The sequence below is a fragment of the Kribbella sp. NPDC055110 genome (genome assembly GCF_053607525.1).
The window spans coordinates 286,332-342,961 of record NZ_JBSGTS010000006.1 but is presented as its reverse complement, the minus strand read 5'-3'; the positions used below and the strand labels follow the sequence as shown (position 1 = coordinate 342,961).

At 67.4% G+C, this 56,630-nt stretch carries 53 protein-coding genes and 2 pseudogenes (1 of these 55 only partly in view); 43 read left to right on the top strand and 12 right to left on the bottom strand.

The window, feature by feature from the left end:
• Positions 1-148: 148 nt before the first annotated feature.
• Genes ACWF0M_RS13000 through pgm form a run of 3 tightly spaced genes read left to right on the top strand, consistent with a single transcriptional unit; the run spans position 149 to position 3,651 of the window.
• Entirely contained in the window at positions 149-505 is a 357-nt protein-coding gene (locus ACWF0M_RS13000) for an MmcQ/YjbR family DNA-binding protein (protein ID WP_452235830.1), read from the top strand.
• A 27-nt stretch (positions 506-532) separates the two neighbouring features.
• Positions 533-2,002: a fused MFS/spermidine synthase gene (locus tag ACWF0M_RS12995; RefSeq protein ID WP_452235843.1), complete on the top strand. Its 1,470-nt coding sequence runs from the start codon at positions 533-535 to the stop codon at positions 2,000-2,002.
• A gap of 23 nt (positions 2,003-2,025) precedes the next feature.
• Positions 2,026-3,651: a phosphoglucomutase (alpha-D-glucose-1,6-bisphosphate-dependent) gene (gene pgm, locus ACWF0M_RS12990; protein ID WP_452235829.1), complete on the top strand. Its 1,626-nt coding sequence runs from the start codon at positions 2,026-2,028 to the stop codon at positions 3,649-3,651.
• On the opposite strand, the gene ACWF0M_RS12985 is transcribed toward pgm, so the two are convergent.
• Entirely contained in the window at positions 3,648-4,022 is a 375-nt protein-coding gene (locus ACWF0M_RS12985; RefSeq protein WP_452235828.1) for a DUF3037 domain-containing protein, read from the bottom strand. The two genes, pgm and ACWF0M_RS12985, sit on opposite strands and share 4 nt — an antisense overlap.
• Positions 4,019-4,756 (bottom strand): HipA family kinase, encoded by a 738-nt coding sequence (locus ACWF0M_RS12980; RefSeq protein ID WP_452235827.1) that lies wholly within the window; start codon positions 4,754-4,756, stop codon positions 4,019-4,021. Before ACWF0M_RS12980 ends, ACWF0M_RS12985 begins: the two co-directional genes overlap by 4 nt.
• A 20-nt stretch (positions 4,757-4,776) precedes the next feature.
• Between ACWF0M_RS12980 and ACWF0M_RS12975 the strand changes: the two genes are divergently transcribed.
• Positions 4,777-5,853, top strand: coding sequence for a carboxylate-amine ligase (locus ACWF0M_RS12975; RefSeq protein WP_452235826.1), 1,077 nt, complete (start codon positions 4,777-4,779; stop codon positions 5,851-5,853).
• Here ACWF0M_RS12975 and ACWF0M_RS12970 read toward each other — a convergent pair.
• From ACWF0M_RS12970 to ACWF0M_RS12955, 4 genes are all read right to left on the bottom strand, one after another.
• Entirely contained in the window at positions 5,850-7,628 is a 1,779-nt protein-coding gene (locus ACWF0M_RS12970; RefSeq protein WP_452235825.1) for a glycerophosphodiester phosphodiesterase family protein, read from the bottom strand. The genes ACWF0M_RS12975 and ACWF0M_RS12970 overlap by 4 nt on opposite strands.
• A gap of 129 nt (positions 7,629-7,757) precedes the next feature.
• Positions 7,758-10,415: an ABC transporter permease gene (locus ACWF0M_RS12965; RefSeq protein ID WP_452235824.1), complete on the bottom strand. Its 2,658-nt coding sequence runs from the start codon at positions 10,413-10,415 to the stop codon at positions 7,758-7,760.
• Positions 10,412-11,149 (bottom strand): ABC transporter ATP-binding protein, encoded by a 738-nt coding sequence (locus ACWF0M_RS12960; protein ID WP_452235823.1) that lies wholly within the window; start codon positions 11,147-11,149, stop codon positions 10,412-10,414. Before ACWF0M_RS12960 ends, ACWF0M_RS12965 begins: the two co-directional genes overlap by 4 nt.
• Positions 11,150-11,468: 319 nt before the next feature.
• Positions 11,469-12,083, bottom strand: a complete 615-nt coding sequence (locus ACWF0M_RS12955; protein ID WP_452235822.1) for a hypothetical protein — start codon at positions 12,081-12,083, stop codon at positions 11,469-11,471.
• A gap of 58 nt (positions 12,084-12,141) precedes the next feature.
• Between ACWF0M_RS12955 and ACWF0M_RS12950 the strand changes: the two genes are divergently transcribed.
• The 8 genes from ACWF0M_RS12950 (at position 12,142) to ACWF0M_RS12915 (ending at position 20,184) form a co-directional block, all read left to right on the top strand.
• Positions 12,142-12,543: a hypothetical protein gene (locus ACWF0M_RS12950; protein ID WP_452235821.1), complete on the top strand. Its 402-nt coding sequence runs from the start codon at positions 12,142-12,144 to the stop codon at positions 12,541-12,543.
• An 82-nt stretch (positions 12,544-12,625) separates the two neighbouring features.
• Complete coding sequence (locus ACWF0M_RS12945; protein ID WP_452235820.1) at positions 12,626-13,738, top strand: GNAT family N-acetyltransferase; 1,113 nt, start codon at positions 12,626-12,628, stop codon at positions 13,736-13,738.
• Positions 13,710-14,660, top strand: a complete 951-nt coding sequence (locus ACWF0M_RS12940; protein WP_452235819.1) for a potassium channel family protein — start codon at positions 13,710-13,712, stop codon at positions 14,658-14,660. Before ACWF0M_RS12945 ends, ACWF0M_RS12940 begins: the two co-directional genes overlap by 29 nt.
• 270 nt (positions 14,661-14,930) lie before the next feature.
• Positions 14,931-15,968, top strand: coding sequence for a LacI family DNA-binding transcriptional regulator (locus ACWF0M_RS12935; protein ID WP_452235818.1), 1,038 nt, complete (start codon positions 14,931-14,933; stop codon positions 15,966-15,968).
• A complete protein-coding gene (locus ACWF0M_RS12930) occupies positions 15,965-16,885 on the top strand; it encodes a carbohydrate ABC transporter permease (protein WP_452235817.1) in 921 nt (306 codons plus the stop codon). Before ACWF0M_RS12935 ends, ACWF0M_RS12930 begins: the two co-directional genes overlap by 4 nt.
• Positions 16,882-17,715, top strand: coding sequence for a carbohydrate ABC transporter permease (locus ACWF0M_RS12925; protein ID WP_452235816.1), 834 nt, complete (start codon positions 16,882-16,884; stop codon positions 17,713-17,715). Before ACWF0M_RS12930 ends, ACWF0M_RS12925 begins: the two co-directional genes overlap by 4 nt.
• Positions 17,716-17,758: 43 nt before the next feature.
• Entirely contained in the window at positions 17,759-19,036 is a 1,278-nt protein-coding gene (locus tag ACWF0M_RS12920; RefSeq protein ID WP_452235815.1) for an ABC transporter substrate-binding protein, read from the top strand.
• Complete coding sequence (locus tag ACWF0M_RS12915; RefSeq protein ID WP_452235814.1) at positions 19,036-20,184, top strand: ADP-ribosylglycohydrolase family protein; 1,149 nt, start codon at positions 19,036-19,038, stop codon at positions 20,182-20,184. Before ACWF0M_RS12920 ends, ACWF0M_RS12915 begins: the two co-directional genes overlap by 1 nt.
• A gap of 3 nt (positions 20,185-20,187) precedes the next feature.
• Here ACWF0M_RS12915 and ACWF0M_RS12910 read toward each other — a convergent pair whose 3' ends face one another.
• The 3 genes from ACWF0M_RS12910 to ACWF0M_RS12900 form a co-directional block, all read right to left on the bottom strand.
• On the bottom strand, positions 20,188-21,060 hold the full coding sequence (locus ACWF0M_RS12910; RefSeq protein ID WP_452235813.1) for a galactose-binding domain-containing protein: 873 nt from the start codon (positions 21,058-21,060) through the stop codon (positions 20,188-20,190).
• Positions 21,061-21,072: 12 nt separating this feature from the next.
• Complete coding sequence (locus tag ACWF0M_RS12905) at positions 21,073-22,635, bottom strand: alkaline phosphatase D family protein (protein ID WP_452235812.1); 1,563 nt, start codon at positions 22,633-22,635, stop codon at positions 21,073-21,075.
• Between the two features lie 122 nt (positions 22,636-22,757).
• A complete protein-coding gene (locus ACWF0M_RS12900; protein ID WP_452235811.1) occupies positions 22,758-23,954 on the bottom strand; it encodes an RNA-guided endonuclease InsQ/TnpB family protein in 1,197 nt (398 codons plus the stop codon).
• 107 nt (positions 23,955-24,061) lie between these two features.
• Between ACWF0M_RS12900 and ACWF0M_RS12895 the strand changes: the two genes are divergently transcribed.
• The 8 genes from ACWF0M_RS12895 (at position 24,062) to ACWF0M_RS12860 (ending at position 34,283) form a co-directional block, all read left to right on the top strand.
• Positions 24,062-25,354, top strand: coding sequence for an ADP-ribosylglycohydrolase family protein (locus ACWF0M_RS12895; RefSeq protein ID WP_452235810.1), 1,293 nt, complete (start codon positions 24,062-24,064; stop codon positions 25,352-25,354).
• Positions 25,344-26,237, top strand: coding sequence for a ribokinase (locus ACWF0M_RS12890; RefSeq protein WP_452235809.1), 894 nt, complete (start codon positions 25,344-25,346; stop codon positions 26,235-26,237). Before ACWF0M_RS12895 ends, ACWF0M_RS12890 begins: the two co-directional genes overlap by 11 nt.
• Positions 26,234-28,222 (top strand): SUMF1/EgtB/PvdO family nonheme iron enzyme, encoded by a 1,989-nt coding sequence (locus ACWF0M_RS12885; RefSeq protein WP_452235808.1) that lies wholly within the window; start codon positions 26,234-26,236, stop codon positions 28,220-28,222. Before ACWF0M_RS12890 ends, ACWF0M_RS12885 begins: the two co-directional genes overlap by 4 nt.
• Positions 28,219-29,406, top strand: coding sequence for a CaiB/BaiF CoA transferase family protein (locus ACWF0M_RS12880; protein ID WP_452235807.1), 1,188 nt, complete (start codon positions 28,219-28,221; stop codon positions 29,404-29,406). Before ACWF0M_RS12885 ends, ACWF0M_RS12880 begins: the two co-directional genes overlap by 4 nt.
• Position 29,407: 1 nt before the next feature.
• On the top strand, positions 29,408-30,229 hold the full coding sequence (locus tag ACWF0M_RS12875) for an HpcH/HpaI aldolase/citrate lyase family protein (RefSeq protein ID WP_452235806.1): 822 nt from the start codon (positions 29,408-29,410) through the stop codon (positions 30,227-30,229).
• A gap of 102 nt (positions 30,230-30,331) precedes the next feature.
• Entirely contained in the window at positions 30,332-31,924 is a 1,593-nt protein-coding gene (locus ACWF0M_RS12870) for a phytoene desaturase family protein (RefSeq protein WP_452235805.1), read from the top strand.
• A gap of 689 nt (positions 31,925-32,613) precedes the next feature.
• Positions 32,614-33,021, top strand: coding sequence for a TIGR03668 family PPOX class F420-dependent oxidoreductase (locus ACWF0M_RS12865; protein WP_452235804.1), 408 nt, complete (start codon positions 32,614-32,616; stop codon positions 33,019-33,021).
• Between the two features lie 17 nt (positions 33,022-33,038).
• Entirely contained in the window at positions 33,039-34,283 is a 1,245-nt protein-coding gene (locus tag ACWF0M_RS12860) for an RNA polymerase sigma factor (protein ID WP_452235803.1), read from the top strand.
• Here ACWF0M_RS12860 and ACWF0M_RS12855 read toward each other — a convergent pair.
• On the bottom strand, positions 34,273-35,337 hold the full coding sequence (locus ACWF0M_RS12855; protein ID WP_452235802.1) for a class I SAM-dependent methyltransferase: 1,065 nt from the start codon (positions 35,335-35,337) through the stop codon (positions 34,273-34,275). The two genes, ACWF0M_RS12860 and ACWF0M_RS12855, sit on opposite strands and share 11 nt — an antisense overlap.
• Before the next feature lie 61 nt (positions 35,338-35,398).
• Between ACWF0M_RS12855 and ACWF0M_RS12850 the strand changes: the two genes are divergently transcribed.
• Positions 35,399-36,703 (top strand): acyl-CoA dehydrogenase family protein, encoded by a 1,305-nt coding sequence (locus tag ACWF0M_RS12850; RefSeq protein WP_452235801.1) that lies wholly within the window; start codon positions 35,399-35,401, stop codon positions 36,701-36,703.
• A complete protein-coding gene (locus tag ACWF0M_RS12845; protein ID WP_452235800.1) occupies positions 36,703-37,905 on the top strand; it encodes an acyl-CoA dehydrogenase family protein in 1,203 nt (400 codons plus the stop codon). The genes ACWF0M_RS12850 and ACWF0M_RS12845 overlap by 1 nt, the downstream gene beginning before the upstream one ends.
• Before the next feature lie 39 nt (positions 37,906-37,944).
• Here ACWF0M_RS12845 and ACWF0M_RS12840 read toward each other — a convergent pair whose 3' ends face one another.
• The gene (locus ACWF0M_RS12840; RefSeq protein WP_452235799.1) at positions 37,945-39,258 is read right to left on the bottom strand and encodes a tyrosine-type recombinase/integrase; all 1,314 of its coding nucleotides are present in this window, start codon (positions 39,256-39,258) and stop codon (positions 37,945-37,947) included.
• A 288-nt stretch (positions 39,259-39,546) separates the two neighbouring features.
• On the opposite strand from ACWF0M_RS12840, the gene ACWF0M_RS12835 reads away from it, so the two are divergent.
• From ACWF0M_RS12835 to ACWF0M_RS12760, 16 genes and pseudogenes are all read left to right on the top strand, one after another.
• Positions 39,547-39,855 (top strand): hypothetical protein, encoded by a 309-nt coding sequence (locus tag ACWF0M_RS12835; RefSeq protein WP_452235798.1) that lies wholly within the window; start codon positions 39,547-39,549, stop codon positions 39,853-39,855.
• Positions 39,856-40,069: 214 nt separating this feature from the next.
• Positions 40,070-40,426, top strand: a pseudogene (locus tag ACWF0M_RS12830) (toprim domain-containing protein); the annotation flags it as partial.
• A complete protein-coding gene (locus ACWF0M_RS12825) occupies positions 40,427-41,092 on the top strand; it encodes a toprim domain-containing protein (RefSeq protein ID WP_452235842.1) in 666 nt (221 codons plus the stop codon).
• Positions 41,093-41,201: 109 nt separating this feature from the next.
• Positions 41,202-42,113 carry a hypothetical protein gene (locus ACWF0M_RS12820; RefSeq protein WP_452235797.1) on the top strand — a complete coding sequence of 304 codons (912 nt, stop codon included), beginning with the start codon at positions 41,202-41,204 and terminating at the stop codon, positions 42,111-42,113.
• Positions 42,114-42,243: 130 nt separating this feature from the next.
• Positions 42,244-42,987 (top strand): hypothetical protein, encoded by a 744-nt coding sequence (locus ACWF0M_RS12815; protein WP_452235796.1) that lies wholly within the window; start codon positions 42,244-42,246, stop codon positions 42,985-42,987.
• Positions 42,988-43,032: 45 nt separating this feature from the next.
• On the top strand, positions 43,033-43,203 hold the full coding sequence (locus ACWF0M_RS12810; protein ID WP_452235795.1) for a hypothetical protein: 171 nt from the start codon (positions 43,033-43,035) through the stop codon (positions 43,201-43,203).
• Between the two features lies 1 nt (position 43,204).
• A complete protein-coding gene (locus ACWF0M_RS12805; protein ID WP_452235794.1) occupies positions 43,205-43,831 on the top strand; it encodes a hypothetical protein in 627 nt (208 codons plus the stop codon).
• Positions 43,828-44,769, top strand: coding sequence for a CHAP domain-containing protein (locus tag ACWF0M_RS12800; protein WP_452235793.1), 942 nt, complete (start codon positions 43,828-43,830; stop codon positions 44,767-44,769). Before ACWF0M_RS12805 ends, ACWF0M_RS12800 begins: the two co-directional genes overlap by 4 nt.
• A 42-nt stretch (positions 44,770-44,811) precedes the next feature.
• Positions 44,812-45,102, top strand: coding sequence for a DUF6112 family protein (locus ACWF0M_RS12795; protein ID WP_452235792.1), 291 nt, complete (start codon positions 44,812-44,814; stop codon positions 45,100-45,102).
• A 9-nt stretch (positions 45,103-45,111) separates the two neighbouring features.
• On the top strand, positions 45,112-46,308 hold the full coding sequence (locus ACWF0M_RS12790) for a hypothetical protein (RefSeq protein WP_452235791.1): 1,197 nt from the start codon (positions 45,112-45,114) through the stop codon (positions 46,306-46,308).
• A 2-nt stretch (positions 46,309-46,310) separates the two neighbouring features.
• Entirely contained in the window at positions 46,311-47,738 is a 1,428-nt protein-coding gene (locus tag ACWF0M_RS12785; protein ID WP_452235790.1) for an SCO6880 family protein, read from the top strand.
• Complete coding sequence (locus tag ACWF0M_RS12780) at positions 47,735-49,138, top strand: VirB4 family type IV secretion system protein (protein ID WP_452235789.1); 1,404 nt, start codon at positions 47,735-47,737, stop codon at positions 49,136-49,138. Before ACWF0M_RS12785 ends, ACWF0M_RS12780 begins: the two co-directional genes overlap by 4 nt.
• Positions 49,095-50,912: a type IV secretory system conjugative DNA transfer family protein gene (locus tag ACWF0M_RS12775; protein WP_452235788.1), complete on the top strand. Its 1,818-nt coding sequence runs from the start codon at positions 49,095-49,097 to the stop codon at positions 50,910-50,912. The genes ACWF0M_RS12780 and ACWF0M_RS12775 overlap by 44 nt, the downstream gene beginning before the upstream one ends.
• Positions 50,909-51,277: a hypothetical protein gene (locus ACWF0M_RS12770; protein WP_452235787.1), complete on the top strand. Its 369-nt coding sequence runs from the start codon at positions 50,909-50,911 to the stop codon at positions 51,275-51,277. Before ACWF0M_RS12775 ends, ACWF0M_RS12770 begins: the two co-directional genes overlap by 4 nt.
• A 720-nt stretch (positions 51,278-51,997) precedes the next feature.
• Positions 51,998-52,348, top strand: coding sequence for a hypothetical protein (locus tag ACWF0M_RS12765; protein ID WP_452235786.1), 351 nt, complete (start codon positions 51,998-52,000; stop codon positions 52,346-52,348).
• 69 nt (positions 52,349-52,417) lie between these two features.
• Positions 52,418-52,828, top strand: coding sequence for a hypothetical protein (locus tag ACWF0M_RS12760; protein ID WP_452235785.1), 411 nt, complete (start codon positions 52,418-52,420; stop codon positions 52,826-52,828).
• On the opposite strand, the pseudogene ACWF0M_RS12755 reads toward ACWF0M_RS12760, so the two are convergent.
• Positions 52,805-53,123: pseudogene (locus tag ACWF0M_RS12755) on the bottom strand (IS481 family transposase); the annotation flags it as partial. The gene ACWF0M_RS12760 and the pseudogene ACWF0M_RS12755 sit on opposite strands and share 24 nt — an antisense overlap.
• A 223-nt stretch (positions 53,124-53,346) precedes the next feature.
• Between ACWF0M_RS12755 and ACWF0M_RS12750 the strand changes: the two are divergent.
• From ACWF0M_RS12750 to ACWF0M_RS12730, 5 genes are all read left to right on the top strand, one after another.
• Positions 53,347-53,646, top strand: coding sequence for a hypothetical protein (locus ACWF0M_RS12750; RefSeq protein WP_452235784.1), 300 nt, complete (start codon positions 53,347-53,349; stop codon positions 53,644-53,646).
• A gap of 514 nt (positions 53,647-54,160) precedes the next feature.
• Positions 54,161-54,988 carry a hypothetical protein gene (locus ACWF0M_RS12745; protein WP_452235783.1) on the top strand — a complete coding sequence of 276 codons (828 nt, stop codon included), beginning with the start codon at positions 54,161-54,163 and terminating at the stop codon, positions 54,986-54,988.
• On the top strand, positions 54,985-55,260 hold the full coding sequence (locus ACWF0M_RS12740; protein ID WP_452235782.1) for a PqqD family protein: 276 nt from the start codon (positions 54,985-54,987) through the stop codon (positions 55,258-55,260). Before ACWF0M_RS12745 ends, ACWF0M_RS12740 begins: the two co-directional genes overlap by 4 nt.
• Positions 55,261-55,423: 163 nt before the next feature.
• Complete coding sequence (locus ACWF0M_RS12735) at positions 55,424-56,542, top strand: MFS transporter (protein ID WP_452235781.1); 1,119 nt, start codon at positions 55,424-55,426, stop codon at positions 56,540-56,542.
• Positions 56,505-56,630, top strand: partial view of a cytochrome P450 gene (locus tag ACWF0M_RS12730; protein WP_452235780.1) — the beginning only. 1,056 nt of this gene lie beyond the right edge of the window; 126 of the gene's 1,182 nt are visible here — the first part of the coding sequence; it begins with the start codon at positions 56,505-56,507; its stop codon lies beyond the right edge, outside the window. Before ACWF0M_RS12735 ends, ACWF0M_RS12730 begins: the two co-directional genes overlap by 38 nt.

The window sequence follows — 56,630 nt, the reverse complement described above, 5'->3', positions numbered from 1 at the left end:
TCCTGTTGGACTCACCGCTGGCGCCGCCGGTGGCGTAGCACACCGTTCGGCACTGACCGTGTAACGCGGCGACACGCATCGTGGTCACTGTGACCTGGATCACACTCGTACCCCAGACCGACGTGCTGCGGCTGGGGACACTAAGCGGATGGATGTTCTCGAGCACGTACGCAGTCTGTGCCTCGCACTGCCCGAGGTGACCGAGCGACCGAGTCACGGTGAGCCGACCTGGTTCGTCCGCGACAAGAAGACCTTCGTCATGTACGCCGACCACCACCACGACGACCGCCTCGGCGTGTGGATGGCCGCGCCACCCGGTGTGCAGGAGTCGCTCGTCGCGGACGACCCCGACCACTTCTACCGGCCGCCGTACGTCGGTCATCGCGGCTGGCTCGGCGTGTACCTGGACGTCGACGTGGACTGGGACCACTTCGAGGACCTGGTCGAGACGGCGTACCGCCAGATCGCCCCGAAGACCCTCATCGCCCGCCTCGACGAGGTCTGACAGTTCTATAGGGTGACCTGGGTGCACATGAGTGAGGGTGGGCCGGTTGGTCAGAAGCTGGCGATTGCGCTCGCGTTCGGGAGTTCGGCCGCCGTCATGGTGCTGGAGCTCGTGTCGCTGCGGCTGGTGGCGCCGTACATCGGCCTGACGCTGGAGACGAACACCGCGGTCATCGGTGTCGCACTGGCGGCGATCGCGACCGGTGCGGCGCTGGGTGGACGTTTCGCGGACGTGGCGCCGCCGCAGCGGACCCTCGGCCCGCTGTTCCTGCTCGCCGGGGCGCTGGTGATGCTGATCCTCCCGGTGGTCCGCTGGACGGGCGAAGCGCTCCGGGGCGGCGCGAGCGAACTGGTCTTCCTGGTCCTCGCCGTCACGCTGTTCGCGCCCGCGTCACTTCTGGCGGCCGTCACACCGATGGTGACGAAGCTACGGCTGGACACGTTGTCGCAGACCGGCACCGTCGTCGGCCGGCTGTCCGCGTACGCCACGGTCGGCGGCATCGTTGGCACTGTGCTGACCGGGTTCGTGTTCGTGGCGACCGTTCCGATCAGCACGATCGTTCTGACCCTCGGCGCCATCCTGGTGGTTGTAGGTGCCGCACTGACCTTCCTGCTGCGTGGTGTGCAGGCAGCGGTGAAGCCGGTCGCTCTCGCGATCGTCGGCGCCACGCTGACCCTTGTCGCGCCGCGGCCGTGTGAGGTCGAGACGGCGTACCACTGCGCTCGTGTCGTCGCGGACCCGAACCGGGAGGGCGGGCGGACGCTGTACCTGGACCAGGCGCGGCACTCGTACGTCGACCTCAAGGATCCGACCTACCTGGAGTTCGAGTACATCAAGAGCTTCGCGGCCGCCATCAACGGCACCTGGCCCGAGGGACGGCCGCTGAACGCAATGCACGTCGGCGGTGGCGGTCTGACCATGACGCGGTACGTGACGGCGACCCGGCCCGGCAGCAACCACCAGGTGTACGAGATCGACCCGGCCGTCGTGGAGCTCGACAAGCGGGAGCTCGGCGTCCGGACCGGCCCGGATCTGGCGATCACCGTGCAGGACGGCCGGCTCGGCGTACGTGACGAGGAGACGGACAGCCGCGACCTGGTCCTGATGGACGCGTTCAGTGGGCTCTCCGTGCCCTGGCACCTGACCACCCGTGAGCTGGTGGCCGACGTACGACGTGTTCTGCGGCCGGACGGGCTCTACCTGGTCAACGTCATCGACTACGGCGCCGCCAAGTTCGCGAAGGCCGAGATCAAGACAGTGCAGGCGGTCTTCCCGTACGTCGCGGTGATCGCGCGCAAGGACGAGCTGTCCGGCCACGCCGGTGGCAACTTCGTGGTGGCGGCGTCCGACAAGCCAATCGACGTACCGGCGATCGCGGGCCACCTCGGACCGTCGATGGGCGTCCTCGATCGGCCGGACAGCTTCGTCGGCGACGCACCGGTCCTGACCGACGACTACGCGCCCGTCGACCAGCTGCTCACGCCGTACAGCGGCTGAGCTTCTTGTGGTTGCATGTGGTCATGCACCCACGCGCAGGCCAGCCAGCACAGCCCGAGGACCTCGTCGACGTCGACGCCATGCTGGCGGCGTACGGCAACCTGACGCCGGACGTGGAGAACCCCGCCCAGAAGGTCGTCTTCGGTACGTCGGGCCATCGCGGCTCGAGTCTCGACAGCGCCTTCAACGAGGCGCACATCCTGGCGATCACACAGGCCATCTGCGAGTACCGGGCCGGCCAGGGTACGACGGGGCCGCTGCTCGTCGGCCGGGACAGCCACGGCCTCTCGGAGCCGGCCTGGCGGACAGTGCTCGAGGTGCTGGCAGGTAACGACGTACAGACGCTCGTGGACAGCGCCGACCGGCTCACGCCGACGCCTGCGGTGTCGCACACGATCCTGCGGCTCAACCGCGGCGCGGGCGCCGACGCGGACGGCATCGTCATCACGCCGTCGCACAACCCGCCGCGTGACGGTGGCATCAAGTACAACCCGCCGCACGGTGGCCCCGCGGACTCCGACGCGACCAAGTGGATCGCGGACCGCGCCAACCAGCTGATCGCCGGCGACAACCGTGAGGTACGCCGCAAGTCGTTCGAGCAGGCCCGTGAACAGGCAGGGGACTACGACTTCGTCGGGCACTACGTCGACGACCTGCCGTCGGTGCTGAACCTGGCGGCGATCCGCGACGCCGGCGTGAAGATCGGCGCCGACCCGCTCGGTGGTGCGAGCGTGGACTACTGGGCTGCGATCGCCGAACGGCACGACCTCGACCTGACCGTGGTCAACCCGCGGGTCGACCCGGCCTGGTCGTTCATGACGCTGGACCACGACGGCAAGATCCGGATGGACTGCTCCTCGCCGTACGCGATGGCCTCGCTGGTCGCGCAGCGGGACAAGTACGACGTGGCGACCGGGAACGACGCGGACGCGGACCGGCACGGCATCGTCACGCCGGACGCCGGACTGATGAACCCGAACCACTACCTGGCCGTCGCGATCTCCTACCTGTTCAGCAACCGTCAGTGGGGTCCTGACGTCGCTGTGGGCAAGACACTGGTCTCTTCGTCGCTGATCGACCGCGTGGTCGCGGACCTCGGCCGGCGGCTGTGGGAGGTACCGGTCGGCTTCAAGTGGTTCGTACCTGGTCTGGTGGACGGCTCGGTCGGCTTCGGGGGAGAGGAATCGGCCGGTGCGAGCTTCCTGCGTTTCGACGGCACAGTGTGGACGACGGACAAGGACGGGATCCTGCTGGCGTTGCTGGCGAGTGAAATCACCGCAGTGACCGGTGAGACGCCGTCGCTGGCGCACGCCAAGTTGGTGGAGCGGTTCGGCGCGTCGGCGTACTCGCGGGTCGACGCACCGGCCACCCGTGAGCAGAAGGCCAAGCTGGCGGCGCTGTCGGCAGATGCGGTCACGGCGACCGAGCTGGCCGGTGAGCCGATCGTGGACCGGCTCACGCACGCTCCTGGCAACGACGCGGCGATCGGCGGGCTGAAGGTCACCACGGAGTCGGCGTGGTTCGCGGCACGCCCGTCGGGCACCGAGGACCTCTACAAGATCTACGGCGAGTCGTTCAAGGGCGCCGAGCACCTGGAGCAGGTCTTCGAGCAGGCCCGCGAGGTCGTGTCGTCGGCGCTCGAGGCTTAGCGCACAAACGCGTCCAGCAACCGCTCCAGATCCGCAGCGGGGTCGATGGTGATCCCGCTGTGGATCGGTCCGGGATGTACGACGGTACTGCGGGGCGCAGCCAGCCACCGGAAGCGCTCGCTGATCGTGGTGCCTGCCGCCGGCCCGCCCGCCGGATCGCCCGCGCAGATAGCGCGGATCTGATCCAGCGACGCACACACAACGTCAACGTCTACTGCTGGGTCCAGGGCGCGCAATCGTTCGGGCAGAACGTCCCACCCAGCACCGAGGTAGTCCAAGGCCCGGCAGTAGAGCACTGCGCCCACGTTGATGAACTCACCCCGCTGGATGCGCGGCGCGGCCCGCAGGATCACGTAGTCGAAAGGCTTCACTGCGCACCTCCCGGCATCCACGCGGCCCGGTTCTCCAGCCGCGCCAGCAGATGGCCTAGGTACCGCTCCCGGTCGCCTTCGCCGAGCCACTCGTCCGGCACGAGCCCGATCACCTCGGTCAACAGCTCCGGCGTGATCGCCGCAGCCAGCTCGGCGTCCACCTTCGCGACCCCAGGTACCGCAACCGAGAAGACGTGGTCCGAGGCGTCGTACGGCAGCGAAGCGAACTTCTCCGCCGACATCCACGAGTGGTGGAAGTACAGCGCGGCTCCGTGGTCGATCAGCCACAGGTTCTTGTGCCAGACCAGCATGTTCGTGTTCCGCCACGACCGGTCCACGTTGGCGACGAACGCGTCCAGCCAGAGGATCCGGGCCATCGCGTCGTCACCGGGGTTGCCGGCCGATCCGTCGTACCCGAAGGAGCCCGGCAGGAAGTCGACGGCGAGGTTCAGCCCGGCGCTGCGGATCAGTAGTTCCTGGATCTCGAAGTCCGGTTCGGACTTGCCGATCGCCGGGTCGAGCTCGATCAGCTTCAGCTCCGGCACCCGCAGGCCGAGCCGCCGGAACAGCTCACCAACGATCACCTCGGCAACCAGCGCCTTCGGGCCCTGCCCGGCCCCGTGGAACTTGATCACGTACGTGCCGAGATCGTTGCCCTCGACAACACCAGGCAACGACCCACCCTCACGCAACGGCAGCACGTAGCGGGTGGCGGTAACCACAGGCAGACTCACGCGGGAGACTCTAGCCGTTAGTGAGTGGGTACCGGTTCACGGTGAAGCTTCCGTCCTTCGGAGTGGAGGAAGAGCTACTCCTCGTGTCCGCCTCCGGTGACCCGCTGCCACGGAGCAAAGCAGTGGTTGCGGACGCCGGAGAGCTGGACGTTGCGCTGGAACTGACCAGAGCGATGGTGGAGATCAACACGCCGGTCTGCACGACGGCGGACGAACTCCGCGGCCACCTGCTCCGGATGCGCTCCCGGCTAGCTTCGGCGGCCGCGGAGGCAGGTGCCCTGCTGCTCGCCATCGCAGTGCCTCCGCACGGACGGGCGGCGCAGTCGATCACGAGAAAGCCGCGGTACCAAGCTCTGGTCCGTGAGTGGGGTCTACTGGCGCGTGAGCAAGGCGTGTGCGGTTGTCATGTCCACGTGGGCGTGCCGGACAAGGAGACGGCCACCAAGGTCAGCAACTACCTGCGTCCCTGGTTGCCGGTGTTGCTCGCGCTCAGTGCCAACTCACCGATCTATCTCGGTCGGGACACCGGCTTCGCCAGCTGGCGTTGGCTGATGACGACGCGGTGGCCGAGCGCCGGCCCGCCGCCGTACCTGGAGTCGGCCGAACACTACGACGCGCTGGTGGCCATGCACCTGGCGGCGGGCACGTTGATCGACGAACAGATGGTCTACTGGGACATCCGGCCGTCGTCGCACCTCCCGACGGTGGAGGTGCGCGTCAGCGACATCCCGCTCACGGTGGACGAGTCCGTGCTGATCGCGACCCTGGTCCGCGCCGTCGTGCTCACCGCGCTGGAGGACGGCGCGAAGGGCCCGACGCTGGAGCCTGAGGTACTGCGGGCCGCGTACTGGCTGGCCGCGCGGGACGGGCTCACTGCGCGCGGCCTCGACGTCCTGACCGCGGAGGCGATGCCGATGGCCCAGGTGATCGATCAGCTGTTCCGGTACGTCGAGCCGGTGTTGCAGATGCTCGACGCGGTCGACCTGGTGCGCGACGGTGTCGAACGGTCGTTGCGCGAGGGAAACGGTGCGATCAAACAACGGAGGGCGTTCCGTGAGGGCAACGACGTCGTCACCCTCACGGAGGTCAAGCCTTAGGTCCTGAGAAAGTCCTCCAAGCCGTGGAGGTCGTCGGTGTTGAGGTAGTCGACTCCTGCGGTGACGAGTTCGCGCCAGAGGGCCTCGCGGGCGGCGCCGGGGACGTCGGGGGTGGCCCAGAAGCGGACCTTGTAGCCGGCGTGGTGGGCGGCGGTCACGAGGTCGTGCAGCTTGGTCTTCTCGGTCTCGGGTATCGGGCCGACGCCCTGCCAGGTGAACACGTTCGTCCAGTTGTCGCTGACGAGCGGCATGAAGGACGCCGGCATCCCGGACTGCAGGTCCGCGAGGCGTCCGTCGTACCCGGCGTAGCGAACCTTCTGCGCCTTCATGTCGTCGAGCGGGCGGTTGCCGCTGATGACGGAGGTGACAGCGCCCGTGAGTACCCGTCCGTTGACGAAGATGGTGCTGATCCCGCGGTACTTCGCCAGCGCCTTGTCGACCGCGGCGTACGTCGATGGTCCGTCGCTCTTGATGTCGATCAGCAACTGGAATCCGCCACCGCGCTTGTACACCTGACCGTGGTTCTCGCGGACCCGGTCCGCCAGCGGCTTCAGGTACAGGCTCTCCAGGTTGCGGCCGGGCTTCGCGTCCGCGAGGTCGTGGGCGACCCGGAGCTCACCGTCGACCAGCCACACGTCCGCCTCGACGCTGTTGAACCCACGGTCCAGTGCGTCCTGTAGCGGCCGCCGGTGCTCGTAGTCGTTGTGCGCGTGCGCCGACTGCAGGGCCCGGACGGCCGGAGCGTCGTACGACTTCGGCAGCTTGAGGTTGTTGGCCCGTACGACGTCGCGCACCCGGTCCGGGTAGTCGCTGATGATCCCGTCGACGCCCTGCTCGACGAACCACTGCAGGGTCGCCGGGTCGTCGACGGTCCACGGGATCACCTTCAGCCCGGCCTGGTGCGCCGCCTTCACCTTGTCCGCGGTGAAGTACGGCCGGAACGCCGGGTCGGTGATCTTGCCGCCCTGCGGGAACCCGTCGACCGGCGAGATCGCGGAGGCGCCGAACGACTTGACCGCCTTGATCGGGTCGCCGCCGAAGTCGTCGATGTCGATGCCGCCGAGCCACGGCGACTTGCCCGGCTTGCCGACCTGCAGGAAGTCGAAGTTGTCGAGCGCGACCAGCGGCAGCTGCGGCATCACCTCGTGCATCCGCATCAGCGAACCCCAGTCGAAGCTCTGGATCGTCACCTGCCGGGCGATGTTCGCCTTGCGGATCTCACTCGCGACCACCTGGACGAACTGCTCGCGCGGCGCGGTCTCCGACGGCGCGCCGGCCTCGACCTTGGTCTCGACGTTCAGCTTCACGCCGTACGCGTGGAAACGGTGCACGAGCGCGAACACGTCCCGCAGCTCGGGCATCCGGGCGCCCGGGTCGGGTTGCTGGCCGGGGAAGTTCGGCAGCGTCTGCGAGCCGCAGTCGAGCTGCTTCACCTGCTGCAGCGAGAGCGTGTTGATGAACTTGCCGACGTACGGGTACTCCGGATCGCCCGGCGTGTACGGCGCGGTGTCGCGGCACTTGCTGCCCGTGACCTTGCGGTCGTGGGTCACCACGGCGTACCCGTCCTGGGTGATCTGGACGTCGAGTTCGAGGGTGCTGACGCCGAGTTCGAGACCGTGCGAGAACGACGCGATCGTGCTCTCCACGGTCAGGCCGAGGCCGCCGCGGTGGGCCTGGATGTCGAAGTCACCGCGCGTGGCGGCGGCCGGGGCGGCCGGAAGCAGCAGTCCGGCGATCAGCGCGCACGGGAGGAGCGCGCGGGGCAGGCGGCGCATGAGGGGTCCTTCCGGAGGGGTGTGGGCGGACGCTCCTGAGGCTTTCTGCCGCAGAAGTACCCACGCCCTCGCGAAGGTAGCCGACAAGCGGACCACCGGTTACCAGACAGCTACGGGCGGCTCGTGCTCCTACTCGTACTGCAGTGCCTCCAGCGGGTCGAGTTTCGCCGCGCGCCGGGCCGGCCAGATCGCGGCGACGATGCCGACGACGACCGAGACGACGGCGAACGCGACCAGTTGGCCGACCGGAACGGTGAAGCTGATCTCGTCCAGCCGCGCGGCCAGCAGCGACGCGAGAACCAGCCCGAGGACGATCCCGATCACCGCGCCGATCAGCGCCGTCATCACGGACTCCTGGCGGATCATCCGTTTCACCTGCCCACGAGTCAGGCCGATCGCGCGCAGCATGCCGAGTTCGCGGGTCCGCTCGAAGACGGTCAGGACGAGCGTGTTCACGATGCCGAACAGGCTCACCAGGACAGACAGTGCCAGCAGCACGTAGAGCACGTTCAGCAAGCTCCTGATGCCGTCGGTCTGGTTGTTCTTGAACTGTTCGATGGTCACGGCCTTGGCGTTCGGGAACGAGGCCAGGGCGGCGTTCAGCGCGGCGGTGTTCGCCGCCGTGACTCCGCCTTGGATGTTCAGGAAGCTGTAGACGTTCTGCGGCTGGGTGGTCGTGGAGTCGAAGGTGCCGGTCGCGATCGTCACGTTGCCGAACGGCGACCCACCCGCCGGCGGCTTGAAGATGCCGCGCACCGTGAGCGGCAGCAGCTTCCCGGTCACCGTCTGCATCTGGAAGGTCGAGCCCAGGACGAGTGAGTGCTCGTCCGCGTAACCGGCGTCGACGATCGCGCCGTTCGGCGCCAGTTCGGACAGCGACTCCTGGGATCCGGAGCGCCAGTCGAACCGGAGCAGTTTGGGGGCCGTCTCGTCGATCGCGGTGACCGAGATCGTCTTGTCGAAGGCCCTGGCCTGCCCGGCGCGGACACTGGTCAGTTCCGTCACCGACGGCACCTTCGCCACCGCGGCGGCGATCGTCGGCGGCAACGGGCTGAAGTTGTTCTGCGCGGTGATCGCGTAGTCGGAGCTGGAGATCTTGTCGACCGCGTCCTCGAACGGCTTGATGATCCCGGCGCCGAGCGTCGCGACGAGCGTCACCAGCGCGAGCCCGATCATCAGAGCGGCGGCCGTCGACGCCGTACGGCGTGGGTCGCGCCGGCTGTTCTGCCCGCCGAGCGTGACCGCGGGACCGTCGGGGAGTACGCCGGGGAACTCGGCCGCCCGCCCGAACAGCCGGCGGATCAGCCACAGCGGGAACAGAACGAACGGCCAGGCGATCGCCGTCAGTACGACGACCGACCAGCGCGCCACCGGATCCGAGACGGCGGCCATCGGCCGGACGAGCCGCGCGGAGAACGACGCGATGCCGACGAACAGCAGCAGGACGCCGAGACCGAGCAGGATCAGCAACGTCCTGGTCGCCAGACCGTCGACGAACAGCCCGACCAGGATCGTGGCGATGCCGATCACGGCCACGGCCACGGCACCGATCGACCGGTACCGGTGGAACCGCCCGGGCGGCAGCGCCGCGCCCTCGCGGACGGCGGCGATCGGCGGTACGCGCGTGGCGCGCATGGCCGGCCGCAGACTCGCCAGCACGGTCACGACCACGCCGACGACGAGCGCGACGACGATGGTCCGCGTCCGGAACACCAGGCCGTTGTTCGGCAGGGTGAAACCGATCGCGTCGAACAGCTTGAACAGCCCGGTCGCGATCGCGAGACCGAAGAACAACCCGGCGACGGCCGAGACGATGCCGGTCACCAGCGCCTCGAGGACGACGGTGCCGAGGATCTGCCGGCGTGCGGCGCCGAGGGTCCGCAGCGTCGCGAACTCGCGGGTGCGCTGGGCGATCGTGATCGACAGCGAGTTCGCGATCACGAACGAGCCGACGAACAACGCGATCCCGCCGAAGACCAGCAGGAACGTCTGCAGGAAGCTCAGGAACGCGCTCGTACCGGCGGCGTCCTCGGCGGCCTGGTCCTCCGCACTGCGGACCTGGGTCGCGGGCGGCAGGATCTTCTGGACCGCCGCGAGCAGCTGCGGCCGGTCGACGCCCTTCTTGGCGGCGATCAGGATCTGGTCCAGTTTCCCGGACTTGTCGAACAGCCGCTGCGCCGTACCGAGGTCGAAGCCGGCCAGGGTCGCGCCGCCGATGGACGATACCGCCCCGAAACTGACCAGGCCGGAGATCCGCATCGGCTCCACGGCGCCGCGGGCCTGGACACCGATCGTGTCGCCGGCCTGGAATCCCTTCTCCGCGGCGGTTTTCGTGTCGATGACCACTTCACCTGCCGCGGGCCAGCCGCCCTTGACCAGGTTGAGCGAATTGAACTGCGGCAGCGACGGATCGATGCTGAAGCCGAGGTTCGGCGCGCCGCCGAAGACGATCGCCTTGCCGTCCTTGCCGATCAGTTGCGCCTCGCCGTTCACCGCGCCGCCGGCCGCGCCCACGTCCGGCAGGTCCCGGACCTTCTGCAGCAGGTCGGCCGCGAACGGCGGAGCCTGCTGGGTCCCGTCGTCGGACAGGTCGAACGCGGACTTCCCGGTGATCGCGGCGTCGGTGTTCTTGTAGTTCTGGCTGAAGATCGAGTCGAACGCACTGGAGATCGAGTCGGTGAGGACATAGGTGCCGGAGATCAGCGAGACGCCGAGGACGATGCCGATCGCGGTCAGCGCCGTCCGCAGCTTGCGAGCGAGCAGTCCCTGCAGCGCGAACTTGATCACTGCAGGTCCAGCGTGTCGATGATCTGCAGGATCTCGTGCTGACTGGATCGCCCGGTCTCCTTCACGATCTCGCCGTCGGCCAGGTACAGCACCCGGTCGGCCATCGCGGCCGCCTTGGCGTCGTGCGTCACCATCACGGTCGTCTGCCCGTACGACTCGACCGAGGACCGCATCAGGTCGAGGATCTCGCCGCTGGTCCGGGAGTCGAGGTTGCCGGTGGGTTCGTCGGCGAACACCACCGTCGGCCGCGACACCAGGGCCCGCGCGATCGCGACCCGCTGCTGCTGGCCGCCGGACAGCTCGGCCGGCCGGTGCGTGAGGCGATCGGCGAGCCCGACCCGCTCGACCAGGGTGTCGAAGAACTCCGGATCCGCCTTCTCACCGGCGATCGTCAGCGGCAGCAGGATGTTGTCCCGCGCGCTGAGCATCGGCAGCAGGTTGAAGAACTGGAAGATGAAGCCGATGTGCTGCCGGCGGAGCTTCGTCAGCGCGTCGTCGCCCAGTGTCGTGATCTCGATACCGTCGATCATCACCGAGCCCGACGTCGGCCGGTCCAGGCCGGCCAAGATGTGCATCAAGGTCGATTTCCCCGACCCCGACGGCCCCATCACCGCCGTCAGCTGCCCGGCTTCGATCTCCACGTCCACGCCGTGCAACGCACGCACCGCGGTATCACCTTCGCCGTACACGCGCACGACCTCTTGCGCGTGCACAACTGAGTCTGTCCCCTCCATTGCCGATCGCCCTCCCTGGCTGATCAGCGGTCCCCCCAGCAGACCGGTCAACAACTTCCACCGAGTCTGCTCGTCTTCAGGCTGGATCGATAGGGGGTTTTCCCGGGCAGAACCCTGATCTGCTCAGATCGAGCCGGGGAGTCAAGGGTGCCGGACCGGGAAGCGCCTCACGGCGCGTGGCCGCTCGTAGCGGCTTAATTTGGGACCCGGGGCTTGCACCGGCCCGACACCTCGAACAGTGTAGCGGGTGCTCAAACCCCTTGTCCTGTTGAGATTCCAGGCCGCGAGACGCTATAACATCGCTAGGCGCCGGACGCAACTACCACAGGCTCCCGGCGCGTTCGGCACGCGCCGCGGTCTGCAGCTGATCAGCGGTCTCGACCAGTTTCGACGCGGACAGCACCTGTTCGTGGCCCTCGTCGGCGAGGTGCGCCCGGCCGGTCGCCACGATCCGCGCGAACGCCGCCGCGCGGTCCAGGGTCGTCGCGAAATCACCGGTCGCGACACCCCGCAGTACGGCGTCCACCATGTCCCGCACCTCGGCCGGGCCCGGTGGTTCGGCGACGCCGGCGACGACCGCGTGCACCTCGGCGTACTTGCGGCCGCCGGCGAACTCGCGGGACACCGCCTCGGCATTCGAGTGCACCCACGACCGCAGGACGTACAGCCGCCAGAGCGCCCCCGGCAGCGAGTCGGCGGGGGAGTCGGACCAGAGTTCCGCGAGCTCGTCGAGACCGTACTCGTCGGCGAGCTTCACCACCCGCGCGTGCACCTCGGTGTCCTCGGACTTGCGCACCCCGCGAACCAGCAGCTCGGCGGTCCGGTGCGCGGCCTCGGTCACGGTCGCCGGATCGGCGGCACCGGGCAGCGACTCGAACAGCTTGTTACCGGGCAGGATCGGCCGGCGCGGATTGGGGGTACTCACGGCCTCCATGGTGCCTGACCGGCCGAAGGTCCGCATGCCGACCCGGTGAGGTCAGTACGCTCGGCGTATGGCGGGTGGAGCAGGCGGGGCTGGTCGGAGCGGCAAGCTGGCGAAGAGCGTGGTCAAGTACGGCGTGCGGTACGGGCCGCTCGTCGTCGAGGCGGTCCGGCACGGCCGGGAGCCCGCGCAGCAGGCGGTCCAGGCCGCGTGGGCGAAGCGGTCCGCGCGCCGGAAGGCGGTCGAGCACGCTCTCACCGTGCGCGAGGGGTCCCTGCTGAAGGTGATCAAGGACGGTCAGGCGATCTTCTTCGTGTTCTCCGGCGACGCAATCGTGACGACGTACCCCGCCGTACCGCAGAGCGCCTATCCCGAGCTGCTGCGGCACGCGGACCTGGACAAGCGCGAGTCCGCCGTCGTCCTGGCGGCCCGGAAGTCGAAAATCCTTCCCAAGGTCCGCCGGAAACGTTGACGCGGGCGTAACATTCCGGACCCGGCCGGGCAACAGGCGGGACGCACAGTGGAAGGACGTTTCCACGAGGGAGGGCGTCCGCATGCTCTGGAAGATCAGGACCGAACTCGCCGACCGGCCCGGTGCGCTGGCCGAACTCGCTGCACGGTGTGGTGCGGACGACATCAACATCCTTCACCTGGAGGTCTTCACCTCCGAGACCGGTGCGGTCGACGAGCTGGTCGTCTCCACCGGCGTCGGCTGGACTGCCGACGACCTGACCGCGTTGGTCGCGGAGGCCGGCTGTGCCCGTACGACGGTCCGCCCGTGCCAGGCCGACGTACTGCATGACGCGCCGACCCGGTACCTGCGCGCCGTACTGCGGCTGATCGACGACCCCGTGTCCGTCGACGACGAGCTGGGCAACCTGCAGGGCTTCGACGAGTACACCCCGGCCGAATGGGCCCGCGCGGACGTGCTGGTCGAGATCGCCGGGCGGCTGGCCGAACGGCTCGACACGCCGGAAGGCCCGCGGCCCGGTAGCGGCGTCGTGCCCGAGCTGCGGACGGCGACCGTCGAGGATGCCGACGCCGTCGTGGCGATGCACGAGCGGTGCTCGTACGAGAGCCGCACCCGGCGGTACCACGTGCCGATGCCGAAGCTCACCTCCCGCACCGCGCGGCACCTGTCCGCGCCGGCCGGTGGCGTGTCGACCGTCGCGTGCGTCGAGGGCGCCGTGATCGGGATGGCGACCGCGGCGCCGTGGGAAGAGCTGGGCAGTACGACGATGGAGGTCGCCGTACTGGTCGAGGACGGGTGGCAGGGCCAGGGACTCGGGCTGCGGCTCCTGCGCCAGGTGGTGGAGGAGGCCCGCATACTCGGCGCCGACCGGGTGGTCTGCATGGTGCAGCCGGAGAACCACGCGATGCTCCGCACCCTCGAGCGGTTGCGGATGCGGTCCCGGGTGATTCGGGACGGCGACAGTCTGATGGTGAGTGTCGCACTGTCCGACCGGAGCCTGTCGCATGCGGTGGATCGGCCGCCGGTGGAATATCGTCTGAACCGTGCCACCCCTTCCCACCGGCCGCAATCCGCACGGCCTGCTGGTCAACCTGCCCGCGAGCACGCGCTCGCCGCTCTTTCAGCTCTTCAGCCGATTTCTGGTCGCGCTGGGGCTGCTGACCCTGATGGTGCTGATCGTGGTGGTCGACCGTGACGGGTACAAGGACAGTTATGACGGCCGCGTCGACCTGATCGACAGCATCTACTACGCAACCGTCACGCTCACCACGACCGGGTACGGCGACATCACGCCGGTGACACCCTTCGCCCGGCTGGTGAACGCCTTCATCGTCACCCCGTTGCGGATCGCGTTCCTGGTGGTTCTGGTCGGTACGACACTGGAAGTACTGGCCAACGAGGGTCGCCGGATCATGCGCGACACGCGCTGGAGGAAACGGATGAAGGACCACACCATCGTCGTCGGCTACGGCACCAAGGGCCGCGCCGCCGTACAGACACTGATCAGCAACGGGGTCAAGCGCGACCAGATCGTGGTGATCGATCCGCGCGCCACGGCGATCGGGGACGCGGGCAACGACCAGATGGCCGCGTTCCACGGCGACGCGACGAACCGGACGGTACTGCGTCGTGCCGAGGTGATGACCGCACGCGAGGTGATCGTGACGACCGACCGGGACGACTCGGCGGTCCTGGTGACGCTGGCGGTGCGGCAGTTGAACCCGAACGCGCACGTCGTGGTCGCGGTCCGCGAGGAGGACAACGTGCCGCTGCTCCGGCAGAGCGGCGCGGACGCGGTGGTCACCTCGTCCGAGGCGGTCGGCCGGCTGCTCGGGCTGACCTCGGTGAGCCCGAACCTCGGCGAGGTGATGGAGGACCTGCTCACGTACGGCGAGGGTCTCGAGGTCGCCGAGCGCCCGGTCCTCGGCCGCGAGGTCGGGAAGCCGCCGTCCGCCCTACCCGACCGTGTCGTGTCGGTCGTCCGTGACGGCAAGGTGCACCGCTACTACGACTCGAACGTCTCGGTCCTGGCCGCCGGCGACAAACTCATCGTCGTCCGCCCCGCCAAGGAAACCCCCTGGGCCGAACGCCCCGGCGCCGACGAGGACGACGAGTAACACCTGCGCCTCAGCGCCCGCCCCGCACTCGCACGCCCCGCACAGCGCAACTTTGGGCCCCCACCAACCACTTTTGCCCGTCGCAAACGGTTGGTGGGGGCCCAAGGTTGTGGGTCGACGGTTGGTGAGGGCTCAAAGTCGGGCCGGGCGGGGGCGGGTCACGGTCCGGTTGCGGGGCGGGGTCGGTGGGTAGTTGGTGTTGACGGTGGTTGTGTGGCGGTTTAGTGTCGGGCGTGTAAACGATTACAAGAACGATTACAGGAGGTCGGCGTGAGCCGTCCGACGATCGCTGGAGTGGCCCGGGCGGCCGGGGTCTCGGTGGCGTCGGTGTCGCGCGTGCTGAACGGGCTGCCGGCCACCGAGGAGATGATCGAGCGGGTCCAGCGGGCGGTCGACGAGCTCGGCTACGTGCCGGACGCGCGGGCGCGGTCGCTGAAGGTCGGGCGGACGTTCCAGCTGACGCTAGCGGTCGCGGACGTCGGCAACCCGGTGTACGTGACGATGATGCGCGCGGTCGAGGAGGTCGTCTCCGCGGCCGGATACCGTCTGGTGGTCACGACGACCGGGCAGGACGTCGTGGACGAGGTCGCGCTGGTTCGGGGGATGGCGCGCGGGTACGCCGACGGCTTGCTGATCAGCCCGATCCGCGTCGACGAGGACCTCGTGAAGTCGATCCGCGAGTGCGAGGTGCCGGTGGTGGTCGCCGGTAACGTCCCCGCCAAAGCAGGCGTCGACACCGTCCGGGCCAACTCACCCAAGGGCATGCTGCTCGCCTTCGATCACCTGGTCGCGAAGGGCCGCCGACGGATCGCCTTCCTGAACGGCCCGCCCGACACGGTCCCCGGCGCCGCCCGTGCGAAGGGCTTCGCGGATGCATTGCGCGCGCACGCGCTGCAGCCGGTCGCGGTCGCCGAGGCCGCCGACTTCACCTTCGCGGCCGGCCGCGCCGCGGCCCCCGGACTGCTCTCGCTTACGTCCGAAGATGTGAGGGTCGGAGACCACAGTTCTTCGGACGTAAGCGGTGGGTGCGATGCGGTGATTTGTGCGAACGATCTGCTCGCGGTGGGGTTGATGCATGAGTTGGCTGCCGTGGGGCTCGAGGTGCCGCGGGACGTGGCGGTGGTGGGGATGGACGACAGTGAGCTGGCCGAGCAGAGTTTTCCGCCGTTGACGAGTGTGAACCTCGGGTCCGCGGAGCGGGGACGGCGGGCGGCCGAGTTGCTGTTGGCAAGGATCGAGGACAACGAACGGGCCCCGCGGCGGATCGTCGTACAGCCGTCCCTGAGTATCAGGAGGTCCACCCCGTGACGGCGACTCTCACAGCGCCGGCGCCGGTGAAGAAGAAGGCCGGTAGGCCGAAGGTCAACCGCGAGGCGATCCTGCTGTTCCTGCCCGCGCTGCTGCCGGTGCTGATCCTGAGCGTCTACCCGCTGATCCGCGGGATCGCGCTTGGCTTCACCAACGCCCGCGCCGGGCTGCATGTGGACACCAACTTCGTCGGCTTCGACAACTTCGGCAAGCTCCTGCAGAACAGTCTGTTCTGGGACTCGTTCCGGATCGGCGTGATCTGGACCCTGTCGGTGACGATCCTGCAGTTCGTCGCCGCGCTCGGCCTCGCGCTGCTGCTGAACACCAACCTCAAGTTCCGCGGCGTCGCCCGTACCCTCGCGCTGATCCCGTGGGCGATGCCGCCGGTCGTGGTCGCGATCATGTGGCGCCTGCTGCTGCACCCGACCAACGGCCCGGTCAACGAGGTCCTGCAGAAGCTGCACTTCACCGACCACCCGATCAACTTCCTCGGCGACTTCGGTACGGCGCTGCCGGCCGTGATCGTGGTGGGGATCTGGGTCGGCATGCCGATGACCACGATCACGCTGCTGGCCGGCCTGCAGGGCATCGACCGCACCCTCTACGAGGCGGCGGCGGTCGACGGCGCGAGCACCTGGAGCCAGTTCTGGAACATCACGCTGCCGCAGCTGCGCACTGTAATCGTCGCGATCACCAGCCTGGACATGATCTGGAACTTCAACTCGTTCGGCCTGGTGTACGTACTGACGGCCGGCGGCCCGGGCGGCAAGACGATGCTGCCGATGCTGTTCGCCTACAACGAGGCGTTCCGCTACGGCAACTTCGGAATGGCCGCGGCGATGGGTGACGTGATGGTGGTCATCATCATCGCGTTCCTGTTCTTCTACCTGCGGAACCGGCTGCGGAGCGAGGCATGAGAACTCGTTCCGGCGTCCGCGCCCTGCAGTACATCGCGGTCATCTGCTACCTGGTCTTCCTCGGTTTCCCGCTGCTCTGGTTGATCTCCAGTTCGCTGAAGTCGCCGCAGGAGTTCGCCAGCATCACGCCGAGCCTGCTGCCGAAGCATTTCGACCTGTCCAACTACAGTGACGCGCTGAACGAACAGGGCCTGGTCCGCGGCCTCGGTAACAGCCTGCAGATCTCGATCTACAGCACGATCCTGGTGCTGATCGTCGCGCTCCCGGTGTCGTACGCGCTGGCCCGTTTCCGCAGCCGGCTGCGGCCGCTGACGAACGGCTGGATCCTGGTCAGCCAGGTGTTCCCGGTGATCCTGATCGTGATCCCGCTGTTCATGATCCTGCGTCCGTTGCACCTGACGAACACGATCCCCGGTGTCGTGATCGTCTACATGGTCTGGTCGCTGCCGTTCGCCCTGTGGATGTTGCAGGGGTACGTCGCCGCGGTGCCGCGCGAACTGGAGGAAGCAGCCTCCGTCGACGGCGCCGGCCGGATCCGGACGATCGTCTCGATCGTGATGCCGCTGCTCCGGCCGGGGCTGATCGCGACCGCGATGTTCACCTTCATCTCGGCGTGGAACGAGTTCTTCTTCGCCCTGGTCCTGTTGCAGGATCCACAACTCAAAACGCTTCCGCTGGTACTCGCCCGCTTCGTCGGTGCCGAGGGCCAGGTGCAGTTCGGTCCGCTGGCAGCCGCCTCGGTCCTCGCGACGGTGCCAAGTCTCGTGTTCTTCGCCTTCCTCCAACGCCGATTGACCTCCGGTTTGCTCAGCGGCGCGGTCAAGGGTTGAGAAGAAGAAAAGAAAGAAAGAAAAGGGAAGGTTAGGAGAGGTAATGAAGAAGGTCATGACCGCGTTGCTCGCGGCGGGCGCTCTGGTGGCGCTCGCGGCGTGTGGGGGCAACAGCAACAACAGCTCGAGTAGTAGTTCGGACGAAAAGGTGACGCTGAAGTTCCAGAGCCTCGCCTTCCAGAAGACGACGGTCGCCGCGACGAAGAAGATCGTCGCGGACTGGAACGCCGCCAACCCGAACATCCAGGTCGAGTACGTCCAGGGCAGCTGGGACTCGGTGCACGACCAGCTGGTCACCCAGTTCCAGGGCGGGACCGCGCCGGACATCATCCACGACGAGTCGGCCGACATCACCGGTTTCATCAACCAGGGCTACCTCGCGGACCTCTCGCCGTACCTCAGCCAAGGAACCAAGGACGCCGTGAGTCAGGGCGTCTGGGACACGGTCTCCAAGGACGGCAAGGTGTACGCCGCCCCGACCTTGCTGCAGTCGTACGTCGTGTTCGCGAACTCGGCGGCGCTGAAGACGGCCGGGATCACGGCGACCGGTGACTCGCTGAGCTGGGACGACCTGGCCGCCGACGCGAAGAAGCTCACCGCGGGTGGTAAGTACGGTCTCGGCTGGGGCCTGAAGAGCCCGACCGCGACGATGCTGAACCTCGGCCTGAACTTCGACGCGAAGTTCTTCGACGGCTCCGGCAAGGACGCGAAGGCGACCGTCGGGGACGCCGAGCTCGAGGTGCCGAAGCGGATCCACGCGATGGCGTACGACGACAAGTCGATCGACCCGACCTCGCTGACGCAGAGCGGTTCCGACGTACTGCCCGGGTTCTACGCCGGCAAGTACGGGATGGTTGTGGCCGGCAACTACGTCGCGCAGCAGATCCTCGAGGAGGCGCCGAAGACCTTCCAGTGGGAGGTACTGCCGCCACTGAAGGGGACCAGCACGAAGCAGGCCGCGAACCCGCAGACGCTGTCGGTACCGGCCGAGGGCAAGCACATCGAGCAGTCGGCGAAGTTCATCGACTACTTCATGAAAGCCGAGAACCTCGCCGCGGTCGGTCAGGGCGACTGGCTGATCCCGACCACGCAGGCGGCCCGGGACGCGGTCCAGCAGGCGACCGGCGGCAAGAACGGCTGGCAGCAGATCCTGGCCAGCGGTTCCGAGCTGACCAAGGCGCCGTTCCAGAGCGTGGAGAACTACCCGCAGTGGAAGGATCAGATCGCGACGCCGGCGTTCCAGCAGTACCTGGCGAACAAGACCGACGCGGCGGCGCTGGGCAAGAAACTGAGCGACGGATGGGGTCAGGTCAACAACTGATGCAGGACAAGACCAGCACCACTCTGCAATCCAAGGCGGTCGGCGTCCTCGTCGGCTCCGCGGTCGGTGACGCGATCGGTGGAGCCGTCGAGGGCTGGACCCCGGAGGCGATCCGGGAACGGCACGGCGGCTGGGTGACCGGCATCGTCGGCCCGTGGTACGACGACTGGCGGACGGCTCGCCCGATCGCGCCGTATCACAAGGGTGACGGGCACATCACCGACGACACCTTGATGACGCATGCGCTGGTCGAGGTGTACGACGAACGCCGGTCGCACCTGGACGCCTACGCGGTCGCCGAGTCGCTGGTCCCGAAGATGATCGAGGGGACCCGCTGGGTCCCCGAGCTCGAGGCGGACGCGTTGCTGTTGCAGCGGGTGTTCCTGGCCGAGAAGTGGCTGGTCGCCCGCCTGCACTACGGGCACGTCGATCCGCGCGAGGCCGGCGTCGGCAACATCGTCAACTGCGGAGCGGCGATGTACATGGCGCCGGTCGGGATCGCGAACGCGGGCGATCCCGAGGGTGCGTACGCCGAGGCGCTCGACGTCGCGGGTGCGCACCAGTCGAGCTACGGGCGGGAGGCGGCCGGCGTGTTCGCGGCCGCCGTCGCCGCCGCGATGGTGCCTGGGGCAACGGCCTCGTCGGCGGTCGAAGCGGCACTGCAGCTGGCCAAGGACGGCACTCGGAGGGCCGTCGAGGCAGTGGCGGAAGCAGCCGACGGCCTGACCGACTGGGAACAGGCGATTCCCGTGCTGCGCAAGGCGATCGAGCCCTACGACACGGTCGGCCCGAACTACCGTGACCTGTCGATGGACGCCCGCCGCCCGAGCCGTACCAAGGCGATCGAGGAACTCCCGGTGGCGCTCGGCTTCGTCCTGGTCTCCGACGGAGATGTACGCCGGGCAGTCCTGGGCGGCACGAACTACGGCCGCGACGCGGACTCGATCGCGTCGATGGCGGGCGCCATCACAGGGGCGCTGAGCGGACAGGACGGCGTACCGGCCGAGTGGGCGGACCAGATCGCCGAGGCGAGCAAGACCGACCTGGTGCAGCCCGGTCTGGTGATGGCGTCGGTCGTGCAGGACATCCGGGCGGCCGACGCCGAGCGGTGGGCCCGGCGTACGGCGGCAGTGGACGCGCTGGTCTGAATGTCAGTTGCTGTAGGCCTCCAACTCCACGATCCGCGAATATCCGTGGTCGTTGGAGTCGCGGATGACGAGCTGGACGGCGTCGACCGCGCGGGGTTCGAAGGTGATGGTCAGGCGTCCCGTGGTGTTCCCGCGGACCTCTTGGACGGTCGTCCATTCGCCGTTGTTCCGGAGCTGTACGTCGAAGTCGCGGAGGCCCATGACCGCGGCCGGGTAGGTGGTGGAGTCGAGGGTTTGGACGACGACCCGGCCGATCGTGGTGGGCTGGACGAAGTCGACGCCGTACGTGTCGGGGAAGACGCCCTTGGTGTTGTCGTGCCAGCCGCTGGCACCCCACTGCGCCGAGTCGGCGTTGCCGTCGACGCCACCGCACAGCCGCATGTTGCCGTTGGTGGACGACGCGACGGCCTGCTCGCCGAGCAGCACGTTGTCGCGGGCCGGGACTGGCTTGATGACGACCGGCACCTGCAGACGCTCCTTCCCGACGGTCAGGTCGACGGTGTGCGTCGCGGGCGCCGTGCCGCGCGGGACGGCGATCTCGAGCGGGGCCTTGACGAGCTGGTCGACGGGCAGGTAGCTGGAGAACTGGCGCCGGGACAGCGTGAGCGCGGAGTCCCCGGTCACCCGCATATCGGCGATCGTCGATTTGCGGCCGGTGTCGGTCATGCCGAGGGTGAGTTTGCCGGCCGGGAAGCAGGGCAGTGGGACGACCTCGACCGGTTGTGGCGTCGCGCTGATATCCACGTGGTTGTTGCTGCTGGCAACGGCGATGGCCGGCACGAGCAGGGCGAGCGGAGCGACGAGGAGAGCAGCGCCGCGCGGGCCGAGGCGGGCAGGAAAGCGGGCAGGGAAGTCGGCGGGGAAGCGTCCGTTCATGGGCGGGTCCGTTCAGGCGAGGTGGGTTCCGGGGTGGCCGTCCTCGACGACCAGGGTGGCGCGGGTGGACGCCGTACCGCCGGGTGTGACGACGCGGTCGACGATGCGGAACTCGGACGTCCACTGGGTGCGGTCGAGGCGGCAGCTGAGGTAGCCGCGCTGGTTCTGGTACTTGACGTGCGGGTTCTCGGCCAGCAGCGCACGTCCGGTCGCGTCGGCGTCGACACCGTCCTTGCCGGACGAGATCGACGTCGTGATGAACTCGGTCCCGACCGCCGGAGTGGACGGGTCCGCGAAGTTCACCCGCAGATCGGAGGCGACACTGCGGTGCAGATCTCCGGTCAGTACGACGAAGTTGCGCACCTCCTGATCGCGGACGCCGGAGAGCACGCGGTCGCGGGATGCGGCGTACCCGTTCCAGGTGTCCATCGGGAGCTCGAGAGCCGGACCGGTCTTACGGTCGAGCTGGGCCATCGCGACCTGCTGAGCGACGACGTTCCAACGGCTGGTCGACCGGCCGAGCGTGTCCAGGAGCCAGCGTTCCTGAGCGTCGCCGGTGATCGTGCGGGCCGGGTCGGTCGACACCTCGTCCGGCGGCAGCCAACCGCCGGTACTCGTCTGGTCGTCGCGGAACTGCCGCGTGTCCAGGACGCTCAGGTCGGCGGTACGGCCGTACCGAAGATGGCGATGCAAGCGGATCGACGGGCCGTCGGGGGACTGGTCGAGACGCAGCGGCATGTGTTCCCAGTATGCGCGGAACCCGTTGGCCCGGCGTACCAGGAAGTCGTCGTACGGAAGGCCGTCCTCGGACACGTACCCGGCCCAGTTGCCCTCGACGTCGTGGTCGTCGAGGGTGACGATCCACGGCGCCGCCGCGTGCGCGGCCTGCAGGTCGGGATCGGTCTTGTGCAGCGCGTACCTGGCCCGGTACTCGTCGAGCGTGAAGATCTCGCCGGCGAAGTCGGCCCGGACAGCCTGGTTCCGTACGCCGGCGGTCGGTCCGACGCCGACCTCGTAGATGTAGTCACCGAGGAACAGCACGACATCGTGCTCCCGGCGTACGACGTCGTGGTACGCCGTGTAGAACCCGTCGTAGAAGGCCTGGCAGGACGCGACCGCCATCGTGACCGCCGGCTCGTCGGACGGCGCGGGCGCGGGCGCGGTCCGCGTCCGACCGACCGGACTGATCTGACCGGCGGCGCGGAATCGGTAGAAGTAGTGCCGCCAGGGACGCAGCCCGCGTACGTCGACGTGCACCGTGTGGGCGTACTCCGGACCGGCGTGCGCCGTGCCGCGACGTACCACTCTGCGGAACGTCTCATCCTCAGCGACCTCCCATTCGACGTTCACGGTGCGGTCGTCCATACCGCCGAACGGTTCGAGCGGACCGGGTGCGAGCCGGGTCCAGATGACCACGGCGTCCGGCAGCGGGTCGCCCGAGGCGACGCCGAGGGTGAAGAGCGGCCTTTTGTCGGTGCGATGCGATATTCCTGCTGCATCGACGAGATCGGGGAGGTTGCCAGAGAGTGCGAGCGCGGCGGCGGCGCCGGTCAGGAAGCTGCGGCGGGTGACCATCGGCCGAAGTATCGGCCCGCGCCGAGAGAACGATCCAGGTGCGCGTTTCGCCTGGCGCAACAAGGGGGAAGGAAGCAGTGCGTTGACGTCCTCCCCGCCGCGAACGACAGGGATTTCAACTGCTACGCGGAGGTGGCGAGTTGAGGTTCACGCTTCTGCGAGACCTGTACTGGCGTCTCTCGACGTGTGCTCACGGCCCGTCCGGCCGCGATGTTGACGGCTGCGTTCACGTCGGCGTTGGCCTGGTGACCACAGGCGACGCATCGGAAGACCGCTTGGTTCTTGCGGCTTTCCGGTGCGCAGTGCCCGCAGGTGCTGCAGGTCTGCGACGTGTACGCAGGATTCACTCTTTCGACCCGGCCCAGGGCTTTGTGCTCCAATCGCTCCACAAGCAGTCCCCAGGCGCTGGCTCGGATACCAGCGTTGAGTCTTGCCTTGGCCCGGCGCTTGTTCGGCAAGTAGGCACCGGGACGTGCCGGGTCAGGCTTGGGTTTGGGGCGGCTGGTCATTTGGGCGACGCGCAGGTCTTCGACACGGATGATGTCGAAGCGACGGGCGAGGTCGGTGCTGGTCTTCTCGACCCAATCCTTGCGGCGGCCACGGGCGCGGGCGTGGAGCCCGGCGATCGCGGCTCTGACTCGCTGCCGGCGGTTGGAGCCGCGCTGGCAGCGGGCCAGGCGACGTTGCAAGTGCTTGAGGCGCTTCAGTTCGCCGTCCGAAAACCCTGGACACGACAGAAGCTCTCCCGTCGAAAGGGCGGCCGAGGTGGTCACGCCGCGGTCCACTCCAACGACCTCGCCCGAGCCGGGTGCCGGGATGGGTGGCGGGATCGCTGCGAAGGCGATGTGCCAGCGTCCGGTCCGGTCGCGAGAGATGCGGTACGACTTGGCGTCGGGTACAGCGCGGGACACGCGGAACCGAACCCAACCGACTTTGGGGACGTTGACCACGGCCCACTTCCGGTTGAGCCTCAAGATCCTCGACGCCTGGCCGCCGACGACGCGGAAACCCTCATGCAGCCGAGCCTTGCGCCAGGTCGGACGTCGGTGAGTGCCGGCGTGGAAGTTCCTGACAGCCTGGTCGAAGTCGCGGAGCGCTTGCTGCTGAACTGTCTGCGAGCCGGCGCGAAGCCAGTCGAAACCCGCCCGCGCCTCGGTCAGTTGCCGCGCCTGCTCGACGTACCGAGGCGCTGGCCGTTTGTCGCGGGTCCACATCGACCACTGCTCGAGTGCGAGGTTCCAGACATACCTCGCATGACCGCACTGCAGCAGCAATGCAGTCCCCTGCTCGGGAGTCGGGTACAGCCGGAAGCGAGACATGCCAGATACTCAACCAGCCGGGACCGACAGTCCCGCTTCTTCGAGGGGAGGGAGTCGCGGTTTCGTTCGGCCTCGCAGGACGATTCCCCGCGACCTATGCCATGAGAATGACCTGGGTGCAGCCGGAGGATCTTCTCCCGCACCAACTGGTCCAGGCGCGGTCGGAAGGCGTTGACGTCACCGACGTGCAGGCTCGCTGGATCGCCGCCGGCGGTACGACGGACGCGCCGGTGTCCGGTGCCTCCGACGAGCCGGCGACGCCCGCGTTGCGTGCGCTTGCTCGCGAACTGCTCGACGTGCTCGACGCCAGGACAGGGGAGTGGCGCGAGCCGGCGATCCCGGAGTTGCCCTCGCTGGGCGAACCGGTCGACCTCGAGACGCGGACGCTGAACGCGTGGCTCGGGCGGATGGCCGGGAACCTGCTCGGCAAGCCGGTGGAGAAGATTCCGCGCGAGGGCATCCGGGAGATCCTGGCCAGTTCAGGACAGTGGCCGCTGACGCGGTACATCACCGCTGTCGGCGTACCGGACGAGGTGCAGCGGCGGTGGCCGTGGAACCGGCGGTCGAAGGTGAACAGTCTGCGCGAGGTCATCGACGGGATGCCCGAGGACGACGACATCAACTTCGCGATCCTGGCGCTGCTGATGATGGAGCGGTTCGGGCCGGGGCTGACCACGGACGACGTGGCGCAGAGCTGGCTGAACGACCTGCCGGCCGGTCGCGTGTTCACCGCCGAACGTGTCGCCTACCGGAACCTTCTGGAAGGGGTGGAGCCGGCCCGCGCGGCCGTCGTCGGGAACCCGTTCCGGGAGTGGATCGGCGCACAGATCCGGACCGACGCGTACGGCTGGGCGCATCCCGGCGATCGCACCGCGGCCGCGCGGCTCGCGCTCGTCGACGCCCAGCTCAGTCACACCGGCGCCGGTGTCGACGGCGCGCTCTGGGTCGCAGCGATGTCGGCCGCCGCCGTGGTCCTCGACGATCCGGTCAAGGCCGCGGTCGCCGGTCTTGACGTGATCGGCGGTCAGGGTGCGATCGCCCGCGCGGTCCGGTTCGGACTGACCCTCGCCGATGCCGAGCTGGACGACGCGCTCGACGCTCTGCACGCGGAGTACGGCGACCTGCATTGGGTACATGCGGTGAACAACACCGCACTCACTGCCTACGCACTGACCGCTCCGGATTTCAGCACGGCGATCGGTCGCGCGGTGATGGGCGGCTGGGACACCGACTCGGCCGGTGCCACGGTCGGCGCGGTTTTTGGCGCGACGCGGGGGGTTCCGGCAGAGTGGTCTGCACCACTGGACAATCGGGTGGCCACCAGCCTCCCGGGGATGAACCAGATCGCGATCAACGAACTGGCGCGGCGGACTGTGGAGGTGGCGCGGGGTGGTGCCTGAGGTGGTCGTCGTAGGAAGCGCGAACGTGGACCTGGTGTTGCCGGTCCAGCGCATCCCGCGGCCGGGTGAGACGGTCCTGGCGGGAGCCATGACGCGCGGTCCGGGCGGTAAGGGAGCGAACCAGGCGGTGGCGTCGGCCCGCGCCGGTGCGCGGACGGCGATGGTGGTCGCGCTCGGCGACGACGAGGGCGGTGCGTTGCTGCGGGCAGCGCTCGAGGGTGTCGATCTGACGCTGGCGACGACCAGTGAGGCTCCGACTGGTACGGCGATCATCACGGTCGAGGAGAGCGGTGAGAACTCGATCGTGGTCGCGCCCGGCGCGAACGGTCAGCTGACGCTGTCGGAGGAGGCTGTCGCCGCGATCGGACAAGCGAAAATCGTGCTTTCTCAATTGGAGATTCCGTTCGCGACCGTCCAGGCGGCGGCCGCTGCATCGGCGTACTTCATTTTGAACGCGGCCCCGGCGGCGGAGCTGTCGGACGAATTGCTCGCCGAGGTCGATCTGCTGGTGGTGAACGAGACCGAGGCAGAGGCGATCGCTGGGTCGGACCGGTCTGCGTTGCTCAAGAAGGTGCCGGCTGCGGTCGTCACGCTGGGCGGTGCGGGCGCTGTGATCCTGACCCGGGACGCCGACGAGATCGAGGTTCCCGGCGTACCTGTCGACGTCGTTGACACGACGGCTGCGGGGGACACGTTCTGCGGGGTGCTGGCTGCGGCGTTAGCTGCTGCATCAGCTAACGGCTCGCTCACCGGAAGCGACCTGACGAACGCGGTCCGACGCGCTAACGTTGCTGCTTCATTGAGTGTTCAGGCCGCGGGGGCGATTTCCTCGGTGCCTCACGGGGATGCAATCGACGCGCGTTATGCGGAGGTGTACCTGTGAATCCGCTCGAACCGCGGCCCATCGATCTACCCGCCCGGGTCGATCTCGGGCTCGGGACCGACCTGTCCTTCCTGGACGACGCCAAGATCCTCGGCGCGCCGGAAGACCCGTCCGATCTGCCGCGGTGGCGCGCGAAACTGGCCGAGTGGCGGTTCGGCGCCATCGAGCGGACGCGGTACGACGGTGCGCACTACGACGAGCCCGGTCGCGAATGGACGCAGACGGCGTACTCGGTGGCGCTCGTCTGGCTCTGGGACGACCTGCTCTACAACGTTGAGACCGGGAAGTTCACGCCGGAGAAGTTCGTCGAGCACGGTGTCGCCGAGTTCGGCGGGTACGACGCGATCGTGTTCTGGCATGCGTACCCGGTGATCGGGATCGACGACCGCAACCAGTTCGACTTCTACCGCGACGTACCCGGCCTGCGTACGTTGATCGACGACCTGCACGGGCTCGGTCTGAAGGTGTTCTTCGACTACAACCCGTGGGACGTCGGCACCCGCCGCGCGGACCGTTCGGATGCCGACGAGTTCGCGGCCCTGGTCACGGAGTACGCGGTCGACGGCGTGTTCCTGGACACCCTCAAGGAGGGCGACCCGAAGTTCACCCGCGCGATCCGGCAGGCGAACCCGGCGATCGCGCTGGAGGGCGAGTCACGGTTGCCGATGGCAAGGATCGGCGACCATGCGCTGTCCTGGGCGCAGTGGTTCGCGGACACGCACACGCCCGGCGTACTGCGGGCGCACCTGTTCGAGCGCCGGCACATGATGCACCACACCCGCCGCTGGAACCGGGACCACAGCGACGAGCTGCAGTCCGCGTGGGTGAACGGCGTCGGCATGCTGGTCTGGGAGTCGGTGTTCTCGGCGTGGGTCGGCTGGAACGCCCGCGACCGCGCGACGCTGCGCCGGATGGTCGCCGCGCAGCGCGCGTTCGCGCCGGTGCTGATCGCCGGCGACTGGATCCAGCTGACGCCCGAGATTCCGGAGAAGGCCCGTGACCACGGTGTGTACGGGTCCCGGTTCGACCTGGCCGACATCACGTTCTGGACGCTGATCAACCGGCACGACGAGGACTTCGACGGCATCGTGCTGCGCTCCGAGGACCAGGTCGGCGACTGGTACGACGTGACATCTGGCGTGCCGATCACCGCAGACGACGACGGCGTACACCTGACCGTGCCGGGGCGTGGCGTCGCCGGGATCGTCCGGGTCGGCGCAACCGCCGGCGCCTCGTGCCGGGCGACCGCCCGCCGACTGGGCACGATGCCGCGGGCGCACGTCAGCGAGTCCGCGTTCCCGATGCGCCCGGCCGAGCTGGTCCCGGTGCCACCTGTTTCGGGCTCTGCCGAGATCGGGCCGACGATCGAGGTGCCGGCCGGGGAGCGGACGTTGACGGTCCGGCACCGGCGGCGCGAGACCGGGCTGTACGACACCGCGCCGTACGTCGAGGAATGGAAGCCGCTGCCGCCTCGCCTGCACGACATCCAGACGATCGAGCGTGAGGTCTCGCTGCCGGGTGTCGCGGTGGCGATCGCCGAAGTGACGAACGCGGAGTACCTGGCCTTCGTGCAGGCGACCGGCTACCGCCCGTTGATCGCGAACCGGTTCCTGCAGCAATGGGTCGACGGCGCCCCGGTGCCCGGGACCGAGGACCAGCCGGTGACGTACGTCGACCTGCCGGACGCGCGCGCGTACGCCGCGTGGCGTGGCGGCCGCCTGCCCACCGAGGACGAGTGGCAGGTCGCCGCTCTCGAGGAGGGATTCGTCCGGCGCGAGCCGCTGGTGTGGAACCTGACCGAGAGCGAGCACCGCGACGGCCGCAGCCGGTTCTGCATCCTCAAGGGCGGTTCGCATTACGCGGCTGAGGGCTCCGACTGGTACGCCGACGGCGGGCCGCAGGACCCGGATGTCAGCTTCAAGCTGGTGCTGACCGGCGGCGGTCTGGATCGCTCGGAGAACATCGGCTTCAGGTGCGCGGGATGAGGCCTGCTCCGCTCGACGGGGTGAAGGTGCTGGAGGCGGCGACGCTGTTCGCGGGACCGCTGGCGGCGACCTTCCTCGGCGATTTCGGCGCCGACGTCACGAAGATCGAGCACCCGTCCCGCCCGGACGCCGCGCGCACGCACGGCGCCTCGAAGGACGGCGTCGGGCTCTGGTTCAAGACCCTCGGCCGGAACAAGCGGCTCGCGACGCTGGACCTGTCGCGCGGCCGGGACGTGTTCCTCTCGCTGGTGCGCTCTCACGACGTACTCGTGGAGAACTTCCGGCCCGGCACGCTGGAGCGTTGGGGGCTCGGGCCCGACGTACTGCTCGAGGCGAATCCGCGGCTGGTGATCGCGCGGGTGACCGCGTTCGGGCAGGTCGGGCCGTGGTCGCGGCGTCCCGGGTTCGGGTCGCTGGCCGAGGCGATGAGCGGGTTCGCGGCGGTCACGGGTGAGCCGGACGGGCCGCCGACGTTGCCGCCGTTCGGACTCGCGGACGGGATCACCGCGCTCGCCACGGCGTACGCGGTCCTGGTGGCGCTGCGCGAGCGGGATCGGTCCGGGGCGGGACAGGTGATCGACATGGCGATCATCGAGCCGATCCTGATGATGCTCGGCGGCGGCATCACGGCGTACCAGCAGACCGGGTACGTGCAGCCGCGGCTGGGGAACCGCTCGTCGAACAACGCCCCGCGGAACGTGTACCGGACTCTTGACGGCCGGTGGGTGGCGGTATCGACCAGTTCGCAGAGCATCGCCGAGCGCGTGGTGACGTTGGTCGGGCGCGCGGATCTGGTCGCGCAGCCGTGGTTCGCGACGGGGCGCGAGCGGGCCGAACACGCCGACGAGCTGGACGAGGCCGTCGGTTCGTGGATCGCGGAGCGGCCGTTGGAAACCGTGATGGATGAGTTCGAGAAGGCCGAGGCCGCGGTCGGGCCGGTGCACGATATCCGCGGGATCATGAGCGACCCGCAGTATGCCGCTTTGGGGACGATCGTCAGCGTCGACGACGACGAGCTCGACGGACCGGTGCAGATGCAGAACGTGCTGTTCCGGCTGTCCGAGTCGCCGGGGGCGATCAAGTGGGCGGGCCGGCCGCACGGCGCGAACACCGACGAAGTGCTCGCCGAGATCGGCGTCACGCCGGATCAGCTGGCGGCGCTGCGCGCAGCAGGAGTGGTGTGAGGTGCTGACCGCACTGTACGTTCCGGCCAACCGGCCGGACCGGTTCGCGAAGGCTGTTGCCGCAGGCCCCGACCTGGTGGTGTTCGATCTCGAGGACGCCGTACCGGTCGCCGACAAGGCGGACGCGCGCGGCTGGGCGGTGGCCTGGATCGCGGTGCACGCACACGGGCCGGTGGAGGTCCGGGTGAACGCGCTCGGCACACCCTGGATCGCGGACGACCTGGCGGCGATCTCCGCCGTACCTTCGGTGCGGATCCGGTTGCCGAAGGTCGAGAGTGCGGCCGATGTGCGGGAGGTCCTCGAAAAGGTGCCGTCGGCAAGGATCACCGCGCTGATCGAGTCGCCGCTGGGCCTCGAGCGGGCGTTCGAGATCGCCGGCGCCGACCCGCGCGTCGTCGCGGTCGCGCTCGGCGAGGCGGATCTGTCCAGTGCGCTCGGGGTCGACGGCTCGGAGGGTCTTGCGTGGGCGCGCGGGCGGCTGGTGTCGGCGTCGCGGGCCGCGGGCCTGGGCGCGCCGATGATGTCGGTCTACCCGAACGTGCAGGACCTCGACGGACTCCGGCGTACGTCGGCGGAAGGCCGGGCGCTCGGATTCGTCGGCCGTACGGCGATTCACCCGCGGCAGCTCGCGACGATCGTCGAGGCGTTCACCCCGTCCGCGATCCAGGTCGCCGAGGCGGAGGCGCTGCTGGCGGCCGTCGAGAAGGCGGATGTCGCGCGCGGCGGCGTACTCGTGCTCCCCGACGGCCGCATGGTCGACCCCGCCATGATCGGCCGCGCTCGTGAGGTGACCGCCCTCATGCGCGAGGTCGAGTCGAGGTGAGGCGTACGTGCACGCAGGCACAAGTGGGTCATTCGGGGTGCTGCGGGCGGGTTGCGGGCACTTCTGCCTGCGTGGCGGTCCGGCTCGGCTAAGGTTTTGAGCATGCTGCCGCGCAGTGTTGATGCCGTGGTCATCGGTTCGGGGCCGAACGGGCTGGTGAGTGCGATCACGCTCGCCGACGCGGGCTGGGACGTGCTGGTGCTGGAGGCCGCCGACGCGTTCGGCGGCGCTGTCCGGTCGACCGAGGACGGCGGCTGGATCAGCGATCGCTTCAGCTCGAGCTACCCGCTCGGGGTCGCGTCACCGGTGCTGCGGGCGCTGGAACTCGAGAAGTACGGCCTGAAATGGGCGCATGCGCCGCTCCCGCTCGTGCACCTGCTCGACTCCGAGGGTGCCGCGGCCGCGATCCACCCGGACCCGGAGGACACCGCGAAGTCGCTCGGCGCCGAGCATCCGGGCGACGGTGACGCGTGGTTGCGCCTGTACCAGCAGTACGTGTCGGTCCGGGAGCCGTTGCTGAACGCGCTCCTCACCACCTGGCCACCGCTCCGTCCGGGGCTGAAACTGGCCCGGAAGCTCGGTTCGGCGGGGGAGTTGCTCAGGTTCGCGCGGTTCATGGCGATGCCGATGCACCGGATGGGTCAGGAACTGTTCGACGGGCGGCACGGTCCGGCCATCATCGCCGGGAACGCGCTGCACGCGGACGCGCCGTTGTCCGGCAGCGTCAGCGGGACGATGGGCTGGCTGCTCGCGATGATGGCTCAGGACGTCGGCTTCCCGGTCGCGGCCGGCGGATCGTCCGCGTTCTCCGGTGCACTGGTAAGGCGGGCCGAGCGCGCGGGCGCGTTACTTGTCCCCGGTACGCCGGTGACCGGTCTCGAAGTGTCCGCGGGCCGCGTGACCGCCGTACACACTGCATCCGGTGAGACCGTGACCGTCGAGCGTGCCGTGGTCGCGGACACGTCCGCGCCGGCGCTGTACGGCGAGTTGTTGCCGGAGGCACTCATTCCGGGCGGGCTGCGGCGGGACCTGGACGAACGGTTCGAGTGGGACTACCCGACGGTCAAGCTGAACTTCCGGCTGAACGGCCCGATCCCGTGGACGTCGTCGGAGGCACGTTCCGCGGGCGTCGTACACCTCGGCGGTACGGCGGACGACCTCGTGCACCTGTCCGCCGACCTCGACACCGGCCGCGTGCCGTCGCAGCCGTTCCTGCTGATCGGCCAGACCACGAAGGCGGATCCGACGCGCTCGCCTTCCGGAACAGAGGCGGTCTGGGCGTACGCTCACCTGCCGCGCGGGATCGCCGACGACGCCTCCGCGGAGAAGCTGGCCGGCCGGATGGAACGCGCGATCGAGCGATTCGCCCCCGGCTTCACCGACCTCGTCATCGGCCGCGACCTGCAACGCCCGTCGGCGCTCGAGTCCGGCAACGCGGCGCTCGGGTTCGGCGCGCTGGGCGGCGGGACGATGCAGCTCCACCAGCAACTGATCTTCCGCCCGACGATCGGCCTGGGCAGCGCCCGCACCTTCGTCGAAGGCCTGTACCTCGGCAGCTCCGCCATCCACCCCGGCGGCGGCGTACACGGAGCCTGCGGCCACCTAGCCGCCCGAACCGCCCTCCGCGACGCCTCCCTCCTAGGCCCCCTCACCCGAAAACTCCCCACCGCCACCCTCCGCCACCTCCAACGCTGACCCACCCACCCCACCACCAACCTCACACCACCGCACCCACCGCACCCACCGCACCCACCGCACCCACCGCACCCACCGCACCCACCGCACCCACCGCACCCACCGCACCCACCGCTCGCACCCACCACGCACGCACCGCACCACCGCCCGGCCTGCACCGCACCACCCCCCGGCGTGCACCGCCCGGCGTGCACCGCCCGGCCTGCGCCACCCGGTCCACCCCACCGTCCGCCCCGGACCGAGGGCGACGAGAGCCTCCGCACACGAGGGGATATCCGGCGGCGTTGTGGCTTCTCTGTTGGTATTAGAGGGGAGAACCCACAACGCCAGGGGATATCCGTTCTTCTGCCGGATGGGTGGGTGAGTGGGTGATCGGGTTGGTCGCGGCACGGGTGCTCGGGGCGGGGGATGTGCACACTCGACAGGTAGTGCACCGGTGAGACGGTGTACGCGCGGGCGCGTTTACGCTCAGGTGCACTACCCGGCCACCTGACACATCCTGTCGAGCTGCAGATCACATCGGGCCCGGCGCCGCGCCGGAACCCGTCGACCACCTACACGTCAGGCACAAGAGCCGGTCAGACCCTCAGTTGGTGGCTTGGCGCCGTGCGAACCGCCAGGTTGGGGGTTGGCGCCTGAGATCGCGACGTGGGTGGGTTGGGTTCGTGGGGTGGGGTTAGGGTCGGGGGGTGCGGTTGGATGAGGGGGTGTGTCGGGGTCGGGTCGCGGCGGCTCGGGTTGGGCGGTTGGCGACTGTGGGGGTGGATCTGCGGCCGCACATCGTCCCGGTGACGTACGCCGTACACGCGGATGAGCTGTTCATCGCCGTCGATCAGAAGCCGAAGTCGACGACGGCGTTGAAGCGACTGCGGAACATTGCGGCTCATGAGCGGGTCGCCGTGCTGGTGGACGAGTACGACGAGGACTGGACGCATCTGTGGTGGGTCCGGGTCGACGGGGTCGCGCAGGTGGTGCCTGAGCATGCGGTCGCCGTCGAGTTGTTGGTGGCGAAGTACCCGCAGTACGAGGCGGATGCGCCGCAAGGCCCAGTGATCGTGATCAGAGCCGACGGATGGTCCGGCTGGTCGTTCAGCTGACGCGTACGCTACGTGGGGTGGACGAGCGCGTGAGTGTGGAGGGGCTGCTGCGGGAGCTCGCGCCGCAGGTGCTGGGGTTTCTGGTTCGGCGGCATGGGCAGTTCGACCTGTGTGAGGACGCCGTACAGGAGGCTTTGCTGGCGGCGGCGCAGCAGTGGCCGGTAGACGGCGTACCGGCGAATCCGCGGGGTTGGCTGATCACCGTTGCCACGCGGCGGCTGACCGACGCGTTCCGGAGCGAGAACGCGCGGCGGCGGCGCGAGGACAACGTCGCGGCGATGGCCGGTCCTGAGGAGCTGGTTTCGCCTGGTGCCGATGTGGACGAGGCACCGGACACCGATGACACGTTGACGTTGTTGTTCCTGTGCTGCCACCCGGCGGTGACGCCGGCGTCGCAGGTCGCGTTGACATTGCGGGCCGTTGGCGGTCTGACCACCGCGGAGATCGCGCGCGCGTTCATGGTGCCGGAGGCAACGATGGCGCCGCGGATCAGCCGGGCGAAGAAGAGCATCAAGGCGGCGGGCAGCCGGTTCGTGATGCCGCCCGAGCCGGAGCGGGCCGAGCGGCAACGCGTCGTACTGCAGGTGCTGTACCTGATCTTCAACGAGGGCTACACGGCCAGCTCCGGCGAGGAGTTGCAGCGGGTCGAGCTGACGGCCGAGGCGATCCGGCTGACGCGGATGCTGCGGTCCGCGCTGCCCGACGACGGTGAGGTCGCGGGCCTGCTGGCGTTGATGTTGCTGACCGACTCACGCCGGGCCGCGCGGACGACCGCGGACGGTGGGCTGGTGCCGATCGACGAGCAGGACCGGTCGTTGTGGGACCGCGCGCAGATCACCGAAGGCGCCGAGCTGATCCTGCACACGCTGCAGCAGGGCGCGGTCGGCTCATACCAGTTGCAGGCCGCGATCGCCGCCGTCCATGCGGAGTCGCCGAGCGCGGACGAGACCGACTGGCGGCAGATCCTGGCGTTGTACCTGCTGCTCGAGAAGCTCGCGCTGAATCCGATGGTGACGCTCAACCGCGCGATCGCGCTCGCCCAGGTCGAGGGTCCGCAGGCGGGGCTCGACCTGCTTGCGACGCTCGAGGACGACAAGAACATTACCGCGACGCATCGGCTGGACGCGGTCCGCGCGCATCTGTACGAGCGCGCGGGGGAGCCGGCGAAGGCGCACGAACATTACCTGGCCGCGGCCCGCCGTACGACGAGCCTCCCGGAACAGCGTTATCTGCAGGCGAAGGCCGACGCGGTCACGGGATGAGTCGGTAGAAGCGGAACAGCGAGGTCTGGAACGGGAGGTCCTGCACCTCCTGGAATCCAGCCTCGGTCGCGTACCTGCGGAGTGTTGCCGGTCGCATCAGCGCGCCGGTCGCGGCCGACTCCGGATCGCCCATCGCCTCCGGCAGGCAGGACATCAGGCTCCAGCCGTAGTGGTACCGCTCGAGCTCCGAGGCCGGGGCCGTGAACTCGTCCTCGACCAGCTCGTCGAGGATCAGGACCGAACCGCCCGGTGCGAGCAGCTGCCGCGCGCTGCGTAGCGCATCGACGGGCCGCGGTATGTCGTGCAGCGCTTCGAGGATCGTGACCAGGTCGAACTGGCCGCTCTGTGAGTGGTCGGATGCGTTCGCGACCGAGTAGCTGACGCGATCGCTCAGTCCGGCCTCGAGCGCATGGCCCGTCGCCGCGGCGATGGCGTCCGCGTCGAGGTCGAGACCGTGCACGGTGATGCGTGGATAGGCCTGGGCCATCGCGATCGAGGACCAACCGGTGCCGCAGGCGAAGTCGGCGACCCGGGCTGGCGGGTCGGCGCGGAGTCGCTCGTCGATCTCGGGGATGGCGGGCAGCCACTGCTTACCGAGCAGGTTGAGGTACGTCGGCCGGTTGAACTCTGCCCGTCCTTCGGGCTCCCATGGCTGGTGCGGCGGCGCGTCGCCGATGCGGTACGCCTCGACGAGGTTGGGCAGCATCCGGGCCGCCCGGGCGAGCTCGACTCCCTCGTAGCCGTGGTAGTCGACGTGGTCCGGGTCGGCCAGCACCGGAACGTGCTCGGGCGGCAGGGTGTAGCGCCGTACGGTCGGAGCGGCGGTGACGTCGTCGACGTCGACAAGGCCGCTGGCGGCGTGATGCTCCAGCCATTCGCGGATGTAGCGCTCGTTGGTTCCGGTGCGTTCGGCCAGCTCGACCGACGTCGCCGGGCCTTGCTGGGCGAGCGACCGGTACAGACCGAGGCGCTCGCCGAGGTAGATGGAGTAGATCTCGAGCGCCGCCCCGGCGTTCCGGAAGATCCGCTCGACGAGTGCGTTGGTCCGGTCCATGAACGGATCGTACTGACGGGAAAGCGTGACCTGAGTTGTAACTTCGGTTTACAGTAGCGGCATGAGCATTCAGGAGCGGACGCGCGGGCGGCGGGACGCGATCGGGGTCGGGGTCGCCCTGCTGAACCGGCTGGCCCAGTGGCGGGCGATCGACCGGCTCGGGCTGCGGAAGCCGACCGAGCGGGCGGTCTTCGAGGCCACCAAGACCGGTTTCCGAACGGCGGGAGCGCTCTCCCGGCGTTTCTCGGCGGCGTCGAAGCTGGCCGCGCCGTCCCGGCTGCCCGCCGCGAAGGGGACCGGGCGGTTCGACCTGACGCCGACCGAGGACCAGCAGATGATGGTCGACGTCGTCCGCTCGTTCGCCGCCGACGTACTGCGTCCCGCTGCCGCCGCCGCGGACACCGCGTGTACGACGCAGCCTCAGGTCCTGGAGTCGTCGGCCGAGCTCGGCCTGAGCCTGATCGAGGTACCGGAGGAGCTCGGCGGCATCGTCACCGAGCGGTCCGCGATGACCGGCGTACTGGTCGCCGAGGCGCTCGCGCACGGCGACCTGGGGCAGGCTGTCGCGTGTCTGGCGCCGTCCGCGGTGAGTACGGCGATCTCGCTGTGGGGCGACGAGACGCAGCAGGCGACGTACCTCCCGGCCTTCACCGGCTCGTCGGTCCCGGCGGCGGCGCTGGCGCTGCTCGAGCCGCGGCCGTTGTTCGATCCTTTCGAGCTGCAGACGCGGTACGCCGGTGGCCTGCTGAACGGCGTGAAGTCGCTGGTGCCGCGGGCCGCCGACGCGGAACTGTTCGTGATCGGCGCGCAGACCGACGCCGGGCCGCGGCTGTTCGTGGTCGAGCCGGACCATCCGGGTGTGACGATCGAGGCCGAGCCGTCGATGGGGTTGCGGGCCGCTTCGTTGAGCCGCGTGATTCTCGCTGACGTCCCGGCTGTCCCGCTCGGATCGGTGGCGGACTACGCCGAGTGCGTGCGGTTGTCGCGGCTCGGGTGGTGCGCGTTGTCGTTGGGTACGGCGCGGGCGGTCCTCGACTACGTCACGCCGTACGTCAACGAACGCACGGCCTTCGGCGAACCGATCAGCCATCGGCAGTCGGTCGCGTTCATGGTCGCGAACATCGGGATCGAGCTCGAGGGCATGAAGCTGGTCACGTACCGGGCCGGATCGCGTGCCTCACAAGGGCTCCCGTTCGCACGCGAGGCGGCGTTGGCGCGGCGGTTGTGTACCGAGAAGGGCATGCAGATCGGGACCGACGGCGTACAGCTGCTCGGCGGGCACGGGTTCGTGAAGGAACATCCGGTGGAACGGTGGTACCGCGACCTGCGGGCGATCGGCGTGATGGAAGGTGCGGTGCTGGTCTGATGATCAACCTTGAAACGCCTCGCAAGTTCAGGGCCTTCGTCAACCAGGCGCACCAGGTCGCGGCCGAGATGCTGCGGCCGAACTCGCGCCGGTACGACCTGGCCGAGCACGAGTACCCGGTCGAGCTGGACATGCTCGCCGCGATGGTCGACGGATTAGGGGCCTCAGGCACCGGTTCCGGTGCGGGCGCTTCCGGTGTACGTCGTACTGCGGCTTTGGAGGAAGGTGTCGTCAACGGGTCGAACCTGTCGTCGGTGCTGTCGATCATGGAGATGTGCTGGGGTGACGTCGGGCTGCTGCTGTCGATGCCGCGCCAGGGCCTCGGCAACTCGGCGATCGCGTCCGTCGCGTCGGACGAGCAGCTGCAGCGCTTCGACGGTGTGTGGGCTGCGATGGCGATCACCGAGCCGGGCTGCGGCTCGGACTCGGCCAACATCAAGACCACGGCACGGCTCGACGGCGATGCCTACGTGCTGGACGGCGAGAAGATCTTCGTCACCGCCGGCGGCCGCTGCGACGCGGTCGTCGTCTGGGCCACGCTCGACAAGGCGCTCGGCCGGGCCGCGATCAAGTCGTTCGTGGTCATGAAGGACACGCCCGGCATGACCGTCGAACGCCTGGAGCACAAGCTCGGCATCCGCGCCTCCGACACCGCGACGATCCGCTTCGAGAACTGCCGCGTCGCCCGCGAGAATCTCCTGGGATCCGCGGACATCGACAAGGGCTTCGCAGGTGTCATGCAGACCTTCGACAACACCCGCCCGCTGGTCGCCGCGATGGCGGTCGGCTGCGCCCGCGCGTCACTGGAACTCACGCGCGAGTTGCTGGCCGAGGCCGGCGTACAGCCCGACTACGACCGCCCCGTCCACCTGCAGTCCGCCGCGGCCGCGACGTACATCACCCTGGAAGCCGACTGGGAAGCCGCCTACCTCCTCACCCTCCAGGCCGCCTGGATGGCCGACAACGGCCAACCCAACTCCCTCCAAGCCTCCATGGCCAAAGCCAAAGCCGGCCGCACCGCGAACGACATAACCCTCCGCTGCGTAGAACTCACCGGCTCCCTCGGCTACTCCGAACACCACCTCCTCGAAAAGTGGTCCCGAGACAGCAAAATCCTCGACATCTTCGAAGGCACCCAACAAATCCAGCAACTGATCGTCGCCCGCCGCCTGTTAGGGAAGACGTCCGCCGAGCTGAAATAGCCTTATCTACAAGACTTCCTGACCTTCTCCGGGATCCTCTCAGAGGAGGTGAGGGCCGTCGTCGAGCGGGGCGTATCCGTCCTCGTGATCGAGCCTGCTCCGTCGCTGCTCCGTCGCCCACGGAGCAACGCGCGCCAGCCGACGGTCGATCGCCTGCCGAGCCCGGTCGTATGACGACGGAAGCAGGTGCGTGTACATCTGCAGAGTGAACCCCGGATCGGCATGACCAAGGTACTCCGAGAGCTCCTTGATGTTGACGCCATCGGCCAACGTGATGCTGGCGTAGTAATGCCGCAGGGCGTGCAGGCCGACGGTCCGGTCCTTCTTGTAATGGCGACGACCCCGCGCGTCTTTCACCGGCGGCGGAAGCACCCCGGCCGCCACCAGAGCAGGCTTCCAGACCACGAGGTTGTACAGATCGGCTCGCAGGTGCCTGCCGTCCGACCAGATGAACATCAGGGAGTGGTCCTGGATCTCGCCATCAAGGTCCTCCCACGGCAGTGACATGGTCTTCGTCCCGAACCGCTCGACATGGTCCTTGACTGCGGCCGCGAGGATCGGGGACATCGGGACGATGCGTTCCTGGTCGTTCTTCGGTAACGCGAAGACGAACCGGTTGCGGAGGCGCTTCACCTGGCGACGGATCCTGAGGACTTGCTCGTCGAAGTCGAAGTCCTCGAGCGCGAGTCCGAACAGCTCGCCCTGACGCAGGCCGGCCGACGACCCGATGATCGGAATCAGCTTGAACTGTTCGGGGTGGGCTTCGACAATGCGCTCGACGGTTGCGTCAGCCCATGCAACCACCTTCGAGAACTGCCTGCGGGGTTTCTTGACGATCTTCGCCTGTGCTGGGTTCTTCTTGATGAGCTCGTCGGCAACCGCCAGTTCTAGGCAGCCGTTGAGAACGAGGAAAGCGGCGCGCGCCGTCGATGGCCCATAGACACTGAGCAGCTCGGTCAGCCAGGCCGCGATCTCCGAGGGCAGGATGCTCTTCACCATCCGCCGCCCGAACAACGGTTGGATATGCAGGCGCCACTTGGACTCGTACTGGATCGTGCTCGCTGGGTCGACCTTCCGCGAGGCCATCCACCGCGGCCAGATCTCGTCGAGCCGCACCTTGCCGGCGTTCGGATCGAGATAGTCCCCCCGATCCCGATCCGTCTCCATCCCGTTCGCGTGCCGCAGCGCCTGAGCCTTCGTCTCGAACGCCCGCGATCTCTCCTTTCCCTGCGGATCAGTCCAAACCGCCAACCACCGCTTCCCCCGTCCCCATCGCTTCTCGTTCCGCTCCCGCGTCACCTTCCCATCGGACTGTGTGACTGCCTTCGTCCACTGATCCTTCGCAAACGCCACCGCCGCCTCCTCGGCCGCAAACACAGACCGAGCTCAACGTTTGAGGTCTCAAGACGTCTGCTTTGGCAACGCCGAGCGACTGAGTCGATCGAGGACGCCGAGCCTGCTGACAGACCGGGCTCACCGTGAGCCCGTAGAAGGATCCATCGGCCTGCGGGAATCGCCGGTCAGGGGGACGACTTCTTCCAGGACTCCTGGACGTCGCCGTCAGGGTGTCGGTTGCCGCTCACCACGTCGAGGCTGATTCGAGGAAGTGGCCGTCGGCAACGGGCGAAACAGGAGAGGGCGATGCATCGAGAGTCGCGGGAATCGAGGCACGACCCGGAGCCAGGGGACGACCAATTGCCCGCTGATGCGGCGCCGCCGAGGTGGTCGATCCGGCGTGCGCTTGAGCTGCTGGACGAGGCGATCGACAAGATGGGCGACCAGTTGGCGCGGTCAGCCGGCCTTTATGCCGACTCGCCGCCCGAGTTGCCGAGCGTGCGCCGAGAAGGTCAGGACGTGCGGAGGCGGGTGCGACGTCGCCCGGTCGACGATCACGGACCGCCGACCGTTGAGGAGCGCTACGAGCCAGCTGGTGGTCCGGAGCAGCCTTGACTGCGCAGCCGCCGTTCGAGTCGGGGATCGCTGGACCTCACTGGAGCTGATCGAAGACTCCTTGACTTCGAGATCTGGGTTCCACTGCCGACCGCCACCGCCGACCTTCAAGGAGATGTCGGTTATCGGGTTGAGGTGGGTGATTGGCGCTGTGACCAATGACGAGCGACGCTTGATGGAGGCGCACGTCGGGGCGGGGTAGTACTTTCGGGAGCAGCTCCTTCGGCACCCGGCGGGGTGGGCGTCTGTGCATTTGGCTCAGCGTGGGCTCGGGCACGTGTTGAGGTCGAGCTCGCCTTGGAAGGTTGGCTATGCGCCTGACGGCTGGGCGCGGTTGGTTGACCATCTCAGGTCTCAAGGCTTCGACGACAAAACCCTGCTGTCCGGGGGATTGGCGAGTGCCACCAAGAAGGGGTACTTGGTGGATCGGTTCCGTGATCGGATCATGTTCCCTGCTTGGGATTCCGATGAGCAGGTGGTTGGCTTTGTGGGGCGCTCTCGGGGTGGGCGCGCGAAGTACTTGAACTCTCCGACGACGCGGATCTATCAGAAGTCACGCACCCTTGTCGGATTGGCAGAGCAGCGCGATCTGCTGGAGAGCGGCGCAACGTCTGTCTTTGTTGAGGGCCCAATGGATGCCGCGGCTGTGGACGAGCTGAGCCGGCTGACGTCACGTGGATGGGCCGGTTTGGGGGCGTGCGGGACAGCGCTCTCGTTTCATCAGGCTTCGATGGTTCATCAGTGCTCCGGCAACGACACCGCGATCGTGGGAGTCGATGCGGACGGCGGTGGTCGCCTTGCTGCGGTGAGGTGGCTGGATGACTTGTCGTCGGTCTTCGAGCGGGTGCTTGTGGCTGAGTTCCCGCCGGGGCACGATCCTTCGTCGTTGCTGGAGACACCTGCCGGCGCGGGTCGGCTGTTCGAGGCGTTGAGTTCGCCGAGGCCGCTTGCTGAGTTGGCGATTGAGGTTGAGCTGGCTCGGTGGTCGCGGGTACTGGATCACATCAGCGGTCGGGTGAATGCGTTGCGCCGGGTGGCTCCGCTGGTGGCGCGGATGCCGCACGACATGGTTGCTAGAAAGCTGGGGGATCTCGCGAGGTTTCTGGAGCTCGATCCGGAGATCGTGTCGCGCGAGGTTATCGAGACCCTTGGCCGATCGACCCGGCGGACGTTGCCGAACCGTCAGTTGGACTCGTTTACCGGTCTCGAACCACCTGAGGCCGGGCCGTGCTTGTGAGTCCGGGATCGCTGCATCCGATGGTCCTTGACGTCGGCGTCCGGGTTCTCTGCCGGTCGTGCAGGGACGACCTTCGTAGCCATTGAGTTGTCGGCTTACGGAGGTTGTGATGAACGCGGTGTCTTCGGATTCCGAGGATGTGCTGGTCAGTGGTGAGCGGCAGCGGATGATGGTCGCTCACGTGGCGGCGAAAAGGTTCTTCCGGCGGGAGTTGCTCAAGGCAAGTGTCGGTTGGCCTCTCGAGCAACTCACGGACCGCGGCGCAGATGCGGTTCTGAGCACAGAGTCGACGTGGAAGATCGGCTATGCACCCGACTCGCACACACGGCTCACCGATCACCTGCTGGAGAAGGGATTCGACTTCCGCACCATGATCAGGGCAGGTCTGGCGGAGTGGACCGAGGAGGGGACAGCGGTCGACGTCTTCCGTGATCAGTTGATGATGCTGGCACGCGATGAACGCCTGGACCCGGTCGGGTTTGTCGGCATAGGCCAGGGTGTGAAACCGGCCTTCGAGGCGTCGCCGACGACGTTGATCCACCGTCCGTCGAATGCGTTGGTCGGTGTCGAGGAGCAGTTGGAGATCCTCACTGAGGGCGCGTTCGTGGTTGTGGTCAACGATCCGTTGGATGCGATGGCGATCGAGAACCTCGGCCGAAAGGCCGGTGAGCGGTGGGCAGGAATCCCACTGTGCGGTTCGCAGATGTCGTCGGCGCAGGCGAGGATCCTGTACCGCTACACGGTGACCGACACGGTGATCGTGGCCTTGGACGGCGATCAGGAGTGGCGGAGCAGGGCTCTCGCGTCCCATCCAGATCTCTCTTACTTCTACAAGCGTGTCCGCGCCGTCGAGATCCCGGACGGGCACACGCCGTCGAGCCTGCTGCAGACGGAGGACGGCGCTCAGCGGCTGTACGACGCAATGACGTCGACGCGACCGCTCGCGGACTACAAGCCGCAGCGTCAGGCCCTTCCTGACCTTGACGATCCGAGTCCCGCGCCGACCGGTCCGGCGCTGTGAGGAATTCCAGGAGTCCGGGAGTTCCTGTTCCGGGTTCAGATCAACTCGCCGTGCGTCGAGATTGGTGCCGCAAGCAAACAAGGGTCAATCTCGGGCCGCGGTCCGAGTCATCGGGATACGGAGTGAGCTAATGACGGAAGAGCTTCATGCGCTCCTGGTCGAAGCTGCGGACTCGGGCTGGGCGGAGGAGCCGTCCACGCGATTGGCTGCGGCCATCGAGCGGCGGATCGTTGCCGAGCTCCCCAGCCGGCTTCGTACCGCGCTGGGCAATGATGAGGCGGCGCAGATGGCGCGAGTTGTGGCGTGGGAACGCTGCCACCGACTTGCAGAGAAGCCCCCGGCCGGTCGGCTGACGTGGGGCTACCTGGCAAACATGGTGCGGTGGCGCCTGGCTGACCTGGTACGCCAGGAGGCGCGGCGCCGTGAGCGGTATCCGCTGGTCGACTTCCTGCCGGAGTCCGAGGAGCCGAGCATGGTCGAGGAGCTGGGACCGCTGCTTGATCGAATCGGTGTTCGGTTGGAGCGGGCCGGGCTATCGGTAGCCGAGGTACAGAGACGCTTGGTCGCCGCGGCTGAAGGGCCCAGCTTCTCCAAGCACGCGATCGCCGGCCGGGTCCGTGGCATCGGCGTACCCAGCAAGCAAGCAGATGGACTGGCTTGGCTGCTCCACAACGCACCGATTCGGAAGTCTGCGCTCGCACGCCTCGCCGAGGGGCAACCGCCCGACGTGGTCTTGGCGGATCCGACCGTCCAGCGGTGGATCAACCAAGCCGCCGGGAGGTTACCTCGGTCGTCCACGAGACGCGCTCGATTCCGGCCGCCGGGTACGTCGTGGCATGGCCGTCTCGGACTGGGACTCGCTCGAGCTGCCTGACTCGATGTTACTCGCGGGTCACGACGGCTCAAACGTTGAGCTTCCATGAACAACCTCGCCACGCGCCCACACCGTCGGAACTGGCTGGTCAGGTACTACCTCGCCCAGCTCCGGTTCTACCTGCGTTTGCAGGCCGCGTTCCGGATCGTCCCGCCGTCCATCGCGCACGCACTCATCGTCCGGCTCCGGCCGGTGAAGACACGGAGGGAACTCTGACATGCGTCGAGTCATGAACTCGAAGCTCGCCGCCCCACTCATCCTCCTCGTACTGCTCATCGTCGTGATCTTTGCCCTCGTGATCTTGTGGGACGACGCCCCGGACGTGGCACGCGGGACATCCGATCGGCCTGGTAGGGGCGAAGCCACCGGAACCAGCACACCGGCGACGCCCGAAGGCCAACTCGCTGCGTGGGTTCGCCCGGCGACCACGGATCCGCAGCGGTACGCCGCGGCGTTCGGGACGACGATCTGGACCTACGACTCCACGATCCACACCTACGCTCAGTGGCAAGACGCTGTGACGGTTTTCGCGAACCCGCTGGAGACGCCGGACGCCGGCCGGGTTGCCCGCAGCATGCTTCCCTACGAGAGCCAGTGGGAGCAGCTGAAGGTCCACAACGCGCGCGCCGCAGTTCGCGACGTGACTGCCGCGGCAACGTCCGAGCTGCAGGCGCTCGCCCGGGATCCGCGGGCACCCTTGGGCTGGCACGGGTTCGTCGTCCGTGGCACACAGGAGAGCGTGGTCGATGGCGAGGCAAACACAACGCCAAGACACCTGACGATCGGGGTGATCTGCCGTCCGCAGTGCACATTCTGGTCAGCGTCCAACGAACTGCCGCGGTGATCATCAAGCTCGCGGCAGCCGGTGCGCTGCTAGCCACCGCCGCCTGCTTCGTGCCGCTTCTGGCCGTCGCCGGCAAAGGTGCCGATACCTGCAATGCGGTGCAGACCCTGAACGATGTGAGCCTTGATGCTGAGCAGGCCTCCAATCTGGCTGTGATCGTTGGCGTCGGTGAGAGGTTCGAGGTAAGCGAGGCGGGCAAGGTCATCGCGGTCATGACGGCCATGACCGAGTCATCGTTGCGGAACGTCGACCACGGCGATGCAGCCGGCCCGGACTCGCGCGGCCTGTTCCAGCAGCGCGACAGCTGGGGGCCGCTCGAGGTACGCATGGACCCGGCCGGCGCGTCGGGGCTGTTTTACGCCGCACTCGCGAACGTGCCTGGCTGGACGTCGATGGAGCCATGGAAGGCGGCGCAGGCAGTCCAGCGCTCGGCGTTCGCGGATGGCAACAACTACCGCAGCAACCATGAAACAGCGGTCCGTCTTGTAGGTGCGACGCCAGCGGTCGGCGCCTGCGGCAGCTGGGGGGCTGGTGACACCGAGCAGCTCCCGGGCGCTCAGGCAGCTGTCGGGCGGGCATTGAGCCTGGTCGGCGGTCACGGCTACTACCAACTGTGCGCGCGGTTGGCGTCGAACATCTGGGGACGCTCGCACTCCGGCTACACGTCCGCGGCCGAGCAATGGGCCCAGATGGTCAGCAGCGGGAACGCCCACCCCGACGACCGCCGGCCACCAGTCGGCGCGTTGCTGTTCTGGTCGACGGAGGGGCCGTATGGACACGTCGCGGTGTACGTCGGCAACGGTCGCATCGTGTCCAACGACATCGGCGACCGCGCGCCGGGTCAGGGCGGCGTGTACCTCGTCGACGTCGGAGCGATCGAACAACGCTGGGGCGCCACCTACCTGGGCTGGGCGCCGCCGATCTATCTCACCGCATGAACCCCAACCCATTGGCGCTGTCCGGCGTCAGGAGGCAAACGCATGCTCAGCTTCTTCTATCTCCAAGACCCCGGGGTGACTCCGAACTCGAACGGTCTCCCCGGTCTGCCCGCTTTGCGTCAGATCGTCGGTGCGCTTCAGACCTTCGGTCTCGTCATCTGCGTGGCCGCGTTCGTGATCGCCGCGGCCGCCTGGGCAGTGGGCAGCTTCGGCAGCAACTCCCACTACGCAGGCCGAGGCAAGCTCGGCTGTCTCATCGCCGCAGGTGCCGCGATTCTGATCGCGTCAGCCAACCCCATGATCCGCTTCTTCAGCGGCATCCAGATCGGCTAGGGGCGCGGCATGGCCTGGACCGATTGCCTCCTCAACCCCGTCAGCTGCGTCGCAGACAGTGTGGGCGACTCGGCGTGGGACTCGTTTCTCAGATGGTCCGCGAATGGTCTGGCGGACCTGTCGGCGACGGTGTTCCATACCTTCAGCACAAGTACTTCGCCCCGGTTCGACCAGGAGTGGTGGCGAGACAACCTGGACCTCATGGTCGGACTCTGCCTTCCGATTCTTGTTGGGGTCTTCATCCTCCAGTGCATCTCGGCCGTGATCCGCCGCGAGCCCGGCCGGCTCGGGCAGGCAGCGCTCGGCGCCCTGCTGGGAACGGCGGGTGTGCCGCTGGCGGTAGGTGTCATCGCGACTTGCGGCAAGGTCGTCGACGAGATCTCGACCGGCATCCTCGGCAAGGCCGCCACAGCCGAAGGCATCAAGAGGATGACCGACATCACGGGATTCCTGACAGCGCCGACGCTGGGCGGCATCCTTCTCTTGGCTGTCCAGCTCGGGCTGCTCGCGATGTTCTCGCTGTACTTCGTCATGCTGGTCCGCGAGGTCGCCCTCATCGCGTTTGTCGTCTTCGCGCCGGTCGCGATGGCCAGCTGGACCTGGTCGGCCACGAGGCACTGGCTTCGGCGGTGGGTCGAAATCGTCGGCGCGCTCCTGTTCTCGAAGGTCGTAATGACCCTTGTGTTCACCCTAGGGTTCTCGGCCTTTGGAGTGACCGGACAGGGAAATGCGTCGAACCTCGGCACGTTCTTCGCCGGGATCCTGCTGGTCGGCATGGCGGCGTTCGCCCCGTTGGCCACCTACTCGTTCATTCACTGGGCCGGCGATCAGGGCCACGCGATGACCACCGTCTTCCAGCAGGGAGCGGCTGGACTAGAGAAGGGCAAGGAGGAGCTCGACCGCGTTCAGCAATGGGTCATGGGAGGCCTCAACGGATCCGACCAGGACGAGCCTTCGCCAGTCGTCGGCGACGACGAAGCGCTTGATGAAGAGTCGGCAGACGGCGGAGGTGACGACGCGACCGAAACCACTGACCACGTGACAAGTCCGGTCGACGGCCAGGGCGAGTCGGAGGGCTCTTCGGATGCGGCAGTCCAGCCGTCGCCAGCGGCACCGGCGACGGCAGGCGCGGACTCCGGTGCGACCGGCGGCGCAACAGGCGGTGCAACAAGTGGAGGAAGCCAGGCATCGGGACAGGGAGGCTGAGGATGTCGAACGCGCTCTCCGCACGATTCCCACGACCGCAGCGAAACTCGCTGCTGCTTGGTCTCCGACCGATCCAGGTACTCCTGCTGGTCATAGGTGTCGTCCTGGCCGCGTTGTCGCTGCTTGCCGGTTGGCCGGCTACGCCGCGACTGGCTGGACTCGCCATGGCGTCGCTGTGCGGGATGATCGCATTCGGTCGACTCGAGGGGCTGCCGGCGTACCGGTGGGTCGTCCTGCGTGCGGCTCACGTCATCCGCAGTTGGCGCAAACAACAGTCGTACCGGGCCAATGTGCTCGCACCTCGGCGACATGGCTACCTTCAACTACCCGGAGAAGCGAGTTCGCTACGGATCTTGGACACGCGATCCTCGATCGGCGCGGTGCACGATCCACACCGCCGGCGGCTGATCGCGGTCGCGAGGATCGAAGGGCCAGCCCATCTGCTCCAGAACTCCGACGAACAGGACCGGCGTGTAGCCGCGTACGGACGAATGATCGCCGGGCTGTGCCAGAGCAACCGGATTGCACGAGCGCAGATTCTCGAGCGGACGATCCCGGACCCGGGTGACGGGCTAGGTGATTGGGCCCGGAAACGCGGCTTACACACGACCAGCGCAGCCGGAGCGATCTATAGCGATTTGCTACAGCATGCGGCTCCTGCGGCGGCCAGGCACGAGACCCTGTTCAGTTTCGCGTTGAACCTCGACGCAGTGTCCAAGGAGGCCCGCAAGTACGGCGGGGGACTGGCCGGAGCCATGGCAGTCCTGGACTCGGAATCGCGCGCCTTCCAGACCTCGTTCGCCGCCGCTGGCGTCGCCGGAGCCTGGCTCAACGCCGCCGACCTGGCATCAAGCCTGCGAGTCGCCTTCGACCCCGCGGCGACCCGGACACTCTTCGACGACATCGACCCTGCCGACGCCGCGCCACTCGCCGTCGACGCCGCATGGGACCACCTGCGCACAGACTCGTCGTTTCATCGCGTCTACATCGTGACCGAGTGGCCGCGCGTACGGGCGATGCCATCTTTCCTGAGTCCGCTCCTGCTCAAGCCGGGGATCCGGCGAACGTTCTCGCTGGTGCTGCAACCGGTGCCCATCGGCAAAGCCCTTCGTGATGCACGTCGCCACCAAGTCGAGCGAGTGACTGACCGCGCGACCCGCAAGCGTGTCGGTCAACTGGAGACGGAGGAGGACCGTCAGCTGGACGCCGACGTTGCTCAACGAGAGAAGGACCTGGCCGCTGGGCATGGCGATGTGCGATGGATCGGCCTCATCGCGGTGTCAGCCGACACCGAAGAGGCCCTGGACGAGGCATGCATGGAGATCGAGATCGCTGCCTCCCAGGCATTGCTCGACGTACGGCGTCTCGTCGGCCAGCAGGTCGAGGGCTTCCTGGCCGCGGCGATACCGTTCGGGGTTGGTCTCGGATGACGCCGAGCACGGGGTGGTTTGAACCCAATGAGACAGACCGGCGGACCAGACACGCCAATCGTCGAGCCAGCCGAGCGGCTCAGCGTCGTACGCCGCCCGTCAGGCCGAGCGAGGGTCTGGCCGAGAAGGCGCCGGCGGAGATCATCGGCCTACGTCGGCGTCTGCCGCTGCTGGTCGACGACCATCGCGCCACCACCCGAATTCTCCGGATCGCCTACCCGTTCCTCGCCGAAGGAGGGCTGGGGGCCGACGGCACCTACATCGGCAACGACGTGTTCAGCGGAGGGTCATTCGTCTACGACCCCTGGGTTCTCTACCAGTCCCGCATCATCACCAACCCCAACGTGCTCCTCGCGGGAGTCATCGGCAGCGGCAAGTCCACCACTGCCAAGGCACTCATCACACGATCCATCGCGCTCGGCCACAAGGCGTACGTCCCGTGCGACCCGAAGGGCGAGTGGACACCGGTCGCGGAGGCGATCGGCGGATCGGTCATCAAGCTCGGCCCCGGCCTGTCGACGAGGCTGAACCCACTCGACGCCGGAAGCCGCCCAGGAGGAGTGACGGACGACGACTGGGACCGGATCGTCAGATCACGACGCCGCGCCCTGCTCGGCACCCTTGCCGAGTCGACCCTCGGCCGTCCGTTGACCGCAGTCGAGCACACCGCCCTCGACCTTGCCATTGACAGAGCGTCTCAGATCCCAGTGCCGACGATCCCTGACGTCGTCGGAGCCTTGTTCTCGCCGGAGGGTGGCAAGGGCACGTCAGAGGCCGACAGTCGTGAGCTCGCGCATGCGGTCAGGCGACTCGTGCATGGTGACCTGGCGGGCATGTTCGACGGACCCTCCACGACCCGGTTCGACCCGTCGCTGCCGATGGTCACCCTCGACTCATCGTGGATCGGTGCTGGAGGCAATGATCAGGCGCTCCGCCTGACACTGGCCTGCGCGTCGTCCTGGCTGGAGGCGGCCGTTACGGATCCGGCCGGCGGGAAGCGGTTCATCGTGTACGACGAAGGATGGCGGGTGATGCGGGATCCCGCCCTGCTGCGTCGCATGCAGGAACAGTGGAAGCTCTCCCGCGCCTGGGGTGTCTCCAACGTCTTGATCATCCACCGCCTGTCCGACCTGGCCGCGGTCGGCGACCTCGGCTCCGAGGCCCGCGCACTCGCCGAAGGGCTGCTGGCCGACTGCTCCACACGGATCATGCTCCGCCAGGAGCCCGACCAACTTGCCCGTACGGCGACCCTGCTCGGACTCACCGACGTCGAGGTGTCCACCATCGCGAAGCTGCCCAAGGGTCGTGCGCTGTGGCGGCTGCCCAGCCGATCGTTCGTCGTGCAGCTCGTGCGACATGCCCGTGAGGTCCGGCTGTTCGACACTGACGGAAGGATGTGACGTGGACGTTCGTGGTCGCTCGCCCAGAGATGTGTCGGACTTGATCATGATCGGCGGCGGAGTGCTGCTCGCTTGCGCGGGGATCCTCTACCTTGCAGGTGGGCTCAGCAGCCTGCTCATCACGCACGACTGGATCCGGACATCGTGGCCTGATGCACTGAGGGTCGTGCTCGACCCAGGCGATCCCGCACGCGTCTTCGGATTGCCTTCCGGTACGTTTCATCCGGCTGTCTACTGGTTCGTGCTCACGGTGCTGTTGATGCTACCGATCGCTGGTGCCGGTCTTGGCCGCTATCTGTGGACCAAACGAGATGCTGGCGCTGCACGCCGTACCAGATCCCTGGGCAGGCGCGCTGGCCTCGCCACTGGTGCCGACATCGAAGCCTCCGTGGGGCGTAGCCAGGTACTGCGGCGTGGCCAGTCCGCGCGCCCCGCCGTACGTCGGCCGCAGCCATCAGACGTCGGACGGTACCTAGGCCGATCGCGCGGGCGACAATGCTGGGCCTCCGTCGAGGACTCCGAGATCGTGCTCGGACCACCCCGCTCCGGCAAAGGCCTCCACCAGGTCATCGGCGCCATCATCGACGCGCCCGGTGCTGTCGTCACGACCTCCACCCGGCCGGACAACCTCGTCGCCACCGTCGGGCTGCGCCGTACCTCCGGACCAGTTGCGATCTTCGATCCACAAGGTCTCGGACAGGTCGAAGGCATCCGCTGGTCGCCCGTCCGTGGCTGCGAGAGCCCGACGACAGCCATCGTCCGCGCCAGCGGCCTCGCTGCCGGGGCAGGCTTCGCCAAGGGCGGTGTCTCCGACGGCGCCTTCTGGCACGGGCAGACGGAGATGGCGTTGCGCGGCCTTCTGCACGCCGCTGCTATCGACGGCGCCGGCGTCGCGCAGCTTTACCGATGGAGCCTCGAACCAGCCTCAGCAATCGAAGCAGTCACCATCCTCAACCGCTCCGACGATGCGGCCGAAGGCTGGGGCGACACCCTCGACGGCATCGTCCGCATGGACGGCCGAACCAGAGACGCTGTCTGGGCAGGTGTGCGTTCCGCCCTCTCTGCACTCGCGGATCCCGCTGTACGCAGGTCATTCGACCCGGCCGAAGGCGAAGGACTCGATCCCAAGACCTTCATCGCCGAACGCGGCACGATATATCTCCTCGGCACCGGCGTCGGCGCCAGTGCCACCTCGGCGTTCATCGCGGCCCTTCTCGAAGACATCACCGAGACTGCTCGCCAGCTCGCCGCCGGCAACTCCGGTGGCCGTCTCGAGCCACCACTCGCACTCATTCTTGACGAGATCGCGAACCTGTGCGCCGTGCCATCGCTGCCCTCACTCATGGCCGATGGCGGCGGCTCAGGTATCTCCACCCTCGTCGTCATCCAGTCCCTCGCCCAGGCCCGAGACAAATGGGGCGAACAGGCCGCGGCAGCAATGTGGGACGCCGCGACTCTCCGCCTGATCCTCGGTGGTTCAGCCCAACCCCGAGACCTTCAAGACCTCGCCGCTGTCTGCGGCGACCGAGACGAAGAGATCCGCAACTGGAGCCGCGGTCCCGACGGCAACCGCACCATCTCCACGAGCACCCGCCGCATCCCGATCCTTCCACCCGACGTCATCCGCACTCTCCCGCTCGGCACCGGTGTCCTTCTCGCCCGTACAGCCCCACCGATCCTCCTCAACATGACCCCATGGCCAGACCGACCAGACGCTGACCGAATCCGCGCCAGCATCGGCCACGCAGCTCTACGCGGGGAGCCGACCGAATGAACCCGCGCGATGACCTGCTCAAGTCTTTCGACCTAGCCACCGACGATCCGTTCATCATCTGCTGGCGAGACCTCGACTCAGCGACCGCCACCGAGGAACTCGACCGCCTCACCACCTGGGTCGACTGGCTAGCTGGCCGCTACAACCTCGACCACAAACTGATCCCACCCTGCTGGTCTCACCACGGCGCCCTCGTCGAAGAGATCTCCGCCATCCGCACCCTCTGGGAAGCCTCCTACCTCGACGACGCCGCCCCCTCCAGCCCCCTCGCCTTCCATCGAGAACTGGACCTAGCCCTCCGTCGCCTCCGAGAATGGACCTCCCGCCTCGGCTGCTCGAGAACGGAGCACCGCCCCGAAGCCTGATCGATACGCCGGCACCATGACAGCCCGAGGGTCAGCGCCAAGCTCGCACGCCTCAATGACAAGACGGTAGGACTGATTGCGGACACGGCTACCGCTGCGAAGGTTCTCGCATGGGCCTCGGTGGGTTCACCGGTATCGTGCTAGGCCATCAGCGGCCTTTGTCCTTCTCTGTTACGCCGGACACCGACACAACCACTCGCATTGGCCATGGCGGCGACGTCCTTAGGAAACTCAGTCGCCGACAGGCTGCTGGTCAGTGGTGAGTCTCGCTTCCAATCGAGATCGGACACTTCAACGACGCGGTGAGAGATCGCCTCATTGATCAGGTCGTCGGTCCGAAATGTCGGCACGGTAGCTATCGCGAGCTGTGCTGGCGGTCCTGGCGGTCTACAGCCGTGGTGGTCGGCCAGTTCCCGGTGCAAGGCAGTGAACGGCATCAGATCTCCAAACCCGTGCGGCGCGAGCGGACCCACGGTGCCGCATGTCATCATCCGAAGCGCACAGCGCTACCCCAACGTGTTCGCCGGCAATTTGGATTCCACGACGAGCGCCGACGAGCACCTGGTCGTGAGTGTCGACCAGGACCAACCAACGATGAGGTTGCGATGCCCGCAGCACTACCGCGCCGAACGGTATTGACGGTGATTCAGCCCGAACCGCTCGCCTCGGAGCGAACCGGTCGACAGCATCACCGTCGGGAGCTGGCGGGGGAGGTGCCAGGTGACTGAGCCCTCCTCCCCGCTAGAGCGAAACGCGTTGATTCTGGCAGAAAAGCTCATCGCTGCGTTCGAGAAGGTCCGCCTGCGACCCGGCGGAATCACAGGCAGGAAACTGGTTGAGCCGCTTCGGCTCGGGATGGCCTACGGGTTGGCTGCCCAGGCGTATGACGTGGGGCAAGACGCGACCCGTGCCATCCGCGAAGGCCGATACGGTGCGGCACCGCCCCTGACCCGAGTGGTCTTCGAGTGTGGTGTGAAGGCCCAGTGGCTCGTGATCGAGCCAGCCGCAGCTACCGCAATGGCAGCGGAGGCGCATCGGCAGCGCATCGCGCTGGCCGACGACATGGCCTGAACCGAGCGGTTCTTGCGTCATGCAGAGTCAGTCCGGACGTCGGCGGGCACCGCACCACCACCCCAAGCCGTGTCCTCGAAGAACTTTGAGAAAGTGCGCGCACAGGTCGATCCGGGCGGAGATCTATACGTCATGTACCGCACGCTCTCGGCCGATGCTCACGCTGGTGAACCGATCGTGCATCGCTGGGTCGGAGAGAGTGGCGATCCACATGTGCTCGGCTGGCGGCCCACCCCAGACGACCTTCAGCCCGCAGAGCGCGCCATTCTGGCCAACACTCTGGCGTTGTCCTTACTCTGGGCGGCGGCCGGATTCGACCAGATGGTCAAGGGCCGGCCGCTCGACCGCACGGTGAACGCTGTCAGCGCAAAGCTGGGTTCGCTGGCATGGGAGTGCACCAACTGGTACTTCCGCCGCGTCGGTAACAGAGCGGCGAACCGACTACGTCGACCGACGGTGTGGACGTGCTACTCCGACTAGCGCGTGGCTGTCGTCTCCGCGGCTGCCGATGCGTTGGGCGGTCGCGATGGCGTTCTTCTTGCCCTGGGATCGGCCGAGGTAGCGGTGGCCGCCGCCGTAGGGGATCTGACCGAAATTGGTGACATCGACGTGCAGCATCGCGCCTCGGTACGGGGTTCGTAGCGGCGGATCGGTTCGCCGGTGGCGCGGTCGATGTGACGTAGCCGGTTGATCCGGCAGCGGACCAGTGGGCGTGCACGGTCGAGGCTGCCATCGCCAACCGGCCGGCGATCTGCACGGGACCGAGCCGCGTGCGCAGTGCGTACGCGTCATCCGCCGCAGGCTCGTTCGTGACCGTCGAACCTGGGCCAGCCAGCAGAGCATTCAGTGGACCTGATGTGCCTCCACGAGCGCACGGAGGTACCGCGTGTCAGATCACACTCTGTGGACGTGCATCAGTGCCGGTCATCGAGTCCGGAACTTGCGTTCTGAACGATCTCTTCGCCAGCAGTCGAAGAGCATTGTCGAGAATCGACCGTTTGAAGGAGACGACGGAGTTCCGAAAAGACGGAGTCAGCACGCCAATAGGGAGAAAATTCACCCGCACCTCGCTATTGACCGAACACCCAGTCACGTCCGTAGCATCGAGTGGCAATCCACCGCAACTCGTGAAGGAGGGAGGATCTAAGATGGAAGCGATCTCAACGCCACAGATCGAAGGAATGCGGACCATGGACGTGGCGGACGTGGATCAGACCGAGCTTCGGAAGTTCACGCCTGAGTGGGGATATCATCCGCTCCTCGAGGAGGAAGGGCCGACGCCTGTACCCGTTGGGTGAACCGTCCTTCGACATCGTTAGGTGGCGGTATCTGAGTCCAAAGTAGTGCACGCCGTGCCGCCACCTAGCGTCAGGGAGACCGCGTGACTCGCAGAATCTGGGTCGAAGAGGCACTTACTCCACGTGGCGATATCCTCGTCCGCGTTTTGCGAGTGCCGACCGCTTCCGAGTTCCGGCGAGAGGATCCACAAGGTTCGCCGAGCGACTCGGGCGCCACTGACATCCTCGTCCGTCGAGATGATCCGCACCTTCAGCGTTTTCGCAGGACTCGTCCGCTAACGTGCCCGTGCGTGGACGAATGGGTCAGCGACGTATGAGCAGCCCGAGTCAACAGTACGAGTACTCTCGTGCCGCCGAGTACCTACGCCAGCTCGAGCCTGCCGACCCGTTCGAGAAACTGAGGCAGATCTTTGACGGAGAAGATCCATTCTTCCTCACGGACGATGACCGGCTAGCATCCTGCTTCAGGCAACTTGGGCTTCCAGCGGCGACTTTGCGCGGAGCGCCGTCACCCATGCCCAGCTCTGTCGTGCTGTTCGCTTGCGACTTCAAGTCCCTGCCCGGTGCCGCGAACATGCTTGCACAATTGCGTAACTCAAGGCTCTTCTGGGTTCCGCTAGCAGCGTTCGATGGAAGTCTTGAATGTGCACTCTACGCCCTGCGCCTCCTCCTGGTGACTGACTTCGCGGACATGGTTGCGCGAAACCGCGACCTGATATCTCTGTTTGCTAGCACCACCGGCCCCTACGTCTTCAATGGGCCAGGAACTGAGATGGCGTTCGATCTCGTTGGTGAAGAGACCCCGATTGCATCACGTACGCGTATCGTGCTTTCCCCGGGCGAGAGCACAAGCCTGGGGTTCTTCACCGAGACAGGGATGTCGATCGGACTCTCTGATATGGAAATGCCGTACCGCGTGACTGGAGAATTCCTTGCGCAAGGCCTCCTCACCGCCAGGAACCGTGAATCGCCGCCCGAACTCGATTCCATGTTCATCAAAGGGGCTCAAGCGGCCGAGTCCATCCGCCAAGAATGCGTCCCTTTGAAGATGATTGTCGAGGATAACCGCCTGGAACCAGGATGCTTTGGGGACCTGGAAAATGTAATCGGCTGGTCGACGAATGAAGAATATGATTGGATGATTACCGAATTGGCATTTGGAACCAACGCCTCCATTCGAGGTAGCGTAGATTGGAGCTATAATTCGCAGTTCAACGAGGGCGTCGGAGGTATGCACATCGCGCTGGGCGATGGCCGCACGGGTATACACATCGACTTCATCTGCCCCGGGGGACAACTGAGGGCGCCAGATTCAGGGACTATCTCAGGATTCGTCGCATGACGTATAGGTTGGCGCGCCATACTCGGATTACCCCATCGCAGGATTGCGGCGACGGAGCCGCAGTATTGGTCGATAGCCGCAACTTTACAGCACATCTCCTCAATTCAAGTGCCTTCTTCGTCGTCAGCGTTCTCGTCGCGGACCAGGAGCCGACCGGTGCGAGCATCGAGATGATCGCAGAGCGCTTACATATGGAATACCCTGAGGCTGAGAAGGCTGTCGAGACCCTCATGGATGAGATGGTTCGGCATGGCTGGGTCATCCACGATTAGGTGATCTTTCAACCGCGGAGCCGCATCACATCGAGGAGTGGGTCCCGTCAGGCCAGAAGGTGGTTGAGTTATCCTGGCACAACAGCGAGGGCGCATCGCGGCCCTACTTTCGGCGACGGGTGTAGGGCGCTTAGCCGCGGGTATGTTTCCTGTCGGACTCGTATTGTCGCTCGTCGATCGTGGCATCGCCTACGGCCTGGCCGGGGCTAGCGCCGGCGCCTTCGCGTTGTGCGCCGCGGTCTTAGCTCCGCTCCGTGCTCGCTGGGTCGACAGCGCTGGACCCCGCCTGCCGTTGATCGCGTTCTCGAGCGCGTTTCTCGCAATCACTCTTTGCATCGGGCCGACCACACGAGCCCTCGCATGGGCCCCCGTCATTCTCGCCGGCGCCGCTGGTGCGGTGGTGCCACCTCTCGGAGCCATCTCGAAGGTCGCACTCACCACTCAGCTCTCCGCGTCAGGGCACAGAGGAAGTGCCATTTCCATTGACACAGTTGTCAACAATTTGACCAGTTTCGCCGCGCCAATCACTGCGGCAATCGTCGTCACTGCAATGCCTTGGTTAATCATGCCCCTGAGCGGCGCACTTGTGTTCGGCGGAACGATTGCGACATCGATCATCGTTGCACCCCCCGAGGACTCCCAGAAGTCCCGGACCGTACACCACCATGGCCTGTGGGTGGCAGAGCACAGGCTGGAATTCATGACTATTGCGATTGTGACCGCGCTCGTCGGAACGGCTGCGGGCGCGATTGAGATCGCGATCCCGGCCCTTGCTCAGAGCCTCGGTCGACTCTCATTGGCCGGATGGCTACTCAGTCTTACGCTTGCTGCAAATACGGTTGCCGCGTTGCTCGCGGGTCTATGGACGCATGGTCGTCAGATTGGTTTGGCGACGATGTCACTCGCCACGAGCGCCCTCCTGGTTGGTAGCCTCATATTCTCGCTACGCTTCGACCTACGTCTAGGTTTGGTGGGGCTCACATTGATTGGCATTGCCCTCGGTTGCTCAGCGGTCTTGCTCTACCTCCTCGCCGATGCGTTTAGCGAGCCAGGCGAGAAGACCGTCGCCATGTCCTGGGTCGCGTCGGCGAACAATGCAGGAAATGCGGCGGGCGCATCTGCAGGCGGCTTCGCTGTCGATCACATTTCGCTCCACGCAGCTCCGCTTCTCGCCGCATCTGTCGCGGCGGTCGGCATAGGAATACCATTGTTCCTTCAGCCACTGGCAAGTCATAGGAGAACACATGGAGACGAACAGGCCGGCGTTTCCCTTCCCGACTAGAGGCGGGATCGACATCAGCCCCGAGTTCGGCGAGCTTCTTTCGAGCGACGCGCCGCTACTTCGTATCACATTGCCTGTCGGTGGAGAG

What these genes read in the sequence shown, in the direction of transcription:
- ACWF0M_RS12970 (WP_452235825.1), bottom strand. Translation starts at nt 7,628, where the DNA reads ATGCGCCGCCTGCCCCGCGCGCTCCTCCCGTGCGCGCTGATCGCCGGA.
- ACWF0M_RS12805 (WP_452235794.1), top strand. Translation starts at nt 43,205, where the DNA reads ATGCGTCGAGTCATGAACTCGAAGCTCGCCGCCCCACTCATCCTCCTC.
- ACWF0M_RS12945 (WP_452235820.1), top strand. Translation starts at nt 12,626, where the DNA reads ATGCTCTGGAAGATCAGGACCGAACTCGCCGACCGGCCCGGTGCGCTG.
- ACWF0M_RS12850 (WP_452235801.1), top strand. Translation starts at nt 35,399, where the DNA reads ATGAGCATTCAGGAGCGGACGCGCGGGCGGCGGGACGCGATCGGGGTC.
- ACWF0M_RS12955 (WP_452235822.1), bottom strand. Translation starts at nt 12,083, where the DNA reads ATGGAGGCCGTGAGTACCCCCAATCCGCGCCGGCCGATCCTGCCCGGT.
- ACWF0M_RS12925 (WP_452235816.1), top strand. Translation starts at nt 16,882, where the DNA reads ATGAGAACTCGTTCCGGCGTCCGCGCCCTGCAGTACATCGCGGTCATC.
- ACWF0M_RS12910 (WP_452235813.1), bottom strand. Translation starts at nt 21,060, where the DNA reads ATGAACGGACGCTTCCCCGCCGACTTCCCTGCCCGCTTTCCTGCCCGC.
- ACWF0M_RS12835 (WP_452235798.1), top strand. Translation starts at nt 39,547, where the DNA reads ATGCATCGAGAGTCGCGGGAATCGAGGCACGACCCGGAGCCAGGGGAC.
- ACWF0M_RS12810 (WP_452235795.1), top strand. Translation starts at nt 43,033, where the DNA reads ATGAACAACCTCGCCACGCGCCCACACCGTCGGAACTGGCTGGTCAGG.
- ACWF0M_RS12855 (WP_452235802.1), bottom strand. Translation starts at nt 35,337, where the DNA reads ATGGACCGGACCAACGCACTCGTCGAGCGGATCTTCCGGAACGCCGGG.
- ACWF0M_RS12960 (WP_452235823.1), bottom strand. Translation starts at nt 11,149, where the DNA reads ATGGAGGGGACAGACTCAGTTGTGCACGCGCAAGAGGTCGTGCGCGTG.
- ACWF0M_RS12870 (WP_452235805.1), top strand. Translation starts at nt 30,332, where the DNA reads ATGCTGCCGCGCAGTGTTGATGCCGTGGTCATCGGTTCGGGGCCGAAC.
- ACWF0M_RS12820 (WP_452235797.1), top strand. Translation starts at nt 41,202, where the DNA reads ATGAACGCGGTGTCTTCGGATTCCGAGGATGTGCTGGTCAGTGGTGAG.
- ACWF0M_RS12915 (WP_452235814.1), top strand. Translation starts at nt 19,036, where the DNA reads ATGCAGGACAAGACCAGCACCACTCTGCAATCCAAGGCGGTCGGCGTC.
- ACWF0M_RS12895 (WP_452235810.1), top strand. Translation starts at nt 24,062, where the DNA reads ATGACCTGGGTGCAGCCGGAGGATCTTCTCCCGCACCAACTGGTCCAG.
- ACWF0M_RS12900 (WP_452235811.1), bottom strand. Translation starts at nt 23,954, where the DNA reads ATGTCTCGCTTCCGGCTGTACCCGACTCCCGAGCAGGGGACTGCATTG.
- ACWF0M_RS12775 (WP_452235788.1), top strand. Translation starts at nt 49,095, where the DNA reads ATGCCCGTGAGGTCCGGCTGTTCGACACTGACGGAAGGATGTGACGTG.
- ACWF0M_RS12950 (WP_452235821.1), top strand. Translation starts at nt 12,142, where the DNA reads ATGGCGGGTGGAGCAGGCGGGGCTGGTCGGAGCGGCAAGCTGGCGAAG.
- ACWF0M_RS12940 (WP_452235819.1), top strand. Translation starts at nt 13,710, where the DNA reads ATGGTGCTGATCGTGGTGGTCGACCGTGACGGGTACAAGGACAGTTAT.
- ACWF0M_RS12785 (WP_452235790.1), top strand. Translation starts at nt 46,311, where the DNA reads ATGTCGAACGCGCTCTCCGCACGATTCCCACGACCGCAGCGAAACTCG.
- ACWF0M_RS13000 (WP_452235830.1), top strand. Translation starts at nt 149, where the DNA reads ATGGATGTTCTCGAGCACGTACGCAGTCTGTGCCTCGCACTGCCCGAG.
- ACWF0M_RS12770 (WP_452235787.1), top strand. Translation starts at nt 50,909, where the DNA reads ATGAACCCGCGCGATGACCTGCTCAAGTCTTTCGACCTAGCCACCGAC.
- ACWF0M_RS12745 (WP_452235783.1), top strand. Translation starts at nt 54,161, where the DNA reads ATGCCCAGCTCTGTCGTGCTGTTCGCTTGCGACTTCAAGTCCCTGCCC.
- pgm (WP_452235829.1), top strand. Translation starts at nt 2,026, where the DNA reads ATGCACCCACGCGCAGGCCAGCCAGCACAGCCCGAGGACCTCGTCGAC.
- ACWF0M_RS12815 (WP_452235796.1), top strand. Translation starts at nt 42,244, where the DNA reads ATGACGGAAGAGCTTCATGCGCTCCTGGTCGAAGCTGCGGACTCGGGC.
- ACWF0M_RS12995 (WP_452235843.1), top strand. Translation starts at nt 533, where the DNA reads ATGAGTGAGGGTGGGCCGGTTGGTCAGAAGCTGGCGATTGCGCTCGCG.
- ACWF0M_RS12780 (WP_452235789.1), top strand. Translation starts at nt 47,735, where the DNA reads ATGACGCCGAGCACGGGGTGGTTTGAACCCAATGAGACAGACCGGCGG.
- ACWF0M_RS12905 (WP_452235812.1), bottom strand. Translation starts at nt 22,635, where the DNA reads ATGGTCACCCGCCGCAGCTTCCTGACCGGCGCCGCCGCCGCGCTCGCA.
- ACWF0M_RS12790 (WP_452235791.1), top strand. Translation starts at nt 45,112, where the DNA reads ATGGCCTGGACCGATTGCCTCCTCAACCCCGTCAGCTGCGTCGCAGAC.
- ACWF0M_RS12880 (WP_452235807.1), top strand. Translation starts at nt 28,219, where the DNA reads ATGAGGCCTGCTCCGCTCGACGGGGTGAAGGTGCTGGAGGCGGCGACG.
- ACWF0M_RS12845 (WP_452235800.1), top strand. Translation starts at nt 36,703, where the DNA reads ATGATCAACCTTGAAACGCCTCGCAAGTTCAGGGCCTTCGTCAACCAG.
- ACWF0M_RS12740 (WP_452235782.1), top strand. Translation starts at nt 54,985, where the DNA reads ATGACGTATAGGTTGGCGCGCCATACTCGGATTACCCCATCGCAGGAT.
- ACWF0M_RS12920 (WP_452235815.1), top strand. Translation starts at nt 17,759, where the DNA reads ATGAAGAAGGTCATGACCGCGTTGCTCGCGGCGGGCGCTCTGGTGGCG.
- ACWF0M_RS12795 (WP_452235792.1), top strand. Translation starts at nt 44,812, where the DNA reads ATGCTCAGCTTCTTCTATCTCCAAGACCCCGGGGTGACTCCGAACTCG.